This is a genomic window from Streptomyces sp. NPDC057253 (assembly GCF_042669125.1).
Classification (GTDB): Bacteria; Actinomycetota; Actinomycetes; order Streptomycetales; family Streptomycetaceae; genus Streptomyces.
On sequence record NZ_JBHUXV010000083.1, the window covers coordinates 1 to 43,022 of the forward strand.

Below are 43,022 nucleotides of genomic sequence, written 5' to 3' on the forward strand. Positions count from 1 at the left end.
CACCGATGCCTTCCGGTGCCGGGCCCCTTCTTGTGCGTCGGCTCCTGCGGACCCTCAACCGGAGAAGCCGACTTGCGCGAGCCGCAGCGGGCCGCGCAGTCTCAGCCGCACGTCGTGCACGCCCTCGGCGGCGATCGGGGCGCCGACGGGGAGGTAGTCGTACGGCCCGGAACCCGACTCCGCCACCTCCAGTACGGCGAGCAACGGGCCCCCGTCCAAATACAGCTCGACCGCTCCCGCGCCGGCGACCAGGGCCGTCACCTCGGTGACGCCGGAGCCGAAGTCGCAGTCCCGGTAGAGCAGTTCGCCGGTACGGCCCCCGGCCGCCGTCACCGCGTCGCCCGCCGTCCTCGTGCGGTCCACGATCTCCACCCCGCTCTGCTCGTCGAAGTCGGCGCCCGCCAGGCCCCGTTGGAGCAGGGGGCGCGGTGCGCCGGGCTCGCCGTCGAGCAGGACCGTCGTCCGCAGCCGGATGTCCTCGCTGGAGGCACCGGCCAGCAGCTCGTACGGCCCCGGCTCCAGCCGCCACCCGCCTCGCGCCACGTCCCAGAACTCGAAGGCGCCGAGCGGCACTTCGAAGGACAGCTCCCGCCGGGCCCCCGGGGCGAGCGTCACCCGGCGGTGCCCCACCAGTTGGCGGCGCGGGCGGGGCAGGGCCGGGTCGACCGCGCGGAGGTAGAGCTGGGCGACCTCGTCGGCGGTGACGTCACCGGTGTTCGTGATCGTGAACGAGACGTGCGCGGTGCCGTCCTCGACCCGGGTCGCGAGGTCGCCGTAGGAGAAGGACGCGTACGACAGCCCGTGGCCGAACGGGAACAGGGGGGTGCCCTCGAAGTAGAGGTAGGTCTGGCGGCTGCCGATGACGTCGTAGTCGAGGAGGCCGGGCAGGTCGGCGTCGTTCTCGTACCAGGTCTGCGGGAGGCGCCCGGCGGGGGAGACGTCACCGGCCAGGACGCGGGCCAGGGCGGTGCCGGCCGCCTGGCCGCCGTGGGCCGTCCACAGGGTCGCGGCCAGGTCGGACGTGTCGAGCGCGTAGGGGTAGGCCGAGACCAGGGCGAGCACCGTGCGCCGGTTCGCGGCGCGCGCCGCCCGCAGCAGGCGCTCCTGGTGGGCGGGGAGCCGGAGGGAGGCGCGGTCCTCGGTCTCGCGGCCGTTGATGTGCGGGTCGTTGCCCGCGACGACCACGACGACGTCCGCCTCGGACGCGATGCGGGTCACCGCGTCCTCGCCGCGCTCGACGATGATCAGCTCGAAGGTCTCCGCGCTCTTGCCGTTCTCGCCCTTCTCATCGGCAACCTTCACTCCGTCCGCGGCGACAGTGACGTGGCGGCCCGTACCGATGTGCCTGAGGAGGTGTCCCCCCGCGTGCGGTTCCAGGCGGAAGGTCTCCTGGACGACCCAGCCCCCCGGCTGGTCGGCGGAGGCCCGCAGACAGCCGTCCTCGGCGACCGAGAGATAGCGGCCGTCGGGGGCGCGCAGCGTCAGGACGCCCTCGTCCCAGTCGATCAGCGCGAACTCGGTGCCGGTCGCGTCGGTGGTCAGCGGCGGCAGGTCCGTGCGGCCCGCGAGCAGCGCCGGATCCAGGGCACCCTCGGCGCCGCGCACCTCGTCCGCGCCGTCCTCGGCGGCCGGGACATGCAGAAACGCCCCCGTGGAGGTCTTCAGCAGGACCCGGTCCACGCCCTCCGCGAACTCCACCCGCTCGGCGCCGAACCGCTCGTACAGCCCCTCCAGCGGAGTGGAGCGGTGCAGGAGCGTGCCGCTGTACCAGTCGAGCTTGCACTCGTCGGCGAGCAGACCGACCACCGCGATCCGGGAGTCGGGGGCGAGCGGGAGCACACCGTCGTTCCTGAGCAGCACGATCGCCTGCTCGGCGGCCTCTTGGGCGAGCGCCCGGTGCGCCGGGGTGTCGAACTCCCCGCCACCGGCGTGCGGGTCGTGGTGCGGGTCGAACTCGCCGAGCCGGAAGCGGACCGAGAGCTGGCGGCGCACCGCGGTGTCGATGTCGGCCTCGGTCAGCAGGCCCTGCTCGTGGGCCCCGCGGATCCTGCCCACCAACTGCGAGCTGTCCGTGCCGTGGTCGGTGAAGCTGTCGACACCGGCCCTCAGGGCGGCGGCGGTCGCCTCCTCGTGGGTGCCGAAGTAGTGCTCGTGGTCGACCAGGTTGGAGGGCGCGCCCGCGTCCGAGCAGACCAGCAGGTCCTCCTCGGTCCAGGTGCGCAACTGCTCGCGCAGATACGGCGAGACGTGGTTGGGGCGGCCGTTGACCAGGTTGTACGCGGGCATCACCCCGGCCACCGCGCCCGCCTCGACGGCCTCGCGGAAGGCCCGCAGGTCGTACTCGTGCAGCACCCGCGGGCGCACCGAGCTGGACGAGGTGGCCCGGTCCGTCTCGTTGTTGTGGGCCAGCCAGTGCTTGAGCACCGGGGCCGTGCGCCAGTAGGTGGGGTGGTCGCCGCGCAGCCCGCGGGTGTAGGCGGTGGCGATGGCCGAGGTGAGCTTCGGGTCCTCCGAGTAGCCCTCCTCGTTACGGCCCCACAGCGGATGGCGCAGCAGGTTCACCGTCGGCGCCCAGACGTTGAGGCCGACCCGGTCGTCGCGGACACGCATGGCCCGGATCTCCCGGGACACCGCCGCGCCGATCCGCCGTACGAGATCGGTGTTCCAGGTCGCGCCGAGGCCCACCGCCTGCGGGAAGACCGTCGCCGGGCCCATCCACGCGACGCCGTGCAGCGCCTCCTGGCCGGTGCGGAAGGCGGCGATGCCGAGCCGGTCGACGGCGGGGACGAACTGGTGCAGGAAGCCGATCTTCTCGTCGAGGGTCAGCCGCGCCAACAGATCGTCGATGCGCTTCGCGAACGGCAGCTGCGGATCGCGAAATGGCGGAGTGTGCGGCGGGTGTGCGGTCACGTGGGGATCCCCTTGTGATGGATCGGTTCGACGCTTTCGAAGCGCTTCGATGCTGGTTCGACGGTGGGGTGGGTGTCAAGAGATCGACACCGTCACTTCAAGCGGTGCATAAGAAAAGGTCACCTCCCGCGCCCGGGAGGAATCTTGGAAGCGACCCTTGTGCACCCCGGGGGGTTCACTTAACCTCACAGCAACATCGAAGCGCTTCGACTACGGATTCGGTCGGGGGATCGCTTCAGCTCAGCCAGTTCCACTCAAGACACCAAAGCCGACGGCTCCACCGCCGGGTGTCCTGGTGCGCCATGAAGGGTTGACGCAATGACGCCGAATGCCGCTGCCCCCTCCTCGGGTCCCTCCGGGCCCAGCCGGAGAAGCTTCCTCGCCTCGACCGCGGTCGCCACCGCCGCGGTGGCGGGAGGGATGCCGCTGCTGGCCGCCTGCGGCGGTTCGGACAGCGGATCGAAGGAGGGGACCACGTCGGGCAAGGCCGCGGACAGGATGCTCCCGGCCTTCGTCGCCAGCACGGTCGCCCAGCCAGACCTCCCGTCGAAGAACGGCTCGGCCGCAGGCTTCACCGGCAAGGTCGACCTCGCGGCCCTTCGGACCTCGGTCCCGAAGAAGCTCGGCACCGGCGCCCCCTTCAAGATCATGTCGCCGTTCTGGGGCTCCCCGCCGAAGGCCGGCTGCGCCTACTACACGGCGCTCGACGCCGCCGCCGGCACCAAGGTCACCTGGCAGAACCAGGACGGCAACACCTACGGCGAGAAGCTCGGCGCGGTCCTCGCCTCCAGCTCCATACCGGACATGGTGGTGGTGCCGGGCTGGGAGCTGGTCGGCAAGATCGCGAACGCGGTCACCGCGAAGTTCATGGACCTCGGGCCCTATCTGGCGGGCGACAAGGTCAAGAAGTACCCGAACCTGGCCGCGATCCCGTCCGACGCCTGGCGCATGGGCATCTTCGGCGGGGCACTGCGGGGCATCCCGATGCCGGCCGCCACCGCGTCCTTCATCGTGCCCTACTACCGCAAGGACCTCTTCGACAAGAAGGGCTACACCGTCCCCAAGTCGCCCGACGAGTTCCTCAGTTGGGCGAAGGAGGCCACCAGCGCCAAGGCCAAGGTGTGGGCCTGCGGCGACATGTCCTGGAGCGCCTTCAACATCTTCGGCGTCCGCGCCTCCGGGCCCCTCGGCTGGAACATCGGGGACGACGGCAAGCTGACGTACCGCGTCGAGCAGCCCGAGTACCTCGAAGCCCTGGAGTGGACCCGCAAGCTCTTCGACGCGGGTGTGGTCCACCCCGACGACAAGGCGCGCTCGGGCGACGTGGGCAACCGTTTCACCGCCGGACAGATCCTCGTCTACAACAACGACATCTCCCACTGGTACGGCAAGACCTCCGAACAGGCCGCCTCCAACCCGGACTTCGTCATCGAGGGCATGGACCTGTTCGGCGCCGACGGCGGCGACCCGAAGCTGTGGGCGGCCCAGCCGGCCGGCATCTGGTCGATGATCCGCAAGGGCGCCTCGAAGGCGACGATCGAGAACGCGCTGGCCGCCGCCGACTTCGCGGCCGCGCCCTACGGCACCAAGGAGCGGATGCTCGTCGACTACGGCGTCGAGGGCACCCACTACACCGTCAAGGACGGCGTCCCGGTCAAGAACGACCTGGGCAACTCCGAGGTGGTCAACGCCTGGGTGATGCTGGCCGCGCCGAGCGCCTACTTCGCCCACCCCGACTTCCCCGACGTCGCCCGCAAGCAGGTCGAGTGGCAGCAGCGGATGGGCGCCTTCATGAAGAAGACGTCCACGTTCGGCATGAACATCGTCGAGCCGACCCGCTACGCCAACCTCTCCAGCCAGTTCGAGCAGATGGAGATCGACTACGTGCGCGGCAACCGCAAGCTGTCCGAGGTCCAGGCCGCCATCTCCACCTGGAAGTCCTCCGGCGGCGACAAGCTGCGCGTCTGGTACAAGGAGCTCATCGACAAGAACGGCAGCGGCAACTGATGTCGCTCACGGCGGGGAGCAGGCCCGACGGGACCCGTCCTCCCGCGGCCGTCGAGGAACCGGCGGCCGCGGTCGCGGCGGCCACGGCTCCCGTGATCACGGCGTCCGCGAAGGGCAGGGCGGGCAAGGTCCCCTTCAAGGTCAGGCTGCGCCGCGACCGCACGCTCATCCTGATGACGCTGCCGGTCATGGTCCTGCTCCTGGTCTTCAACTACGTCCCGCTGCTCGGCAACGTCGTCGCCTTCCAGGACTACGACCCGTACGTCTCCAGCAACGGCGTCACCGCGATCTTCCACAGCCCCTGGGTCGGGGTGGAGCAGTTCTCGCGGATGGTCGACGACCCGCTGTTCTGGGGCGCCGCGAAGAACACCGTCGTGCTCTTCGTGCTCCAGCTGGTGCTGTTCTTCCCCGTCCCGATCGCCCTCGCGCTGCTCATCAACAGCGTGATCCGGCCCCGGGTGCGGGCCGTGGCGCAGGCGATCATGTATCTGCCGCACTTCTTCTCGTGGGTCCTCGTGGTCACCGTCTTCCAGCAGATGTTCGGCGGCGCCGGCATCATCGCGCAGACCCTGGAGGACCACGGCTGGACCGGCTTCGACCTGATGACCAACGCGAGCCTGTTCAAGTACCTGGTCACCGCGCAGGCCGTCTGGAAGGACGCCGGCTGGGGGATCATCGTCTTCCTCGCCGCGCTGGCCGCGGTCAGCACCGACCTGTACGAGGCCGCCGCGATGGACGGCGCCGGCCGCTGGCGCCGGATGTGGCACGTGACGCTGCCCGCGCTGCGCCCCGTGATCGCGCTGCTGCTGGTCCTCAGGGTCGGTGACGCGCTCAGCGTCGGCTTCGAGCAGTTCCTGCTCCAGCGGAACGCGGTCGGGGCCGGGGCCAGCGAGGTGCTCGACACCTACGTGTGGAACATGGGTATCCAGAACGGCGACTTCAGCTACGCGGCCGCGGTCGGCCTCGTCAAGGGAGTCATCGGAGTGTGTCTCGTCCTGGCCGCGAACAAGTTCGCGCATCTGCTGGGCGAGCAGGGGGTGTACCAGAAGTGAGCCTCAACACGCAGCTCGTCCGCAGCCTCAAGGCCCCTCCGCGGCCGGTGTGGGAGGAGGAGCCAAGCAAGGCCGGGCTCACCGCCAAGGGCGGCTTCCTGCTCCTGTGCTGCCTGGGCGTGCTCGGTCCGCTGTGGATCGTCATCGTCACCAGCCTCTCCCCGAAGCCGGTGATCGACCGGGTCGGCGGACTCGTCGTGATCCCGCAGGGCATCACCTTCGTCAACTACACGGAGCTGCTCAGCGGGGGGCAGGTCAGCCGGGCCATCATGGTGTCGGTCGGGGTGACCCTCGTCGGCACGCTGTTCTCGATGGCGGTGTCGGTGCTCGCCGCGTACGGTCTGTCGCGGCCCGGGAGTCTCGGTCACCGGTTCTTCCTGGTGACCATGATGGCCACGATGTTCTTCGGCGCCGGGCTCATTCCGACGTATCTGCTGGTGCAGTCGCTGGGGCTCACCGACACCTATCTGTCGCTGATCCTGCCGAGTGCCGTCAGCGTGTTCAACATCCTTGTGCTGCGGGCCTTCTTCATGGGGATCTCGCCCGAACTCACCGAGTCCGCGCGGATCGACGGGGCTGGGGACCTGCGGATCCTGCTGACCATCGTGATGCCGCTGTCGCGGGCCGTGCTGGCGGTCATCTCCCTGTTCTACGCGGTGGGGTACTGGAGTGCGTGGTTCAACGCGTCGATCTATCTCAGTGACCAGTCGATGATGCCGTTGCAGAACGTGCTCATTCAGTTGGTGCAGAAGAACACGGAGGCCCCTACGGGGTTGCAGCAGGCGGTTCGTACCGGGCAGTTGTCGGCGCTGGGGTTGCAGATGGCGGTCATGGTGCTGGCGTTGATTCCGGTGGCGGTGGCTTCGCCGTTCGTGCAGCGGCATTTCAAGAAGGGCATGTTGACGGGGGCCGTCAAGGGCTGACCGTCGTTCGTTGTCTGCGGCTGCGTTGTGGCTGGTCGCGCAGTTCCCCGCGCCCCTGAGTGGGTTCACTTTCCCTTGGTTCAGAGCGAGGTTTGTCATGCTTACGTCCGGACCCAGTCGTCGTACCGTTCTCGCCGGGACCGCGGCCGCCGCCGCGCTGACCGCAGTTCCCGGCTTTCAGGCAACCGCACAGGCCGCCCCCGCCACCCCCTCCTACCGCTGGCGTCAAGTCGTCATCGGCGGAACCGGGTTCGTCACCGGGGTGCTCTTCCACCCGTCCGTCCGTGGGCTCGCCTACGCCCGGACCGACATCGGCGGGGCCTATCGGTGGGACGACCGCGGTGCGCGCTGGACTCCGCTCAACGACGACCTCGGGTGGGACGACTGGAACCTGCTCGGGGTCGAGGCCATGGCCGTCGATCCCGCTCACCCCGACCGGGTCTATCTCGCGCTCGGTACCTACGCGCAGTCCTGGGCCGGTAACGGGGCCGTGCTGCGGTCCGAGGACCGGGGGGTCACCTGGGCGCGGGCCGATCTGTCCGTGAAGCTCGGGGGGAACGAGGACGGAAGGGGGACGGGGGAGCGGCTGCTCGTCGATCCCCGCAGCAGTGACACGCTCTGGCTGGGGACCAGACATGACGGGTTGCTCAAGTCGACGGATCGTGGGGCCACTTGGGCCGCGGTGAGCGGTTTCCCCGGTAGTCCGTCCGCCGGCGGCCAAGGTGTCACCCTGCTCGTCGCCGCCGGGCGGGTCCTCTACGCCGGCTGGGGCGACTCCGACGGGACCACCGCCAACCTGTTCCGCACCTTCGACGGCAGCACCTGGGAAGCCGTCCCCGGGCAGCCTTCCGGCAAGAACGCCAAGGTGCCGATCCGGGCCGCCTACGACTGCCACACTCGCGAGCTGTACGTCAGCTACGCCGACGCGCCCGGGCCCAACGGGCAGTCCGACGGCAGCGTGCACAAGCTGGCGACCGCGAGCGGCCAGTGGACCGACGTCACGCCGGCGAAGCCCGGTGGCAGCGACACCTTCGGCTACGGCGGTCTCGCCGTCGACGCCCGCCGCCCCGGCACCGTCGTCGTCTCCACCAACAACCGCTGGGCGGCCGTCGACACCCTGTACCGGAGCACGGACGGCGGCCGCAGCTGGACCTCCCTGAAGGACTCCGCGGTCCTCGACGTGTCCGAGACGCCGTTCCTCACCTTCGGCGCGGACGCGCCCAAGTTCGGCTGGTGGATCCAGGCCCTCGCCGTCGACCCGTACGACTCGAAGCACATCGTCTACGGCACCGGCGCCACCCTCTACTGCACCCGGGACCTCAAGCACTGGGCCCCGCAGATCCGCGGCCTGGAGGAGACCTCCGTACGGCACCTGATCTCGCCCCCGACCGGTCAGGCGCACCTGCTCAGCGGGCTCGGGGACGTCGGTGTGATGTACCACGAGCGGCTCACGGCATCGCCCTCGCGCGGGATGGCGTCGAACCCGGTGTTCGGGTCCGCGACCGGACTCGCCCAGGCCGCCGCCAAGCCCTCGTACGTCGTCCGCACCGGATTCGGCGACCACGGCAACGGCGCCTTCTCGCACGACGGCGGCAGGACCTGGGCACCCTTCGCGGCCCAGCCCGCCCTCGCCAAGGACGCGCCGGGACCGATCGCCACCAACAGCGACGGCAGCGTGCTGCTGTGGACCTTCGTGCACTGGGACGGCACCAAGTACCCCGCCCAGCGCTCCACGGACAACGGCGCCACCTGGGCCGAGGTCGCCTCCTTCCCGAAGGGCGCCACACCGGTCGCCGACCCCGCCGACCCGACCCGCTTCTACGCGTACGACACCGACACGGGGACGGTGTACGCCAGCACCGACAGCGGTCTCTCCTTCGCCGCGCGTGCCGCCCAACTGCCCTCCGGGGACAGTCAGTTCGAGCTGGTCGCGGCGCCCGGCCGCACCGGCGACCTGTGGCTCTCCGTCAAGGGGAACGGGCTCCACCGGTCCACCGACGGCGGCGTGAGCTTCAGCGAGGTCGCAAGCTGCCGGGCCTCGTACACCCTCGGCTTCGGCAAGGCCGCCGACGGTGCCGACTACCCGGCGCTCTACATGGTCGGTTCCACCGAGAGCATCACCGCGGTCCACCGCTCCGACGACGAGGCGAGGACCTGGGTGCGGATCAACGACGACCGGCACCAGTGGGGCTGGATCGGCGAGACGATCAGCGGCGACCCGCGCGTGTACGGCCGGGTCTACATCGCCACCAACGGCCGGGGCATCCAGTACGGGGACCCGGTCTGATGCCCGACCTGAGCACGGCGACCAAGGGCCGCATCCTCTACGGCGGCGACTACAACCCCGAGCAGTGGCCCGAGGAGACCTGGCGGGAGGACGTCCGGCTGATGAAGGCGGCCGGGGTCAACTCGGTCACGCTCGGCGTCTTCTCCTGGGCGAGGCTCGAACCCCGGCCGGGGGAGCGGGACTTCGGCTGGCTGGACCGGCTGATGGACCTGATGCACGAGAACGGCATCGGGGTCGTCCTCGCCACCCCGACCTCCTCGCCCCCGCCGTGGCTGGGCCATCTGCACCCCGACACCCTGCCCGTCGACCAGGACGGCCGCACCGAGCACTGGGGCGGACGCCAGCACTTCTCGCACTCCAGCGCCACCTACCGGCGGTTCGCCGCCGCCATCACCGAGGACCTCGCCACCCGCTACGGCGGCCACCCCGCCCTCACGATGTGGCACATCAACAACGAGTACTGCACCTACGACTGGAGCGACGAGGCCGCCGCCCGCTTCCGGGTCTGGCTCCAGCGGCGATACGGCACCCTCGACGCCCTCAACTCCGCCTGGGGCACCGCCTTCTGGAGCCAGGGCTACGGCGACTGGGCCGAGGTGCACACGCCCCGGCACGCGCACTACCTGAAGAACCCGACCCAGGTCCTCGACTTCCGGCGCTTCACCTCCGACATGCTCCTGGAGTGCTGTCTCGCCGAACGGGACATCGTCCGCCGGGCCACCCCGCACCTCCCCGTGACCACCAACTTCATGCCGCTGTGGGTCGGGCTGGACGCCTGGCGGTGGGCCGAGGAGGAGGACGTCGTCTCCGTCGACATCTACCCCGACCCGCGTGACCCCCTGGGCGCCCAACAGGGCGCCCTCGTGCAGGACATGACCCGCTCGCAGGCCCGCGGTCCCTGGATGCTCATGGAGCAGGCCGCGGGACCGGTCAACTGGCGGGGCGTGAACCACCCCAAACCCCGTGGCCTGAACCGCCTCTGGTCCCTCCAGGCCGTGGCGCGGGGTGCCGACGCCGTCTGCTACTTCCAGTGGCGTCAGTCCCGGCAGGGCGCGGAGAAGTTCCACTCCGGGATGGTCAGCCACGCGGGGGAGGAGGGGCGGACGTACCAGGAGGTCAAGCGCCTCGGTGCCGAACTGGCCCGGATATCGGGCGAGGTGACGGGCAGTCACTCCCGCAACGACATCGCCGTCCTCCACGACTGGCACGCCTGGTGGGCCGGCGCCCAGGACGGCCGCCCCTCCACCCGGGTCGACCACGCCGACATCCTCAAGGCCTGGCACCGCGCCCTCTGGGAGGCCCACCTCACCACCGACTTCGCCCACCCCGACCACGATCTCACCGCCTACAAGGTGGTCGTGGTCCCCCAGCTCTACACCCTCACCGACCCGGCCATCGACAACCTCCTCGCCTACGTCCGCCAGGGCGGCACCCTCGTCTGCGGGTTCCTCACCGGCATCGCCGACCAGGACGACCGGGTCCGCCCCGGCGGCATGGACGCCCGGTTGCGCGAGCTGTTCGGCATCCGCACCCTGCACGAGTGGTGGCCGCTGGAGGAGGGGGAGACGGCCGACTGCGACGTGTTCCGGGGCCTGCTGTGGTCGGAGGAGATCGAGAAGGCCGACGACTCCACGACGGAGGCGATCTACAAGGGCGGCGAGTTGGACGGACTGCCGGCCGTCCTGCGCAGGGGCCGCGCCTGGTACCTCTCGACGCTCCCCGAGCCGGGCGCCCTGCGCGACCTCCTCGGCCGTGTCGCGTACGACGCCGGCGCGCGCCCGGCGCTCGACGGGCTGCCCGACCTCGTCGAGGCGGTCCGCCGGGGTGACCTGCTCTTCGTCCTCAACCACGGGCGGGACACGGTCACCGTCCCGGTGCCGGGCACGCATCACGATCTGCTCACCGGGACCACCGTTCGGGACGAAGTCGTGCTCGGCCGCCACGACGTGGTGGTGTTGCGCTCATGAACGTGATCCACGGAACCTGGGAACCCGCGCCCGCCACCCGCTGGGAGGACGGCTTCCTCAGCGGCAACGGCCGCCACGGCGCCCTCGTGTTCGGCGACCCGAACGACGAGCGGGTCGTCGTCACCCACCACACCCTGGTCCGCCCCAACGGCGCCGAACACGCCCGCCCACCCCAGCTCGCCGCCGAACTCCCCGCGCTCCAGGACCGGTTGCTCGCCGGGGAGCTCGACGCGGCGGAGGGCTTCACGGACGGACGGGACCTCCAGTGGGTGCAGCCGTTCCACCCGGGTTTCCAGGTACGGCTGCGCGGGGCGTCCGGCGCCGGACAGGACTACCGCCGGTCCGTCGACTTCACCACGGGTGTCGTGGAGACCCGGCACGACGGCCGGCACAGCCGGGTCTTCGTCTCCCGCGCCGACGACGTGATCGTCCAGCACGTCACCGCCTCCGAGCTGGACGTCCGCCTGGACCACGACCTCCCGGGCGCCCCCAAGGACCTCGCCGTCGGTCACGGTGCCGTCCTTACCCCCGACGGCGCCCTGCTCACCCTGCGCGTCCGCTACCCCCGCAGCGACCGCGTCTGCACCGGAGCCACCCTGGTCCGGGTCACCGGCGGCACCCTCACGCTGACACCTCCCGGCCTGCGGATCACCGGCGGGGACTCGGTGCTGCTGCTCACCCGGGTCAGCAGACAGGTGGGCGAACCGGACGCGACGGAGCTGACCCGCGCTCTGCGTGAACTCCCCTCCGACTACGCGGAGTTGCTGGAACGGCACACCGCCCTCCACCGCCCCGCCTACCATCGCGTCACCCTGGACCTGGCCGCCGACCCCGCCGAACGCGCCCTTCCCGGCTCGGAGTTGCTCACGCGCACCGACAGCCCGGCCCTCCTGGAGCGCCTCTTCGCCGCCGGCCGCTACCACCTGCTCTCCTCCAGCGGCCTCAACCCGCCCCGCCTGACCGGCCTGTGGACCGGCGACTGGGACACGGCCTGGTCGGGAGCGTTCACCAACGACGCCAACGTCAACCTCCAGACCGCGTCGGCGGCTTCGGCGGCCCTCCCCGAGGTCACGGAAGCGCTCGCCTCGCTGGTCCACCGCCAGCTCGACGACTGGCGGGCCAACGCCCGTGCCGTCTTCGGCGTCCGGGGCGTCATGGCACCCGCGCACACCGACGGCGAGTCCGGGCTGACGTACCACTTCAGCCGCGAGTACCCGCTGCACCTGTGGACGGCCGGAGCCGACTGGCTGCTCAAGCCGCTCGTCGACCACGACGAGACCTACGGCGAGCGGGACCCGCGCACCGCCCGCGCCCTCGCCGAACTCGCCCTGTTCTACGAGGACTTCCTCACCCGGACGGACGCCGAAGGGCACCTGGTCGTCGTCCCCTCCTACTCGCCCGAGAACCGGCCCGCGAACGCGAGTTGGGGCGCGATCAACGCGGCCATGGACCTCTCGGCCGCCCGGCACGCCCTGCTCACGGCCGCCGCCTACCACCCCGACCGGGCGGAGGCCTGGCGGGCCCTCGCCGACCGCCTCCCACCCCACCGGACCAACGCCGAAGGGGCCCTGGCCGAATGGGCGTGGCCCGGCCTCGACGACAGCTACGACCACCGTCACCTCAGCCACCTCTACGGCGTCTGGCCGCTCGACGAGATCACCCCGTACGACACCCCCGACCTCGCCAAGGCGGCCCACCGCGCCCTCGAACTCCGCGGCTCTGAGAACGACTCGGCGCACGGACACCTGCACCACGCCCTCGTCGCCGCCCGGCTGCGCGACGGCGAGCGGGTCGCACACGCCCTCGGCCAGGTGCTGGGCGGCGACTTCTTCCACGACTCGCTGATGAGCGCGCACTACCCGAACCGGGACGTCTACAACGCGGACGCCGCCCACACCCTGCCCGCCGTGCTGATCGAGATGCTCGTGCAGTCCACACCGGACCGGCTGGTGCTCCTGCCGGCGGTCCCCGCGGCCTGCCCCCAGGGCGAACTACGCGGTATCCGCACCCGGTTCGGGGCGGAACTCGACCTGACCTGGAGCCCCACCGAAGCGACCGCGGTGCTGCGCCCCACCCGCAGCCACCGCGTCGAACTGAGGACTTCCTCCGGCGCCGAACCGCTCGACCTCGTCGCCGGGGAAGACCACGTCATCCGTCTGGAGGCGTGGTAACTCCCCGCACTTCCCCCCACCCATGGAAGGGACACCATGGCAAAGAGCACCCTGAGCAGGATCACCACGGCGGTGCTGGCCCCGGCGATGGCCGTCGGCGCCCTCGTCGGCCTCGCCTCCGCCCCCGCGTCCGCCGCCGTCTGGAGCACCTGCGACCAGTGGGGCAACACCAGCCTGGGCGGCTACACGCTCTACAACAACATCTGGGGCTCCGGCGCCGGCAGCCAGTGCATCTGGGCCAACTCCGGCACCAACTGGGGCGTCTGGGCCGACCACCCCAACACCGGCGGCATCAAGTCCTACCCCGACTCCAAGAAGGTGATCAACAAGTCGATCACCTCGCTGTCCTCGCTCACCAGCAACTACAACGTCACGGTCCCGTCGTCCGGGGCGTACAACACCTCGTACGACATCTGGGACACCGACTACGACTACGAGATCATGCTCTGGGTCAACAAGACCGGAGCGGTCGGGCCGCTGGGCACCTCGCAGGGCAACGTCACCCTCGGCGGCCACACCTGGACCGTCTACAAGGGCAACAACGGCGCCAACGAGGTCTTCTCCTTCGTCCGCACCTCGAACTCCACGTCCGGCTCGGTCAACGTCCTGCCGATCCTGAAGTGGATCAAGGACACCAAGGGCTGGTTCGGCAACGAGACCATCGGGGACGTGCAGTTCGGCTTCGAGATCACCAGCTCGTCCGGCGGCCTGAACTTCACCACCAACAACCTGACCGTGAGCAGCAGTTGACCTGATCTTGGGAGTGCGTCGGCTTGGATGGGGACATGCGTACCCCCACCCCCCTCCGACGTGCCCTGATCACCGTGACCGCGACCGCGGCCGTCGTCCTCACCGCGACGGGTTCCGCGGCCGCGGTTCCGGTCTCCGGCCCCGCGCCGGCCCCCCACGCCCCCGCCTTCTCCCTCTCCCCCCTGCACCCCGTCGTCGAGCTGGCCGCCGAGCGCCTGGCCACCGCCGACCTGGTCGCGGCGGCCAAGTGGGGCACCGACAGCCCCATCGACGACCCGGCCCGCGAACAGCAGGTCCTCGACAACGTGGCCGCCCAGGCCCAGCAGCTCGGCGCCGACCCGGACGAGATCCGCGCGATCTTCCGCGACCAGATCGAGGCGAACAAGCTCGTCCAGCGCGGCCTGTTCCAGCTCTGGACCGACCACCCCGACCAGGCCCCGACGACCAAGCCGGACCTGACCGTCGTACGCCAGCAGATCAACCGGATCACCAGCGCACTGGTCCAGGCCCTGGCCGACTCGACCCAGAACCGCACCACCGTCGCCTGCCACCCCGAACTGGCCCTGGCGGCCTTCCAGGTCCACCACGAGAACCACCTGGACGCCCTGCACACGAGGGCCCTGATCCGGGCCCTGCCCTCGATCTGCGGCGACTGACGCGCTTTTTCAGGGGCGCGGGGAACTGCGCGACAAGCCACGACGGCGCCGCACCCGACGAACGACCTACCGCGGCACATCCTGAATCGGCACCCGCGCCCCATCCCGCAGAAACAACGGAATCCGGTCCAACGGCGCATCCACCGTCACCGTGGTCCCGCCCTCATACGTCACACCCGTCCACGCATCCGTCCACGACGCTCCCGCCGGAAGATAGGTCGTGCGGGCCGTCGCGCCGGCGGTCAGCACAGGCGCCACCAGCACAACCGCCCCGAACAGATACGAGTCGTCGACCCGCCAAGCCGCCTGATCCTCAGGAAACTCCAGGAACAACGGCCGCATCGGCGGAACCCCCTCCTCGTGCGCCTGACGCATCACCTGGAGCACATACGGCCGCAACCGCTCCCGCAGCCGCAGGTACTTCTCCAGGATCGCGCCGACCTCCTCCCCGTACGACCACACCTCGTTGGGCCCGCCGGTCATGTCCGGCCCGAGCGGCATCCCCGGCTCCCGGAACCCGTGCAGCCGCATCAGCGGCGACAACGCGCCGAACTGGAACCAGCGCACCATGACCTCGCGGTACGCCGGGTCGTCCGGGTCGCCCCCGTGGAAGCCGCCGATGTCGGTGTTCCACCAGGGAATCCCGGACATCGCCGTGTTGAGACCGGCCGCGATCTGCGCTCGCAGCGTGGCGAAGTCGGTCCCGATGTCCCCCGACCACAGTGCGGCGCCGTAGCGCTGACTGCCCGCCCAGGCCGACCGGTTGAGGGTGATGACCTCCTCACCCGCGGCCGTCAGGCCCTCGTGGAAGGTCCGGGAGTTCTCGGCCGGATAGCTGTTGCCGACCTCCAGGCCGGGCCCCGCCCAGTACCGCAGGTTCTCCTGGAACCCCGGCTTCAGCTCCGGCTCGCACGCGTCCAGCCAGAACGCCGTGATGCCGTACGGCTCCAGGTAGTTCTCCTTCACGCGCGACCACACGAACCCCCGGGCCTCCGGGTTGGTGGCGTCGTAGAAGGCGACCTGGACCGTGGAGGCGACGCCCTTGTCCGGCCAGTCGGCGTGCGCCATCGGGCCGTACTGGGTGCCGATGAAGTACCCGCGCTGCTCCATCACGGGATGGTTCTCGCTGAGCGGCGACACCGACGGCCAGACGCTGACCACCAACTTGATGCCCAGCTCGTCCAGTTCGCGGACCATCGCCGCCGGGTCGGGCCACTCCGCCGGGTCGAACCGCCACTCGCCGAGGTGCGTCCAGTGGAAGAAGTCGCAGACGATCGCGGAGATGGGCAGCCCGCGCCGCTTGTACTCCCTTGCCACGGAGAGGAGTTCGTCCTGTGTGCGGTAGCGCAGTTTGCACTGCCAGAACCCGGCCGCCCACTCCGGCAGCATCGGCGTACGGCCCGTCACCGCGCTGTAGCGGCGCTGGCCGTCCGCGAGGTCGCCCGCGGTGATCCAGTAGTCGATCTGGCGGGCCGAGTCGGCGACCCAACGCGTGCCGTTGTGGGCGAGCTCCACGCGGCCGATCGCCGGGTTGTTCCACAGCAGGGTGTAGCCGCGGCTGGAGGCGAGGACGGGGATGCCGACCTCGGCGTTGCGCTGGACCAGATCCAGGACCAGGCCCTTCTGGTCCAGCCTGCCGTGCTGGTGCTGGCCGAGGCCGTACAGCTTCTCGTCGTCGTAGGCGGCGAAGCGCTGCTCAAGGCGGTGGTGGCCGCCTCCGACCGCGGTGTAGAGGCGTGAGCCGGGCCACCAGAAGTGGGCGCGGGCCTCCGCGAGCAGCTCGGAGGCGTCCTCGGTGCGCAGGAAGCGCAGCTGCCCCTCGGCGTCGACGTGGACGGTGAGCCCGCCCACCGTCAACTGCCCTTCCCCGTCAGCGATCTTGACCGTGCTCTCGGTGGCCGGCGGCTCGTCGAGCAGGGCGCCCGGCAGCCCGTGCAGGATCGGTCCGCCGAGCCGGGCCCGCACCCGGACCGCGTCCGGACCCCAGGGCTCGACCCGCACGGTCTCCTGGCGCCCGCTCCACTCCAGCGCGCCGTCCCGCTCCCGGAACGTGCCGACGGTGGGGGAGGACTGCGCGAGGCTGACCTTGGGCTGGATTGCGGCGGGCTGATTCACGAGGGCGGCAGGCTGATTCACGAGGGGTGCTCCTGAAGGAGTGCAGACAGTGAGTGCGGGCAGGGGCGTGCCGCACAGGCACGTGAGGTGCGGTGCGTGAAAGCGAGGTGCGTCAGGTGGCGCGCGGTGCGGGGTGTGCGTCGACGGTCGCTTGAGCTGTCAGGACACCGAAGGCGCCGGCCCCGTGCTCGACCGGACCGTCAACTCCGGTTCGAGCAGGACGACTTCGTCCTCCCCGCGGCCCTCCAGCTTCGCGGCGAGACGTTCCACGGCGTGCCGGCCCATCTCCTGGGCCGGGATGGAGACCGAGGTCAGCCGCACCGAGGCCTGGAGGGCGACCTGTTCGGGGCAGATCGCGACCACCGAGACGTCCTCGGGGACGGCCCGGCCCTGCTGCCGCAGCAGCGCGAGCAGCGGCTCCACCGCCTGTTCGTTCTGCACGACGAAGCCCGTGGTGGAGGGGCGCTCGTCGAGGATGCGGGCGACGGTCACGGCCATCGCGTCATACCCGCCGTCGCACGGCCGGTGCAGCAGTCGTACCCCCAACTCCTGGGCACGGGACCGCAGTCCGTCGAGCGTGCGCTCGGCGAAACCGGTGTGCCGCTCGTAGACCGCGGGAGCCTCGCCGATGACAGCGATGTCGCGGTGGCCGAGCTTCGCGAGGTGCTCGACGCACAGCGCGCCGGTGGCCCGGAAGTCGAGGTCGACGCAGGTCAGACCCGAGGTGTCGGCGGGGAGGCCGATGAGCACGGACGGCTGGTCGGTGCCGCGCAGCAGCGGCAGCCGCTCGTCGTCGAGCTCGACGTCCATCAGGATCATCGCGTCGGCCAGACCGCTGCCGGTGACCCGGCGCACCGCGTCGGGGCCCTCCTCGCCGGTCAGCAGCAGCACGTCGTAGCCGTGCGTCCGGGCCGTGGTGGCCACCGCGATGGCGATCTCCATCATCACCGGCACATACATGTCGGTGCGGAGCGGGACCATCAGCGCGATGATGTTCGACCTGCTGCTGGCCAGGGCCCGCGCGCCCGCGTTCGGGTGGTAGCCGAGCTCGCGGATGCTCTGCTCGACCCGCTGCCGGGTGGTCGTCGAGATGGACCGCTTGCCACTGAGGACATAGCTCACCGTGCTCGCCGAGACTCCGGCGTGCTGGGCGACCTCGGCGAGGGTGACCATCCAGCTCTCCAAGCTTTGTGAAGCGCTTCGACAGTGCGCAGGACGAACAGGTGCGGGTGGGGGTGGTTCGACAGTAGCTCCCCCGGGAGTGGGTGTCCATAGGTTGTCGAAGCGCTTCGACAACGACTCTTCCGTGAGGGACGGCCTCCTGCCTACCACGCGGGGCCGCGGCTCGGCACCCCGCATGGCGGCACCGGCCTCGACGGCCCCGGACGGCTGGACACCAGCGCGTATTCCGTCCACATCGGCCGAACGGTCGCGCGCGGGGTGGTGACCACGCCCGGGATCAGGTACATACGATCGAGTAGCACCGGTCAGTAACGCATCGGCACCAAGATCCCGATTCGCGACGAGGTGAGCCCTCATGTCCGCACCGTCCATCAAGCCCGTCGTCACCGAGCGCGAGGCCCGCGAGGTGGCGGAGGCCGCCCGGGAGCAGGACTGGCGCAAGCCCAGCTTCGCCAAGGAACTGTTCCTCGGGCGATTCCGGCTCGACCTCATCCACCCGCACCCCATGCCCCCCGCCGAGGACGCCCGGCGCGGCGAGCGTTTCCTCGCCCAGCTCCGCGACTTTTGCGAGACCAAGGTGGACGGGGCGCTCATCGAACGCGAGGCCCGCATCCCCGACGACGTCGTCAACGGGCTCAAGGAGCTCGGCGCCTTCGGCATGAAGATCGACACCAAGTACGGCGGCCTCGGCCTCACCCAGGTGTACTACAACAAGGCGCTGGCCCTCGTGGGCTCCGCGAGCCCCGCGATCGGTGTCCTGCTCTCCGCCCACCAGTCGATCGGCGTACCGCAGCCGCTCAAGCTGTTCGGCACCCAGGAGCAGAAGGAGAAGTTCCTGCCCCGGTGCGCCCGCACCGACATCAGCGCCTTCCTCCTCACCGAGCCCGACGTCGGCTCCGACCCGGCACGCCTCGCCACCACCGCCGTACCCGACGGGGACGACTACGTCCTCGACGGAGTGAAACTGTGGACCACCAACGGCGTGGTCGCCGACCTCCTCGTCGTCATGGCCCGGGTCCCGAAGTCCGAGGGCCACAAGGGCGGCATCACCGCCTTCGTCGTGGAGACCGACTCGCCCGGCGTCACCGTCGAGAACCGCAACGCCTTCATGGGCCTGCGCGGCATCGAGAACGGCGTCACCCGCTTCCACCAGGTCCGTGTCCCGGCCGCGAACCGCGTCGGCCCCGAGGGCGCCGGCCTGAAGATCGCGCTGACCACCCTGAACACCGGCCGCCTTTCCCTGCCCGCCTCCTGCGTGGCCGCCGGCAAGTGGTCCCTGAAGATCGCCCGCGAATGGTCCGCGGCCCGCGAGCAGTGGGGCAAGCCGATCGCCCAGCACGAAGCGGTCGGCTCCAAGATCTCCTTCATCGCGGCGACCACCTTCGCCCTGGAGGCCGTCCTCGACCTGTCCTCCCAGATGGCCGACGAGAACCGCAACGACATCCGCATCGAGGGCGCCCTCGCCAAGCTCTACGCCTCCGAGATGGCCTGGCTCGTCGCCGACGAACTCGTCCAGATCCGCGGCGGCCGCGGCTTCGAGACCGCGGAGTCCCTCCGGGCCCGCGGCGAGAAGGCCGTCCCCGCCGAGCAGGTCCTGCGCGACCTGCGCATCAACCGCATCTTCGAGGGCTCCACGGAGATCATGCACCTGCTGATCGCCCGCGAGGCCGTCGACGCCCACCTCTCGGTCGCCGGCGACCTGATCGACACCGACAAGTCGCTGTCCGACAAGGCGAAGGCGGGCGCGAACGCAGGCGTCTTCTACGCCAAGTGGCTCCCCAAACTCGTCGCGGGACCGGGACAACTGCCCACCTCCTACGCCGAGTTCAAACACGAAGTCGACCTCTCGACGCACCTGCGCTACGTCGAACGCACATCCCGCAAACTCGCCCGCTCCACCTTCTACGCGATGTCCCGCTGGCAGGGCCGCATGGAGACCAAGCAGGGCTTCCTCGGCCGGATCGTGGACATCGGCGCCGAGCTGTTCGCCATGTCCGCCGCCTGCGTCCGCGCCGAACTGCTCCGCACCACCGAGCCCCACGGCCGCGAGGCCTACCAGCTCGCCGACGCCTTCTGCCACCAGTCCCGGCTGCGCGTCGAGGAACTCTTCGGCCGCCTGTGGAACAACACCGACGACCAGGACCGCAAGGTCGTCAAGGGCGTCATGTCCGGCACCTACACCTGGCTGGAGAACGGCATCGTCGACCCCTCCGGCGAGGGCGCCTGGATCGCCGACGCCACCCCCGGCCCCTCCGAGAAGGAGAACGTCCACCGCCCGATCCGGTGACCCCACGAGGACAGCGCACCCCCGGAGGGGACGCGCTGTCCTCCTACGCCGTCCTTACGGCCACAATGGAGCAATGAGCGACAGTCCAGCCCCCCTCGCCGACCCGCACCTGGTCTACGACCCCCTCGCGGGCGACGGTCCCAAGGACGTGGTGATCCTCGGCTCCACGGGCTCCATCGGCACCCAGGCCATCGACCTCGTGCTGCGCAACCCCGACCGGTTCCGGGTCACCGGGCTCTCCGCCAACGGCGGCCGGGTCGCGCTCCTCGCCGAACAGGCGCACCGGCTCGGGGTACGGACCGTCGCGGTCGCCCGCGAGGACGTCGTACCGCAGCTGCGCGAGGCGCTGAGCGGGCTGTACGGCACGGGCGAACCGCTCCCCGAGATCCTCGCCGGCCCCGACGCGGCCACCCACCTCGCCGCCTCCGACTGCCACACCGTCCTCAACGGCATCACCGGCTCCATCGGCCTCGCCCCCACCCTCGCCGCCCTGGAGGCGGGCCGCACCCTCGCGCTCGCCAACAAGGAGTCGCTCATCGTGGGCGGCCCGCTGGTCAAGGCGCTCGCCAAGCCCGGACAGATCATCCCGGTCGACTCCGAGCACGCGGCGCTCTTCCAGTCGCTGGCCTCCGGCACCCGGGCCGACGTCCGTAAACTGGTCGTGACGGCCTCCGGCGGCCCCTTCCGCGGCCGGACCAGAGCCGAGCTCGCGCGGGTGACCGTCGAGGACGCCCTCGCCCACCCCACCTGGGCCATGGGCCCGGTCATCACCATCAACTCCTCGACCCTCGTCAACAAGGGCCTGGAAGTCATCGAGGCACACCTCCTCTACGACATTCCCTTCGACCGCATTGAGGTGGTCGTGCATCCCCAGTCGTATGTCCACTCGATGGTTGAGTTCACGGACGGATCCACGATCGCCCAGGCGACGCCCCCCGACATGCGCGGGCCGATCGCCATCGGTCTCGGCTGGCCCGAGCGCGTCCCCGACGCGGCGCCCGCCTTCGACTGGAGCAAGGCGTCCACCTGGGAGTTCTTCCCCCTCGACAACGAAGCGTTTCCCTCGGTCAACCTCGCGCGCCACGTGGGCGAGCTCGCGGGCACGGCCCCGGCGGTGTTCAATGCCGCCAACGAGGAGTGCGTGGAGGCCTTCCGGTCCGGCGCACTGCCGTATCTCGGGATCATGGAGACCGTGACCCGGGTGGTGGACGAGCACGGCACCCCGAGCCGGGGAACCTCGCTCACCGTCGCGGACGTCCTCGAAGCGGAGACCTGGGCGCGGACCCGGGCCCGGGAACTGACGGCACAGACGGCGGAGGCCCGTGCATGACGACCCTGATGTTCTTCCTCGGCATAGGGCTCTTCGCCTTCGGCCTGCTGGTGTCGATCGCGTGGCACGAGCTGGGGCACCTGTCCTTCGCCAAGCTGTTCGGCATCCGCGTGCCGCAGTACATGGTCGGCTTCGGCCCGACCATCTGGTCACGCAAGAAGGGCGAGACGGAGTACGGCTTCAAGGCCGTCCCCTTCGGCGGCTACATCCGCATGATCGGCATGTTCCCGCCCGGCGACGACGGCCGGATAAGCGCACGCTCCACCTCCCCCTGGCGCGGCATGATCGAGGACGCCCGCTCGGCCGCCTTCGAGGAACTCCAGCCCGGCGACGAGAAGCGCCTCTTCTACACCCGTAAGCCCTGGAAACGCGTCATCGTGATGTTCGCGGGCCCCTTCGCGAACCTGGTCCTCGCGGTCGCGCTCTTCCTCACGGTCCTCATGGGCTTCGGCATCTCCCAGCAGACCAACACGGTCAGCTCGGTCTCCAAGTGCGTCATCGCCCAGAGCCAGAACCGCGAGACCTGCAAGGCCTCCGACCCCGCCTCCCCGGCCGCGGCCGCCGGCCTCAAGGCGGGCGACAAGATCGTCGCGTTCAACGGCGTGCGCACCGACGACTGGAACAAGCTCTCCGACCTCATCCGCGCCAACCCCGACAAGACGGTCCCGATCGTCGTCGAGCGCGACGGCAAGGACGTCACCCTCACGGCGAAGATCGCCTCCAACCAGGTCGCCAAGAAGGACTCCAGCGGCCAGTACGTCCAGGGCGAGTACGTCACCGCGGGCTTCCTCGGCTTCAGCGCCGCCACCGGCATCGTCAAGCAGGACTTCGGCGACTCCGTGGTGTGGATGGGCGACCGCGTCGGCGAGGCCGTCGACTCCCTCGCCGCCCTCCCCGGCAAGATCCCGGCCCTGTGGAACGCGGCCTTCGGCGACGCCCCGCGCGAGCCGGACTCCCCGATGGGCGTGGTCGGCGCGGCGAGGGTCGGCGGCGAGATCTTCACGCTGGACATCCCGCCGACCCAGCAACTCGCCATGGCATTGATGCTGGTGGCGGGCTTCAACCTCTCCCTGTTCCTCTTCAACATGCTCCCGCTGCTCCCCCTGGACGGCGGCCACATCGCGGGCGCCCTGTGGGAGTCCCTGCGCCGCAACCTGGCAAGGCTGCTGAAGCGCCCGGACCCGGGCCCGTTCGACGTGGCGAAGCTGATGCCGGTGGCTTACGTGGTGGCGGGAATCTTCATCTGCTTCACGGTCCTCGTCCTGATCGCGGACGTTGTTAACCCGGTCAGAATCTCTTAGCCATACGGCGTTGGAGGTGGCCCGGCGTGCTCTGTGCCGGGCCGCCTTCCATTGAGTGGGTTTGGCGGGCGTGATGTGCTCGTGCGCCGGTCGGTGCCGTAATCTCGAAGCCTGGAGCCCGCCGCTGACGGGACCTGGGCCTTGATCCACGACTTGGGGTTGCACAGCAGATGACTGCGATTTCTCTCGGCATGCCGTCCGTTCCGACCAGGGTTGCCGAGCGCCGCAAGAGCCGGCAGATCCAGGTGGGCACCGTCGCGGTCGGCGGTGACGCCCCGGTCTCGGTCCAGTCGATGACGACGACCCGTACGTCCGACATCGGCGCCACCCTCCAGCAGATCGCCGAGCTGACGGCCTCCGGCTGCCAGATCGTGCGCGTGGCCTGTCCCACGCAGGACGACGCCGACGCCCTCGCGACCATCGCGCGCAAGTCGCAGATCCCGGTGATCGCGGACATCCACTTCCAGCCGAAGTACGTGTTCGCGGCGATCGAGGCGGGCTGCGCGGCGGTGCGGGTGAACCCCGGCAACATCAAGCAGTTCGACGACAAGGTCAAGGAGATCGCGAAGGCCGCGCGCGACCACGGCACCCCGATCCGCATCGGCGTGAACGCGGGCTCCCTCGACCGCCGTCTGCTCCAGAAGTACGGCAAGGCGACCCCGGAGGCGCTGGTGGAGAGCGCGCTGTGGGAGGCCTCGCTGTTCGAGGAGCACGACTTCCGCGACATCAAGATCTCCGTCAAGCACAACGACCCGGTCGTCATGATCGAGGCGTACAAGCAGCTCGCCGCGCAGTGCGACTACCCGCTGCACCTCGGGGTGACGGAGGCGGGCCCGGCGTTCCAGGGCACCATCAAGTCGGCCGTCGCCTTCGGTGCCCTCCTCTCCCAGGGCATCGGCGACACCATCCGGGTGTCCCTCTCGGCTCCGCCGGTCGAGGAGGTCAAGGTCGGCAACCAGATTCTGGAGTCGCTGAACCTCAAGCAGCGTGGCTTGGAGATCGTCTCCTGCCCCTCCTGCGGTCGCGCCCAGGTGGACGTGTACAAGCTGGCCGAGGAGGTCACGGCCGGCCTCACCGGCATGGAGGTCCCCCTCCGCGTGGCGGTCATGGGCTGCGTCGTCAACGGCCCCGGCGAGGCCCGCGAGGCCGACCTCGGCGTCGCCTCCGGCAACGGCAAGGGCCAGATCTTCGTCAAGGGCGAGGTCATCAAGACGGTCCCCGAGTCCAAGATCGTGGAGACCCTCATCGAGGAGGCGATGAAGATCGCCGAGCAGATGCAGGACGCGGGCGTGGAGTCGGGCGAGCCGTCGGTGTCGGTGGCGGGCTAGATCTTTCTCGCCCCCGCCGCCCCTACCCGTCCCGTCCTCCAGGGGGCGCCTCGGCTTCTTCATGCCGGTTCAGACCTCCCAGCCCGTCCGGCGTTTGAGGACGAGGCCCCTTCAGGGCCGAAGCGGGGGGTTGGGGGCGGCAGCCCCCAGGGGGACGGCACCCAGAAGCACCGCGCGCCTCACAACCAACCGGCACCACAACACAGGTCGGCACGGCTCAGCTTCCGCAGGTACAGTGCGGAGATCAGCAGACCCCACCGTGAGGCCCCGCCCGTGTTGACCCAGACGACCTCCCGGGTCCTCGAACCGAGCGACCTGGACGCCGCGCTCGCCGTCCTCGACCGTGAGCCGGTCGCGAACGCCTTCGTGACGTCGAGGGTGCAGGTGGCCGGCCTCGACCCATGGCGCCTCGGCGGCGAGATGTGGGGCTGGTACGAGGACGGCATGCTGACGTCCCTCTGCTACGCCGGCGCCAACCTCGTGCCGATCTGCGCGACCCCGCGAGCCGTCCGCGCCTTCGCCGACCGGGCCAGGCGGGCCGGCCGGCGCTGCTCCTCCATAGTCGGCCCCGCCGAACCCACCGCACAGCTCTGGCGGCTGCTGGAGCCCAGTTGGGGCCCGGCCCGTGAGGTCCGCGCCCACCAGCCCCTCATGGTCACCGACCGCATGTCCACCGAGGTCGCCCCGGATCCGTACGTCCGCCGCATCCGCAAGGACGAGATGGAGACGATCATGCCGGCCTGCGTGGCGATGTTCACCGAGGAGGTCGGCGTCTCCCCGCTGGCCGGCGACGGTGGCCTGCTCTACCAGGCCCGCGTCGCCGAACTGGTCGGCTCCGGCCGCTCCTTCGCCCGCCTCGACGAACACGGCAAGGTCGTCTTCAAGGCCGAGATCGGCGCGGCCACGGACCGGGCCTGCCAGATCCAGGGCGTCTGGGTGGCCCCCGAGTACCGGGGCCGGGGTGTCGCGGCCCCCGGCATGGCGGCGGTGCTGCGCTACGCCCTCGCGGACGTGGCCCCCGTGGTGAGCCTCTACGTGAACGACTTCAACACCCCCGCGCGACGGACGTACGCGCGGGTCGGGTTCCAGGAGGTCGGCGCCTTCATGAGCGTGCTGTTCTGACGGCGTACGGCCGGCGCAGCCAGCCCCGCCCGCCGGGGATCGCGCGGAAACAACGGCCCCCGGACAGCCGCACCCGACGCAACCCCCGCCCCCGGCGCACGCCCAACACCCCCCTGTACCCTGCCCGCATGGACCTCGTCATCGGCCCCCTGGACCTATCCGCCCACGTGGACGAGGCCCTCGCAGTGCAGGCCATCGCGTTCGGGCTCGGTGCCGACGAGGTGGCGGTCCGGCGTCAGATCGTGCTGCGGCACATGACCTATCCGGGTGCCAGAGCCCTTGGTGCGAGCGTCGACGGTGCCCTCGTGGGATTCGTGTACGGCATGCCCAACGACCGCACCCACTGGTGGTCCACCGTCGTCGAGCCCTACCTCCGCGCCCAGCACAACGACCTCTGGCTCGACGACTCCTTCGTGATCACCGAGCTGCACGTCCACCCCCACCACCAGAACCGCGGCATCGGCCGGTCCCTGATCACCACCATCACCGACGGCGCCACCGAGCCCCGCTCGATCCTCTCCGCGATCGACACCGACAGCCCGGCCCGCGGCCTCTACCACTCCCTCGGCTACCAGGACCTCGCCCGCCAGGTCCTCTTCCCGAGCGCCCCGAAGCCGTACGCCGTGATGGGCGCCCCCCTGCCGCTGCGCCGCCGCTGACGGATTTCCACCGGCACCGGGCCCCCGGCTAACCTCGTCGGGGGTGCCCGACCTCGTCCCGCGCTCGAATAAACTCGCGCGGGGGATCCCCGTCGAGGGTGGCTCCGGAGCCCAGCGATCACCCGCACCGGATTCCGCGCGGCCCGCCCTCCCGGCGGACGGCGGGAAGGTGCCGGGCATCCCCAGCCATCACCCTTTCCCGGCAGGAGTACGAGAACCATGGCGAACGCACCGGTCCAGCGCATGTCCCAGTTGATGGCGAAGACGCTGCGCGACGACCCGGCGGACGCCGAGGTCCTCAGCCACAAGCTGCTCGTGCGCGCCGGATACGTCCGCCGCACCGCCGCCGGCATCTGGTCCTGGCTGCCGCTCGGCAAGAAGGTGCTGGCCAACGTCGAGCGGATCGTCCGCGAGGAGATGGACGCGATCGGCGCCCAGGAGGTCCTGCTCCCCGCCCTGCTGCCGCGCGAGCCGTACGAGGCCACCGGCCGCTGGGACGAGTACGGCGCGGAGCTGTTCCGGCTCCAGGACCGCAAGGGCGGCGACTACCTGCTCGGCCCGACCCACGAGGAGATCTTCACCCTGCTGGTGAAGGACCAGGCGTCCTCCTACAAGGACCTGCCGGTCATCCTCTACCAGATCCAGCACAAGTACCGTGACGAGGCCCGCCCGCGGGCCGGCATCCTGCGCGGCCGTGAGTTCCTGATGAAGGACTCCTACTCCTTCGACACCGAGGACGAGGGCCTGGCCCAGTCCTACGCGCTGCACCGCCAGGCCTACCAGAAGGTCTTCGAGCGCCTGGGCCTCGACTACCGCATCTGCGCCGCCACCGCCGGCGCGATGGGCGGCTCCAAGTCGGAGGAGTTCCTCGCCCCCGCCGAGGCCGGCGAGGACACCTTCGCGGACTGCCCGAACTGCGACTTCGCGGCCAACACCGAGGCGATCACGTACGAGCTGAAGCCGGTGGACGCGCAGGACGTCCCGGCCCTCGAGGAGATCCCCACCCCGGACACCCCGACCATCGAGACCCTCGCCGCCCACCTCGGCGTCGAGGCCTCCGCGACCCTCAAGAACCTCCTCGTGAAGGTCGACGGCGAGATCGTGGCCGTGGGCGTCCCCGGTGACCGCGAGGTCGACATGGGCAAGGTCGAGGCGCACTTCGCGCCCGCCGCCGTCGAGATGGTCACCGAGGCGGACTTCGCGGGCCGCCCCGACCTGGTCCGCGGCTATGTCGGTCCGCAGGGCCTGGGGGAGAAGGTCAAGTACATCGCCGACCCGCGCGTGGCCCCGGGCACGGACTGGATCACCGGCGCCAACAAGGAGGGCACCCACGCCAAGCACGTCCTGGTCGGCCGTGACTTCGAGGTCGACGAGTACGTCGACGTCGTGGTGGTCCAGGAGGGCGACCCGTGCCCGAAGTGCGGCACCGGCCTCAAGCTGGACCGCGCCATCGAGATCGGCCACATCTTCCAGCTCGGCCGCAAGTACGCCGACGCCCTCAAGCTCGACGTCCTCGGCCAGAACGGCAAGCCGGTCCGCGTGACCATGGGCTCCTACGGCATCGGCGTCTCCCGCGCGGTCGCCGCCCTCGCCGAGCAGACCGCCGACGACAAGGGCCTGTGCTGGCCCGCCGAGGTCGCCCCGGCCGACGTGCACGTCGTCGCCGCGGGCAAGGCCCTCCAGATCGAACTCGCCCTCGACGTCTCCGAGAAGCTGCGCGCGGCGGGCCTCAGGGTCCTCGTCGACGACCGCGCCGGGGTCTCCCCGGGCGTGAAGTTCACCGACTCCGAGCTCATCGGCGTCCCGCAGATCCTGGTCGCGGGCCGCCGTGCCGCCGAGGGCGTCCTGGAACTCAAGGACCGCCGTACCGGCGAGCGCGAGGAACTGACGGTGGACGAGGCGATCGCCCGCCTGAGCGCCTAGGGGAGTAGGGGGCAGGGCCACCCTGCCCCCTACGTCAGAGCCACCCGGCGAACTCCAGCAGCAGCTCCGCGTCCCGGGGTCGGCCCACCCGCAGTGCCCGGACGCCCGACTCCACGGCCCGGAACAGCGTCCAGCCCCGGAGCCGTTCCTGGTCCACGTCCAGGGACTCGGCGAGCCGCTTGACCCGGCGGCGGGTCGTCGACGCCCCCGACGGTGAGGCGATCAGGTCCTCCACCCGGTCCCGTACCAGCCGGGCCAGGTCGAACGCGCACTCCCCGACCACCGGATCCGGCCCCACCGCCAGCCAGGGAGCCCGCTCACCCGCCAGCACCTTGCTCTGCCGGAACGTCCCGTGCAGCAACCGCGCCTCGGGCGGCGCGGCCAGCAGTTCCTCCCGGGCCGAGAGCGCCGCGTCCACCAGTCCGGCCACCTCCGCCGGAACGGGCGCGCCCCGCATGGCCACGGCCTGCCGCCCGGTCCGTTCGGCGACCGTCTCGAAGACGGCCCCCTCGGGCGGCGTCACCCACAGCCGCCGCAGCGTCCCCGCCGCCTCCAGCCACGCCTTCGCCTCCGGCAGCGACCGCACGGAGACATCCGGATGCAGCCGCTCCAGCAGCAGGACCCCTTCCGTCGCGGGGGACTCGATCAGCTGTACGGCCCCCAGCCCGCCCCAGTGGGCCAGGGCCGCCCGCTCCGCCTCCGGCCGGGCCCGCGGCGGGGCCAGCTTGAGCACCGCGGGGGTGCCGTCGGCGAGGCGCACCAGCACGACCAGGCTGCTGCGCCCACCCGGCACCTGAACCCGCTCCACGGTCAACTGCCGCAGCGCGACGGCCTCCCGGGTCGTCTCGGGCAGCTTCTCCACCCAGGCGTCACCGTCCGGGGCGCTCTCAGCGAGCGCCCGTACCAGCCGCTGCGGGGGTTCGAAAGCCATGCGCGAGCCGTCCCTTTCCGATGCCGTGTCCCGCCGTAGGCGATTGCCGTGCCCCTCTGCGGGCGATGCCGTGTCCCGCGGGTTCGCGACTGCCGTGTCCTGCCTGTTCGCGGCTGCGGTGCCGCGCTGATCGCGACTGCCGTGTCCCGCCCGTTCGCGACTGTCCTGTCACGCCGTGGGCGAGTGCGGTGTCACGCCGTGGGGCGAGGCCGAGCCCGCCCGCTCCGCGAGCCCAGGGAAGGCTACGCTGCCGCCGCGCCAGCGCACCGCCCGCACCGCGGCCTCCCGCAGTGCCTCGGCGGCCGTGCCCCGCCGCTCGCCCTCGGTTGCCCGGACCACGTCCGCGTACACCCCGGCCACCCGGTCCTCCAGGACCGCGGCGAGCCGTACGGCCGCCACCGAGTCCGGCACCGGGAAGGGCAGCGCGTACCCGGCCGCCGCGGCCACCGGCGTCCCGCCCAGGCCCCGTACCGCGCGCACCAGCGCGTCCCGGCGGGCCCGGTGGGAGTCGTAGGCGGCCATGGCCTCCGAGCGCCGGCCCTCGCGGATCCGGCCGCCGACGACGCCGTAGCCGTAGACGGCCGCGTGCTCGGCGGCCAGCGCCTCCTGGAGGGCCTCCAGCTCACGCTTCTCGCTCATCGGGAACCCTCCGTCAGCAGGTAGGCGTGGGCCGCGCCGGCCGCCGCCACCGAGGCCAGCAGCCGGGCCAGCTCGCCCGGCACCTCAAGCAGCGCCCTGGCCCGCCGGTCGGCGAGCGCGCGTTCGGCGGCGGCGAGCTGGGCGAGGGCCTCCTTCTCGGTCGCGGGCACGGTGACCGACGGCGCGGGCGAGGCGACCGACGGCGAGGCGCCGCCCGGTGTGCCGGAGGCGCTGTCCGACGGGCCGGGGGAGGCCTTCGGGGCCGTCTCGCCGAACGCCTCGGCATGGCGTACGGCTTCCGCCCGCAGCGGTCCCATCCGCTCCGCGAGCGTCGGATACGCGGCCAGGACGGCGTCGTACCGCTCGACGATCCCGCGGCTGTCCCGCGCCGCACGCGCGCGTGCCCGCTCGACCACGGACGGGCTGCCGGCGGTCGTCTCCTCGCCGCTTCCGGCGCCGTCGGAGCAGCCCGCCAGCAGGGCGCCGCCGGCGACCGTGGCGAGCAGGGATCTTCTGCGCGGCCCGGAGGGGACGCGCGGCGGAGGGGGGTACGACACGACAGACGTCCTCGGGAAGCTCGTACGAACACACGGGCGGGAGGTCGGGCCCGCCGGCGATCACGGTACCCGCGCATCCGAGGTCACCTGGACGGCAACACCCCCCGCGACCGGATACCCTTTGACCAGACACGCGACCTACCCACAACAGCACACGCGGCCGAGGAGTCACCCGGATGAGCACCACCCAGAGCGAGAGGCTGCGAGAGCTCCTGGAACCGCTCGTCACCTCCCAGGGCCTGGATCTCGAAGAGATCGCAGTGGACTCCGTCGGACGAAAGCGAGTGCTGCGCGTCGTCGTCGACTCCGACACCGGTGCCGACCTGGACCAGATCGCCGATGTGAGCCGCGAGCTCTCGGCGAAGCTCGACGAGAGCGACGCGATGGGTGCGGGGGAGTACACCCTCGAGGTCGGCACCCCGGGCGCCGAGCGGCTCCTCAAGGAGCACCGGCACTATGTGCGCGCCGTGGACCGGCTGGTGAAGTTCCAGCTGACCGAGGGCGGCGAACTGGTCGCCCGGATCCTGACCGTGGACGACGAAGGCCTCGACCTCGAGGTCCCCGGTGTCAAGGGCCGCAAGGCCACCGCCCGCAGAATCGCCTTCTCCGACATCGACAAGGCGCGTGTGCAGGTCGAGTTCAACCGCAAGGACAAGAACGAAGAGGAGGCGTAGCCGTGGACATCGACATGAGTGCCCTGCGGGGCTTGGTACGGGAGAAGGAGATCTCCTTCCCCCTGTTGGTCGAGGCGATCGAGTCGGCCCTCCTCATCGCCTACCACCGCACCGAGGGAAGCCGCCGTCACGCGCGCGTGGAGCTCAACCGGGAGACCGGCCATGTGACCGTGTGGGCGAAGGAGGACCCCGACGACCTCGAGGAGGGCCAGGAGCCCCGCGAGTTCGACGACACCCCCTCGGGCTTCGGCCGGATCGCCGCCACCACCGCCAAGCAGGTCATCCTGCAGCGGCTGCGCGACGCCGAGGACGACGCGACGCTCGGCGAGTACGCGGGACGTGAGGGCGACATCGTCATGGGCGTGGTCCAGCAGGGCCGCGACCCGAAGAACGTCCTCGTGGACATCGGCAAGCTGGAGGCCATCCTGCCGGTGCAGGAGCAGGTCCCCGGGGAGACGTATCCGCACGGCATGCGGCTGCGGTCGTACGTCGTACGGGTGGCGCGGGGCGTTCGCGGGCCGTCCGTGACCCTCTCGCGCACCCACCCCAACCTGGTGAAGAAGCTCTTCGCCCTGGAGGTGCCGGAGATCGCCGACGGGTCCGTGGAGATCGCCGCGATCGCCCGTGAGGCCGGTCACCGCACCAAGATCGCTGTACGGTCCACCCGTTCGGGCCTGAACGCCAAGGGCGCCTGCATCGGCCCCATGGGCGGCCGGGTGCGCAATGTCATGGGTGAGCTGAACGGTGAGAAGATCGACATCGTCGACTGGTCGGACGACCCGGCCGAGATGGTGGCGAACGCCCTGTCGCCGGCCCGGGTCTCCAAGGTCGAGGTGGTGGACATGGCCGCCCGCTCCGCGCGCGTGACCGTCCCCGACTACCAGCTCTCCCTCGCCATCGGCAAGGAAGGGCAGAACGCCCGGCTCGCGGCCCGGCTCACCGGCTGGCGCATCGACATCCGGCCGGACACCGAGCAGAGCGCTGAGCAGGAGCGCTAGGACGCGGAACAGGGCTGAGGAATAGATCCAAGCCGAACGCCGCTGAGATCACGACAACAACCGTTCGATCCCTGCCCCCAAGGGGTGAGGTCGGTACGGGGAGGTAGACTTAAGAGTGTCTGGCCGGACGCACGCCCGCGCATGCCCTGAACGCACCTGTGTGGGATGCAGGCAGCGAGCGGCCAAGACCGATCTGCTGCGCATCGTGGCGATCAAGGACGCATGCGTCCCCGATCATCGCGGTACGCTGCCCGGCCGGGGTGCGTACATCCACCCCGCCCTGGTCTGTCTCGATCAGGCGGTACGCCGCCGGGCGTTCACGCGGGCGTTGCGCGCCCCGGGAGCGCTCGACACAAACGCGTTGCGCCAGTACGTCGAGCAGACAGACAGTTGCCGGTAGGCAACACCGTAAGGAAGGTCGTGCGGAACCCCCGCGCGGCCCTGGTACCCCGCGAGTTGGAAGTAGGTCGAGATTGCGATGAGCACTCGATGAGCACGCGATGAGTACGCCCATGAAGTAGCGACGGTCCGGACGCACCCGGACCTAAAAGGAGCGAAGTGGCTAAGGTCCGGGTATACGAACTCGCCAAGGAGTTCGGGGTTGAGAGCAAGGTCGTCATGGCCAAGCTCCAGGAACTCGGTGAATTCGTCCGTTCGGCGTCTTCGACCATCGAAGCGCCCGTCGTCCGTAAGCTGACGGACGCCCTCCAGCAGGGCAACGGAGGCGGCAAGGCCGCCCCCGCACGCAAGGCCGCCCCGGCACGTCCGGCGGCCCCCTCTCCCGCGCAGGCCGCCCGTCCGGCCGCCCCGCGCCCGCCGGCCCCCAAGCCGGCCGCCGCCGAGAGGCCCGCGGCTCCCGCCGCGCCGGCCGCTCCCGGCCCCCGTCCCACCCCGGGCCCGAAGCCCGCGCCGCGCCCCGCGCCGGCGTCCCCGGCTCCGACCACGCCCGAGTTCACCGCGCCGCCGTCGGCTCCCGCCGCGCCGGCCTCCCAGGGCCAGGGCTCCGGCCCGCGTCCGGGCGCCCCGCGTCCGGCCGGCCAGCAGGCCCCGCGTCCCGGCGCTCCGCGTCCGGCCGCCGGTCCCGGTCAGGGCGGCCAGGGCCGCGGTGACCGCGCCGACCGTCCCGGCGCTCCGCGTCCGGGCGGCCAGGGCGCGCGTCCCGGTGCCCGTCCGGCCGGTCCCCGTCCGGGCAACAACCCGTTCACCTCTGGTGGCTCCACCGGCATGGCGCGCCCGCAGGCGCCCCGTCCGGGCGGTGCCCCGCGTCCCGGCGGCCCGGGTGGCCCCGGAGGCGCTCCCGGCGGCGCTCCGCGTCCGCAGGGTCAGGGCCAGGGCGGTCCCCGTCCCCAGGGCGCGGCGGGCGGTCCCCGTCCGCAGGCTCCGGGCGGCGCCCGTCCCAGCCCGGGCGGCATGCCCCGTCCGCAGGGCGGTCCCCGTCCCGGCGGCGGCCCCGGCGGCCCGCGTCCCAACCCCGGCATGATGCCGCAGCGTCCGGCTGCCGGCCCGCGTCCCGGCGGCGGTGGCCCCGGTGGCCGCGGTCCCGGTGGCGGCGGTCGTCCCGGAGGTCCCGGTGGCCGTGGTGGCACGCAGGGCGCCTTCGGTCGTCCCGGCGGTCCCGCGCGTCGCGGTCGCAAGTCGAAGCGGCAGAGGCGCCAGGAGTACGAGGCCATGCAGGCCCCGTCGGTCGGCGGTGTGATGCTGCCTCGCGGCAACGGCGAGACCATTCGCCTGTCGCGCGGTGCCTCCCTCACCGACTTCGCGGAGAAGATCAACGCCAACCCGGCGTCGCTCGTCGCGGTCATGATGAACCTCGGCGAGATGGTCACGGCCACGCAGTCCGTCTCCGACGAGACGCTGCAGCTCCTCGCGGGCGAGATGAACTACGAGGTTCAGATCGTCAGCCCCGAGGAGGAGGACCGCGAGCTGCTCGAGTCCTTCGACATCGAGTTCGGCGAGGACGAGGGCGACGACGAGGACCTGGTCGTCCGTCCGCCGGTCGTGACCGTCATGGGTCACGTCGACCACGGTAAGACCCGACTCCTCGACGCCATCCGCAAGACGAACGTCATCGCGGGCGAGGCCGGCGGCATCACCCAGCACATCGGTGCCTACCAGGTCTCCACCCAGGTCAACGACGAGGACCGCGCGATCACCTTCATCGACACCCCGGGTCACGAGGCGTTCACCGCCATGCGTGCCCGTGGTGCCCGGTCGACGGACATCGCGATCCTGGTCGTCGCGGCCAACGACGGCGTCATGCCGCAGACGGTCGAGGCGCTCAACCACGCCAAGGCGGCCGACGTCCCGATCGTCGTCGCGGTCAACAAGATCGACGTCGAGGGCGCCGACCCGACCAAGGTGCGCGGTCAGCTGACCGAGTACGGCCTGGTGGCCGAGGAGTACGGCGGCGACACCATGTTCGTCGACATCTCCGCCAAGCAGGGTCTGCACATCGACTCCCTGCTGGAGGCCGTGGTCCTGACCGCGGACGCCTCGCTCGACCTGCGGGCCAACCCGAACCAGGACGCGCAGGGCATCTCCATCGAGTCCCGTCTCGACCGCGGTCGCGGTGCCGTGGCGACGGTCCTCGTGCAGCGAGGCACCCTGCGGGTCGGCGACACGATGGTCGTGGGCGACGCCTACGGCCGTGTCCGCGCCATGCTCGACGACAACGGCAACAACGTCGCCGAGGCCGGTCCGTCCACTCCGGTCCAGGTGCTGGGTCTGACCAACGTCCCGGGTGCCGGCGACAACTTCCTGGTGGTCGACGAGGACCGTACGGCCCGTCAGATCGCCGAGAAGCGTGCCGCCCGCGAGCGCAACGCGGCCTTCGCCAAGCGCACGCGCCGTGTCTCGCTCGAGGACCTGGACAAGGTGCTCAAGGCCGGCGAGGTCCAGCAGCTCAACCTCATCATCAAGGGTGACGCTTCTGGTTCCGTCGAGGCTCTCGAGTCCTCCCTGCTCCAGCTGGACGTCGGCGAAGAGGTCGACATCCGCGTCCTGCACCGCGGCGTCGGTGCGGTCACGGAGTCGGACATCGACCTGGCGATGGGCTCGGACGCCATCGTGATCGGCTTCAACGTGCGCGCCGCCGGGCGGGCACAGCAGATGGCCGAGCGCGAGGGCGTGGACGTCCGCTACTACTCGGTCATCTACCAGGCGATCGAGGAGATCGAGGCGGCCCTCAAGGGCATGCTCAAGCCGGAGTACGAAGAGGTCGAGCTCGGTACGGCGGAGATCCGCGAGGTCTTCCGCTCGTCCAAGCTGGGCAACATCGCGGGTGTTCTCATCCGCTCCGGCGAGGTCAAGCGCAACACCAAGGCCCGTCTGCTGCGCGATGGCAAGGTCATCGCGGAGAACCTCAACATCGAGGGCCTGCGCCGCTTCAAGGACGACGTCACCGAGATCCGCGAAGGCTTCGAGGGCGGTATCAACCTCGGAAACTTCAACGACATCAAGATCGACGACGTCATCGCGACGTACGAGATGCGCGAGAAGCCGCGAGGCTGACCGTCACAGCACGCGATCGGGGCCGGTCGGCGGACGTAATATCCGTCGATCGGCCCCGGCCGTTGCGTGTACGGTTCCCGTATCGGCGTCGACGCGGCGCCCGTACCCCGAACCGGCGGGACATCCGGACACACATGTATGTGGGGACTCTGTCCTTCGACCTGCTCCTCGGTGACGTGCACTCGCTGAAGGAGAAACGCTCTCTCGTCCGTCCGATCGTGGCCGAGCTCCAGCGCAAGTACGCGGTGAGCGCGGCGGAGACGGGGAACCAGAACCTCCATCGCAGGGCCGAGATCGGGCTGGCGGTGGTCTCCGGGGACACGGGACACCTCACCGACGTACTGGACCGCTGTGAGCGGCTGGTCGCCGGGCGGCCCGAGGTGGAACTGCTCTCGGTTCGACGCAGGCTCCACAGCGACGAAGACTGAAGCAACAAGTAAGTACTTAAGGAGACGGACCAGTGGCCGACAACGCGCGCGCCAAGAGGCTGGCGGACCTCATCCGAGAGGTGGTGGCCCAGAAGCTGCTGCGCGGGATCAAGGACCCGCGGCTCGGCTCACACGTCACCATCACGGACACCCGGGTCACCGGTGACCTGCGGGAGGCGACCGTCTTCTACACGGTGTACGGAGGCGAGGAGGAGCGGGCGGCCGCGGCCGCCGGACTGGAGAGCGCCAAGGGCGTGCTCCGCTCCGCGGTCGGGGCGGCGGCGGGCGTGAAGTTCACCCCCACGCTGACCTTCGTGGCCGACGCGCTGCCCGACACCGCCAAGACCATCGACGACCTCCTCGACAAGGCCCGCCAGTCCGACGAGAAGGTGCGCGAGGTCTCGGCCGGCGCCAAGTACGCCGGCGAGGCCGACCCGTACCGGAAGCCGGGCGACGAGGACGAGACGGACGACGCCGCCGAATGACCCAGAAGAACCGGACGCCCGACGGCCTTGTCATCGTCGACAAGCCGTCGGGCTTCACTTCGCACGACGTGGTCGCCAAGATGCGCGGGATCGCGCGGACCCGCCGCGTCGGACACGCCGGCACCCTCGACCCCATGGCGACGGGCGTGCTCGTCCTCGGCGTCGAGAAGGCGACCAAGCTCCTCGGGCACCTCGCGCTGACCGAGAAGGAGTACCTGGGCACGATCCGGCTCGGCCAGACGACCCTGACCGACGACGCCGAGGGCGAGATCACGGGGTCGGCCGACGCCTCGAAGGTCACCCGGGAGGCCGTCGACGCCGGGATCGCCAAGCTGAGCGGCGACATCATGCAGGTGCCGTCCAAGGTCAGCGCCATCAAGATCGACGGGGTGCGCTCGTACAAGCGGGCGCGTGAGGGCGAGGAGTTCGAGATCCCGGCCCGTCCCGTGCGGATCTCGTCCTTCGCGGTCCACGACGTCCGCGACGCGGTCGCCGAGGACGGCACCCCGGTCCTCGACCTGGTCGTGTCGGTGGTCTGCTCCTCCGGTACCTACATCCGGGCGCTCGCCCGTGACCTGGGCGCGGACCTGGGCGTGGGCGGCCATCTGACGGCGCTGCGCCGCACGCGCGTGGGCCCGTACAAGCTGGACTCGGCCCGGACGCTCGACCAGCTCCAGCAGGAGCTGACGGTGATGCCCATCGGCGAGGCCGCGGCGGCCGCCTTCCCGCGCTGGGACGTCGACGCGCGGCGGGCGAAGCTGCTCACCAACGGCGTACGGCTCGACATGCCCGAGGAGTACGCAGGCGTCGGCACGGTGGCCGTCTTCGACCCCGAGGGCGTCTTCCTCGCGCTGGTCGAGGAGCACAAGGGCAAGGCGAAGAGCCTGGCCGTCTTCGGCTGAGGCTCCTTCGGGGGCACCGGGGCTGACTTTGCCCGTGGAGCGGCGATCACGGGGTTGTGCCGCCGCTCCACGGTCCCCCCTCGGTTCCCCCACCCCTAGGGTGTATCCGCCCGTCCCTTTCCATTCACCCGCGCGGGCAGGCGCTCGGAGTGAACCGGGGGTGTGGAAGGGGGCGCGTTCACCACGCGATCTGTCCCGCTGATCACCCCGCACCTACCGTCGAAAACAGGAACGTGCGTACGGCGGGAAGGCTCGACCATGACGGCAGGGGGGGACTCCGTCGGCGGAGCGGTTGGCTCCGCGGGGGAGGGCGGGGGATGGGGTGGTGGGGGTTCGGGGGAGGTTGGTCGGTCGGTTGGGTCGGCTGGGTCGGCCGGGCAGGCTGGACCAGCTGGGCAGGCCGGGCAGGCGGGCGTGGCGATGGGCGACGCCGTGTGGGCCGCCGACGGGGGCCTTGCGGCCGGTGGCGGTGTGGGGGCCGGTTCGGGTGGGGGTCTCGCCGGTGGTGACGGGACTTGGGTCGGTTCGGGTGGGGACCTTACGGCCGGTGCGGCCGGTGGCGGTGTGGGGGCCGGTTCGGGTGGGGGTCTCGCCGGTGGTGACGGGACTTTGGTCGGTTCGGGTGGGGACCTGACGGCCGGTGCGGCCGGTGGCGGCGTGTGGGGCGGTTCGGGTGAGAGTCCTGCGGGCGGTGATGCCTTGGGGGTTGGTTCCGGTGGGGGGCTCACGGGCGGTGGCGCCTCTTGGGTCGGTTCCGCTGGGGGCCTTGCGGGCGCCGGCGCCTCTGAGGACGGTTCGGGTGGGGGCCTTGCGAGCGGTGACGCCGTGTTGGCTGGCTCTGGCGGGGGTGGCGCGGGCGGTGACGGGGGGCAGGTTCGCGGAAGTGGGTGTGTGGGGGCCCGGGCACTGGGGCGGGGGTGGCGGGCGCGGCACGCTCGTGGTCGGTCGCCGCGTCCTGAGGGCGGGGTCGGGCGGGACGACGATCTCGTGTGCCTGTATGACCTGGCCGGGCGGCTGCGCGGGGTCGGGTTTGCCGCCGATCACCACGGCACCGTCCTCACCGGGCACGAGGTCGTCGACGGGCTGGCGCGGATCGTACTGCGTGCCGGTGACCGCAGCTGTGTGGTGAGCGCCGACGACGTGACGCCGCTGCCCGAGCGGGATCTGGCGCTCGTGCGGACCGAGGGCCTCGGCGTGGACCCGTTGCCGCTGTCCGTGCGTGACACCGTCGAGCCCGGCACCTATGTGCGCCTGCCCGCCGGCTGCTGGCGTGAGGCCCGGGTGCTCGGCCCGGCCACCGTGACCTACACGGCCACCGACCGCTTCCATCTCCTCGACGGTGTCCTGGAGTTGGCGATCGGCACCGCGGGCCGGGACGCGCTGCGACTGGGCGGCGGGGCCGCCGGAGGCCCCGTCCTCGACGCCGGGACCGGCGCGGTCGTCGCCGTCCTCGGCACCGCCCTCCAGAACGGCCACCACGACACCGCCCACGCGATCCCACTCCGCCCGGCGCTTCCTGGTCTTCTCGGAGGTTCGCTGGCGGGGAGCGCCGGACCTGGTCCTCTCGGGGGCTCACAGGCCGCGAACGCTGGCCCCGGTCCTCGTGGGGGTGCGCAGGCAGGGATCGGCGGGCCTGGCTCACCCGGGGGTCCACTCGGCAGGAGTACTCGGCCTGGTCCTCTCGGGGGCCCGCAGGCCGGGAACGCTGGCCCCGGTCCTCGTGGGGGTGCGCAGGCAGGGATCGGCGGGCCTGGCTCACCCGGGGGTCCGCTCGGCAGGAGTACTCGGCCAGGTCACCTCGGGGGCCCACAGACAGGGAACACAGGCCCGGGTCCTCTCGGTGGCCCCCTCGCGGGGAGTGCCGTCTCCGGTCCTCATGCGAACCCGCTCGCGCAGAGTGCCGTCCCCAGCCCCCAGGCGAAGCCTCCCGCGGAGCACACGGCCCTCAGCCGCCACGCGAATCCGCCCGCGAAGACCACCACCCCCCACCCCCTCGCCCACCTCCTCGCCGAAAACGCGCTCACCGTCCCCGCCTACGGCGTCGACCTCAACCTCGCCGGTGTCCTGGAGTTGACCGCCACCTCGGTGGGGCAGGACGGGCCGGCCGGCACCCTGGCCGGTCACGTGGGTCGGGGGGACGCGGCGGAGGTGGTCGAACGAGGTGTCACGGCAAGGGAGTTCGCCGCCTTCAGCGACGGCCCCGCCACCGTCCTCGGACTCGTCGGGCCGCCCGGCAGCGGCCGTACGACGGAACTCGCCGCCCTCGCCGCCCGCCGCCACCGCGGCCCCGCCCCCGCCCCCACCCTTTGGCTGCGCGGCGCCGACCTGGAGGACACCGACGACTCGGTGGCCGACGCGGCGCGCCGCGCGCTCGCCAGGGCCGCCCGGATCGTCGCGACCTCCGCGGACACCGGCCCCGCCGACCTGGGCGACCTCACCCCCGAACGCCTGGCCCGGCTGGCCCAGGACGCCGGCCGCCCCCTGTTCCTCCTCCTCGACGGACCCGAGGAGATGCCCCCGGTCCTCGCCCACCGCCTCGCGGAGTGGACGCGGGGCACGGCGCGCTGGCTGCGGGAGACCGGGGCGCGGCTGGTGGTGGCGTGCCGCGAGGAGTACTGGGAGGGCACGGACTTCCCGGCCGACCTGCTGTACGGCGACCCCGACCGGCACATCCCGCCCCGCGTCCCCCTCGCCGACCTCACCGACGACGAGGCCCGCCGCGCCCGCGCCCGCTACGCCCTCCCCGACGGCACCCTCACCGCCCCCGACGACCGGCACCCCCTCACCCTCCGGCTGCTCGCCGAGGTCCGCGCCGCCCTCCCCGACACCCCGCCCGCCCCCGTCGACCGCGACCAGGTCTTCGAGGCCTACCTCGACCTGATGTGCCTGCGCGTCGCGGTCCGGCTGGCCGGCCCGACCGGGCTGCGCGGCACCGCCGTGCGCCGGCTCGCCGCGAAGGTCTCCGGGCAGGTCCACGAGGCCGCCCGCCGCAGCCTGGGCCCCGGCCAGGGCGAGCTGGACCGCGCGGCGTTCGAGGCGGTGTTCCCCTGGGGCCCGGCTCCGAAGCGGCTCGGCGGCACCGGCTGGGCCTCCGCCGTCCTCACCGAGGGCCTCCTGGTCCCCGCCGGCAGCGGCTACCGCTTCGCCCACGAGGAGCTCGCCGACTGGATCCAGGGCATGCACCTGGACCTGGACGAGGCCCTGCGCGCCCTGGTCCACCCCCGCCGCACCGACCCGCAGCGGCACCTCCCCGTCCCGCACCACCGCATCGGCCCCGTCGTCGAGGCCCTGCTCCTCGTGGCCCGCCAGCAGGGCGCACCCCAACTGACGTACCGGCTGGAGGAGTTGCTCCACGCCCTCGACATCGACCCGCACTCCTGGTGGGCCGCCCGTCTCCTCACCGAGACCCTCCTGCGGGTGCCCGACGCGACGCCGTACACCGATGTCCTGCGGCAGCTCGCCGACCGTCTCGTGGCCGGGCGCCGCCGCAGTGAACCGGTCCCGCCCGCCTTCGGCCCCGCCTTCTGGACCGCCCTGCGGCTCCCGCAGGGCGCCCGCTTCGACCTGCTGCGCCGGCTCGTCCTCGCCGACGGGCCCCCGCAGGAGCCCGGACCGAGGTTCCTGGACGCCGTTGCGGAGCTGCTCGCCGTCGACCCCGCCGCCGTACAGCCGCAGCTGACCCGCTGGTTCGACGACGACCGGGCGCTGCCCGCGACCCCGCACGCGACCGTCGCCGAGGCCGCGCAGGCGCTGCTGCACACACACCGGACCCGGGCCCTGGACGACCTCACCGAGGTGCTCGTCGGGTGTGCGCACCGGCGGGGCGACGAACTGCTCGCCGTGCTGGCCGAGGACGAGCCCTCGGCGGTGTGCCGGGCCGTGGACCGGTGGGCCCACGACGAGCGTCCGGCGAGGAGGGTGGCCGCTGCGGCGTACGGACTGCGGGCCGCCCCGCACGTGCGCACCGAGGCCGACCGCGAGCTGCTGCGCTACGCCGCCCTCGCCCTGCTGGCCCGCCCCGAGGACCCCGCCCTGCACGGCGCCGCACTCGCCCTGCTCGTCCGCGATCCCCACACGCGTGCCCGTCATCTCCCGCAGGCGCTCGGGCACTTCGCGGCCGGCGACCCGCAGTTCCCGCCCGGCGCGCTGGTCCCCGCGCTCGCCACCCACCCCGGCCCGGTCCTGGACGCCTTCCGGGAGCGGCTGCGGCGGCCCGGCGCCGGGGAGGCGCTGCGCACCCTCGCCGACGTCTCCACGCCCGCCCTGGCCCGCCGGGTGGCCGCGCTGGTGCGGGAGGTCGTCGAGAGGCGCCCGGAGACCGCCGGGGACGTGGCCGCCTACGTCGACCGGCGCCTCGACCAGGGGCCCGCCGCCCGGGCCGTCCTCCTCCCGCTGGTCACCGGGCTCCTCGACGGCGGCCCGGAAGGCGTGCGGGCCGCGCTGGCGACCGTCCTCGCGGGCCCCGGCACCCCCGCCTCCCGCCCGCTGCGCGACGAACTCCTCGACCACCTCCTCGACCACGAGCGGGAGCCCGCGGTCCTGGCCGCCCTGCTGCCCGCGGCCGCCGCGCGCGCGGACACCGACATCCGCGCCCTCGTCCACCGCATCGGCCTGCTCCTGGTCCGCACCCCGGACGGCGCCACCCGCTTCGACCGCGGACTCGTCGACCTCGGTCGGCACGTGCCCGGATTCGCCGCGCTGGTGGCCGGCTGGCTCGCCGAGGCCCCGCGCGAGTGGGCGGCGGTGGTCGGGCCCAGCACCCGGCGGATGATCGGGAACCTCGCGGGCGCACGGGTCCCCGCCTGACGTCCGCGCCACCCCGGATGTGCGTGCGTCGGGTCACAGCCCCCATGCCGATGCGGGCCACGGGCACCCGGCATGGCACCCTTAGACCTGCGCAGGTCTTGAGAGTCAATACGGACACGGGTTCGACGAGGAGCGGTCACAGTGCAGCGCTGGCGTGGCTTGGAGGACATCCCCGAGGACTGGGGGCGCAGCGTCGTCACCATCGGTTCCTACGACGGGGTCCACCGCGGGCACCAGCTGATCATCCGGCACGCCGTGGACCGCGCGCGTGAGCTGGGTGTTCCCTCGGTCGTGGTCACCTTCGACCCGCACCCCAGCGAGGTCGTCCGCCCCGGCAGCCACCCGCCGCTGCTGGCCCCGCACCATCGCCGCGCCGAGCTGATGGCGGACCTGGGCGTGGACGCGGTCCTGATCCTCCCCTTCACCACCGAGTTCTCGAAGCTCTCGCCGGCCGACTTCGTCGTCAAGGTGCTCGTCGACAAGCTGCACGCCAAGGCGGTCGTCGAGGGCCCCAACTTCCGCTTCGGCCACAAGGCCGCGGGCAATGTCGACTTCCTCACCGAACAGGGCAAGACGTACGACTTCGAGGTCGAGGTCGTCGACCTGTACGTGTCCGGCGCGGCGGGCGGCGGCGAGCCCTTCTCCTCCACGCTGACCCGGCGCCTGGTCGCCGAGGGGGACGTCGAGGGGGCCGGGGAGATCCTGGGCCGCCCGCACCGGGTGGAGGGCGTGGTCGTCCGAGGTGCCCAGCGCGGACGGGAGTTGGGCTTCCCGACGGCCAACGTCGAGACCCTCCCGCACACCGCGATCCCCGCCGACGGCGTCTACGCGGGCTGGCTGCACGTCCAGGGCGAGGCGATGCCGGCCGCGATCTCCGTCGGCACCAACCCGCAGTTCGACGGCACCGAGCGCACGGTGGAGGCGTACGCCATCGACCGCGTCGGGCTCGACCTGTACGGGCTGCACGTGGCGGTGGACTTCCTCGCCTATGTGCGCGGACAGCAGAAGTTCGACTCGCTGGACGCGCTGCTGAAGGCGATGAGCGGGGACGTGCAGCGGTGCCGTGAGCTGATCGAGGGCGCTTCCCGGGACTGACCGCGGACACACGAAAGGGGGCCGGCA

At 71.6% G+C, this 43,022-nt stretch carries 30 protein-coding genes; 24 read left to right on the top strand and 6 right to left on the bottom strand.

The features are described 5' to 3' along the window. Nucleotides 1-54 precede the first annotated feature (54 nt). The gene (locus tag ACFULQ_RS33905; protein WP_383551384.1) at nt 55-2,910 is read right to left on the bottom strand and encodes a glycoside hydrolase family 3 C-terminal domain-containing protein; all 2,856 of its coding nucleotides are present in this window, start codon (nt 2,908-2,910) and stop codon (nt 55-57) included. Nucleotides 2,911-3,228: 318 nt separating this feature from the next. Between ACFULQ_RS33905 and ACFULQ_RS33910 the strand changes: the two genes are divergently transcribed. The 8 genes from ACFULQ_RS33910 (at nt 3,229) to ACFULQ_RS33945 (ending at nt 14,723) form a co-directional block, all read left to right on the top strand. Beyond that, the gene (locus tag ACFULQ_RS33910) at nt 3,229-4,917 is read left to right on the top strand and encodes an extracellular solute-binding protein (protein ID WP_383551386.1); all 1,689 of its coding nucleotides are present in this window, start codon (nt 3,229-3,231) and stop codon (nt 4,915-4,917) included. Next, nucleotides 4,917-5,969: an ABC transporter permease gene (locus ACFULQ_RS33915; protein ID WP_383551388.1), complete on the top strand. Its 1,053-nt coding sequence runs from the start codon at nt 4,917-4,919 to the stop codon at nt 5,967-5,969. Before ACFULQ_RS33910 ends, ACFULQ_RS33915 begins: the two co-directional genes overlap by 1 nt. Further along, on the top strand, nt 5,966-6,892 hold the full coding sequence (locus ACFULQ_RS33920) for a carbohydrate ABC transporter permease (protein WP_383551390.1): 927 nt from the start codon (nt 5,966-5,968) through the stop codon (nt 6,890-6,892). The genes ACFULQ_RS33915 and ACFULQ_RS33920 overlap by 4 nt, the downstream gene beginning before the upstream one ends. Before the next feature lie 97 nt (nt 6,893-6,989). Next, entirely contained in the window at nt 6,990-9,179 is a 2,190-nt protein-coding gene (locus ACFULQ_RS33925; RefSeq protein ID WP_383551392.1) for a 1,4-beta-glucanase, read from the top strand. Then, a complete protein-coding gene (locus tag ACFULQ_RS33930) occupies nt 9,179-11,146 on the top strand; it encodes a beta-galactosidase (RefSeq protein WP_383551394.1) in 1,968 nt (655 codons plus the stop codon). Before ACFULQ_RS33925 ends, ACFULQ_RS33930 begins: the two co-directional genes overlap by 1 nt. Next, entirely contained in the window at nt 11,143-13,317 is a 2,175-nt protein-coding gene (locus tag ACFULQ_RS33935) for a glycoside hydrolase N-terminal domain-containing protein (RefSeq protein WP_383551396.1), read from the top strand. The genes ACFULQ_RS33930 and ACFULQ_RS33935 overlap by 4 nt, the downstream gene beginning before the upstream one ends. Nucleotides 13,318-13,353: 36 nt before the next feature. Then, on the top strand, nt 13,354-14,067 hold the full coding sequence (locus ACFULQ_RS33940; RefSeq protein WP_383551398.1) for a hypothetical protein: 714 nt from the start codon (nt 13,354-13,356) through the stop codon (nt 14,065-14,067). Between the two features lie 35 nt (nt 14,068-14,102). Beyond that, nucleotides 14,103-14,723, top strand: coding sequence for a chorismate mutase (locus ACFULQ_RS33945; protein ID WP_383551400.1), 621 nt, complete (start codon nt 14,103-14,105; stop codon nt 14,721-14,723). A 66-nt stretch (nt 14,724-14,789) separates the two neighbouring features. Here the strand turns inward: ACFULQ_RS33945 and ACFULQ_RS33950 are convergent, their stop codons facing one another. Together ACFULQ_RS33950 and ACFULQ_RS33955 are read right to left on the bottom strand one after the other, a co-directional pair. Next, nucleotides 14,790-16,838, bottom strand: coding sequence for a TIM-barrel domain-containing protein (locus tag ACFULQ_RS33950; protein WP_383551437.1), 2,049 nt, complete (start codon nt 16,836-16,838; stop codon nt 14,790-14,792). Between the two features lie 159 nt (nt 16,839-16,997). Continuing rightward, the gene (locus tag ACFULQ_RS33955) at nt 16,998-18,011 is read right to left on the bottom strand and encodes a LacI family DNA-binding transcriptional regulator (RefSeq protein WP_383551402.1); all 1,014 of its coding nucleotides are present in this window, start codon (nt 18,009-18,011) and stop codon (nt 16,998-17,000) included. Between the two features lie 364 nt (nt 18,012-18,375). On the opposite strand from ACFULQ_RS33955, the gene ACFULQ_RS33960 reads away from it, so the two are divergent. The 7 genes from ACFULQ_RS33960 (at nt 18,376) to ACFULQ_RS33990 (ending at nt 27,970) form a co-directional block, all read left to right on the top strand. Next, the gene (locus ACFULQ_RS33960; protein WP_383551404.1) at nt 18,376-20,307 is read left to right on the top strand and encodes an acyl-CoA dehydrogenase family protein; all 1,932 of its coding nucleotides are present in this window, start codon (nt 18,376-18,378) and stop codon (nt 20,305-20,307) included. Nucleotides 20,308-20,380: 73 nt separating this feature from the next. After that, entirely contained in the window at nt 20,381-21,637 is a 1,257-nt protein-coding gene (dxr, locus tag ACFULQ_RS33965; RefSeq protein ID WP_383551406.1) for a 1-deoxy-D-xylulose-5-phosphate reductoisomerase, read from the top strand. Nucleotides 21,638-21,645: 8 nt separating this feature from the next. Next, the gene (locus tag ACFULQ_RS33970) at nt 21,646-22,938 is read left to right on the top strand and encodes a M50 family metallopeptidase (RefSeq protein ID WP_383551439.1); all 1,293 of its coding nucleotides are present in this window, start codon (nt 21,646-21,648) and stop codon (nt 22,936-22,938) included. A gap of 170 nt (nt 22,939-23,108) precedes the next feature. Then, entirely contained in the window at nt 23,109-24,266 is a 1,158-nt protein-coding gene (gene ispG / locus ACFULQ_RS33975) for a flavodoxin-dependent (E)-4-hydroxy-3-methylbut-2-enyl-diphosphate synthase (RefSeq protein WP_383551408.1), read from the top strand. 273 nt (nt 24,267-24,539) lie between these two features. Then, nucleotides 24,540-25,388 carry a GNAT family N-acetyltransferase gene (locus ACFULQ_RS33980; protein WP_383551410.1) on the top strand — a complete coding sequence of 283 codons (849 nt, stop codon included), beginning with the start codon at nt 24,540-24,542 and terminating at the stop codon, nt 25,386-25,388. A 128-nt stretch (nt 25,389-25,516) separates the two neighbouring features. Then, nucleotides 25,517-26,047, top strand: a complete 531-nt coding sequence (locus ACFULQ_RS33985) for a GNAT family N-acetyltransferase (protein ID WP_383551412.1) — start codon at nt 25,517-25,519, stop codon at nt 26,045-26,047. A 219-nt stretch (nt 26,048-26,266) separates the two neighbouring features. Beyond that, a complete protein-coding gene (locus ACFULQ_RS33990; protein ID WP_383551414.1) occupies nt 26,267-27,970 on the top strand; it encodes a proline--tRNA ligase in 1,704 nt (567 codons plus the stop codon). Nucleotides 27,971-28,004: 34 nt separating this feature from the next. Here ACFULQ_RS33990 and ACFULQ_RS33995 read toward each other — a convergent pair whose 3' ends face one another. The 3 genes from ACFULQ_RS33995 to ACFULQ_RS34005 all read right to left on the bottom strand — a co-directional run bounded on the left by ACFULQ_RS33995 (nt 28,005) and on the right by ACFULQ_RS34005 (nt 30,097). Then, entirely contained in the window at nt 28,005-28,901 is an 897-nt protein-coding gene (locus ACFULQ_RS33995) for an aminoglycoside phosphotransferase family protein (RefSeq protein WP_383551416.1), read from the bottom strand. Between the two features lie 168 nt (nt 28,902-29,069). Continuing rightward, on the bottom strand, nt 29,070-29,540 hold the full coding sequence (locus tag ACFULQ_RS34000) for a ferritin-like domain-containing protein (protein WP_383551418.1): 471 nt from the start codon (nt 29,538-29,540) through the stop codon (nt 29,070-29,072). Continuing rightward, nucleotides 29,537-30,097: a hypothetical protein gene (locus tag ACFULQ_RS34005; RefSeq protein WP_383551420.1), complete on the bottom strand. Its 561-nt coding sequence runs from the start codon at nt 30,095-30,097 to the stop codon at nt 29,537-29,539. Before ACFULQ_RS34005 ends, ACFULQ_RS34000 begins: the two co-directional genes overlap by 4 nt. Nucleotides 30,098-30,273: 176 nt before the next feature. Between ACFULQ_RS34005 and rimP the strand changes: the two genes are divergently transcribed. The 9 genes from rimP (at nt 30,274) to ACFULQ_RS34050 (ending at nt 42,995) form a co-directional block, all read left to right on the top strand. Then, a complete protein-coding gene (gene rimP / locus ACFULQ_RS34010; RefSeq protein WP_383551422.1) occupies nt 30,274-30,771 on the top strand; it encodes a ribosome maturation factor RimP in 498 nt (165 codons plus the stop codon). A gap of 2 nt (nt 30,772-30,773) precedes the next feature. Continuing rightward, the gene (gene nusA / locus ACFULQ_RS34015; RefSeq protein ID WP_383551424.1) at nt 30,774-31,769 is read left to right on the top strand and encodes a transcription termination factor NusA; all 996 of its coding nucleotides are present in this window, start codon (nt 30,774-30,776) and stop codon (nt 31,767-31,769) included. A gap of 115 nt (nt 31,770-31,884) precedes the next feature. Beyond that, on the top strand, nt 31,885-32,169 hold the full coding sequence (locus ACFULQ_RS34020) for a YlxR family protein (RefSeq protein WP_383551426.1): 285 nt from the start codon (nt 31,885-31,887) through the stop codon (nt 32,167-32,169). 158 nt (nt 32,170-32,327) lie between these two features. Then, entirely contained in the window at nt 32,328-35,279 is a 2,952-nt protein-coding gene (gene infB / locus ACFULQ_RS34025) for a translation initiation factor IF-2 (RefSeq protein ID WP_383551428.1), read from the top strand. A gap of 134 nt (nt 35,280-35,413) precedes the next feature. Then, entirely contained in the window at nt 35,414-35,707 is a 294-nt protein-coding gene (locus ACFULQ_RS34030) for a DUF503 domain-containing protein (protein ID WP_020122665.1), read from the top strand. 32 nt (nt 35,708-35,739) lie between these two features. Beyond that, entirely contained in the window at nt 35,740-36,192 is a 453-nt protein-coding gene (gene rbfA / locus ACFULQ_RS34035) for a 30S ribosome-binding factor RbfA (RefSeq protein WP_020138838.1), read from the top strand. Further along, nucleotides 36,189-37,094 carry a tRNA pseudouridine(55) synthase TruB gene (gene truB / locus ACFULQ_RS34040; RefSeq protein WP_383551431.1) on the top strand — a complete coding sequence of 302 codons (906 nt, stop codon included), beginning with the start codon at nt 36,189-36,191 and terminating at the stop codon, nt 37,092-37,094. The genes rbfA and truB overlap by 4 nt, the downstream gene beginning before the upstream one ends. Before the next feature lie 987 nt (nt 37,095-38,081). Then, on the top strand, nt 38,082-41,900 hold the full coding sequence (locus ACFULQ_RS34045; protein WP_383551433.1) for a serine protease: 3,819 nt from the start codon (nt 38,082-38,084) through the stop codon (nt 41,898-41,900). Nucleotides 41,901-42,041: 141 nt separating this feature from the next. Then, on the top strand, nt 42,042-42,995 hold the full coding sequence (locus ACFULQ_RS34050; protein WP_383551435.1) for a bifunctional riboflavin kinase/FAD synthetase: 954 nt from the start codon (nt 42,042-42,044) through the stop codon (nt 42,993-42,995). Nucleotides 42,996-43,022: the final 27 nt, after the last annotated feature.

Bases quoted from the DNA above. Each gene is read 5' to 3' on its own strand.
- ACFULQ_RS33930 (WP_383551394.1), top strand. From the start codon at position 9,179: ATGCCCGACCTGAGCACGGCGACCAAGGGCCGCATCCTCTACGGCGGC.
- dxr (WP_383551406.1), top strand. From the start codon at position 20,381: ATGAGCGACAGTCCAGCCCCCCTCGCCGACCCGCACCTGGTCTACGAC.
- ACFULQ_RS33985 (WP_383551412.1), top strand. From the start codon at position 25,517: ATGGACCTCGTCATCGGCCCCCTGGACCTATCCGCCCACGTGGACGAG.
- ACFULQ_RS33925 (WP_383551392.1), top strand. From the start codon at position 6,990: ATGCTTACGTCCGGACCCAGTCGTCGTACCGTTCTCGCCGGGACCGCG.
- ACFULQ_RS33995 (WP_383551416.1), bottom strand. From the start codon at position 28,901: ATGGCTTTCGAACCCCCGCAGCGGCTGGTACGGGCGCTCGCTGAGAGC.
- truB (WP_383551431.1), top strand. From the start codon at position 36,189: ATGACCCAGAAGAACCGGACGCCCGACGGCCTTGTCATCGTCGACAAG.
- ACFULQ_RS33910 (WP_383551386.1), top strand. From the start codon at position 3,229: ATGACGCCGAATGCCGCTGCCCCCTCCTCGGGTCCCTCCGGGCCCAGC.
- ACFULQ_RS33970 (WP_383551439.1), top strand. From the start codon at position 21,646: ATGTTCTTCCTCGGCATAGGGCTCTTCGCCTTCGGCCTGCTGGTGTCG.
- ACFULQ_RS33940 (WP_383551398.1), top strand. From the start codon at position 13,354: ATGGCAAAGAGCACCCTGAGCAGGATCACCACGGCGGTGCTGGCCCCG.
- ACFULQ_RS33960 (WP_383551404.1), top strand. From the start codon at position 18,376: ATGTCCGCACCGTCCATCAAGCCCGTCGTCACCGAGCGCGAGGCCCGC.
- ACFULQ_RS33915 (WP_383551388.1), top strand. From the start codon at position 4,917: ATGTCGCTCACGGCGGGGAGCAGGCCCGACGGGACCCGTCCTCCCGCG.
- ACFULQ_RS33955 (WP_383551402.1), bottom strand. From the start codon at position 18,011: ATGGTCACCCTCGCCGAGGTCGCCCAGCACGCCGGAGTCTCGGCGAGC.
- rimP (WP_383551422.1), top strand. From the start codon at position 30,274: ATGAGCACCACCCAGAGCGAGAGGCTGCGAGAGCTCCTGGAACCGCTC.
- ispG (WP_383551408.1), top strand. From the start codon at position 23,109: ATGACTGCGATTTCTCTCGGCATGCCGTCCGTTCCGACCAGGGTTGCC.
- ACFULQ_RS33990 (WP_383551414.1), top strand. From the start codon at position 26,267: ATGGCGAACGCACCGGTCCAGCGCATGTCCCAGTTGATGGCGAAGACG.
- ACFULQ_RS33945 (WP_383551400.1), top strand. From the start codon at position 14,103: ATGCGTACCCCCACCCCCCTCCGACGTGCCCTGATCACCGTGACCGCG.
- ACFULQ_RS34030 (WP_020122665.1), top strand. From the start codon at position 35,414: ATGTATGTGGGGACTCTGTCCTTCGACCTGCTCCTCGGTGACGTGCAC.
- ACFULQ_RS33935 (WP_383551396.1), top strand. From the start codon at position 11,143: ATGAACGTGATCCACGGAACCTGGGAACCCGCGCCCGCCACCCGCTGG.
- ACFULQ_RS34000 (WP_383551418.1), bottom strand. From the start codon at position 29,540: ATGAGCGAGAAGCGTGAGCTGGAGGCCCTCCAGGAGGCGCTGGCCGCC.